Annotated in this window: 57 protein-coding genes (1 of these 57 only partly in view); 24 read left to right on the top strand and 33 right to left on the bottom strand. The window is 51.0% G+C overall.

Annotated features, from left to right (window positions below):
* From H583_RS0131100 to H583_RS0131090, 3 genes are all read right to left on the bottom strand, one after another.
* Positions 1–683, bottom strand: partial view of a UDP-glucose--hexose-1-phosphate uridylyltransferase gene (locus H583_RS0131100; RefSeq protein WP_028563885.1) — the 5' end (the start) only. The gene continues 910 nt to the left of window position 1, outside the view; the window shows 683 of its 1,593 coding nt (coding positions 1–683); its start codon is at positions 681–683; the stop codon falls past the left edge of the window.
* 91 nt (positions 684–774) lie between these two features.
* A complete protein-coding gene (gene galE / locus H583_RS0131095) occupies positions 775–1,761 on the bottom strand; it encodes a UDP-glucose 4-epimerase GalE (protein ID WP_028563884.1) in 987 nt (328 codons plus the stop codon).
* Between the two features lie 213 nt (positions 1,762–1,974).
* Complete coding sequence (locus tag H583_RS0131090) at positions 1,975–3,147, bottom strand: galactokinase (protein ID WP_028563883.1); 1,173 nt, start codon at positions 3,145–3,147, stop codon at positions 1,975–1,977.
* Positions 3,148–3,466: 319 nt separating this feature from the next.
* On the opposite strand from H583_RS0131090, the gene H583_RS0131085 reads away from it, so the two are divergent.
* Entirely contained in the window at positions 3,467–4,327 is an 861-nt protein-coding gene (locus tag H583_RS0131085; protein WP_028563882.1) for an AraC family transcriptional regulator, read from the top strand.
* Between the two features lie 219 nt (positions 4,328–4,546).
* Here the strand turns inward: H583_RS0131085 and H583_RS34965 are convergent, their stop codons facing one another.
* Positions 4,547–5,629: an asparaginase gene (locus H583_RS34965; protein WP_051237278.1), complete on the bottom strand. Its 1,083-nt coding sequence runs from the start codon at positions 5,627–5,629 to the stop codon at positions 4,547–4,549.
* 196 nt (positions 5,630–5,825) lie between these two features.
* On the opposite strand from H583_RS34965, the gene H583_RS37430 reads away from it, so the two are divergent.
* From H583_RS37430 to H583_RS0131060, 3 genes are all read left to right on the top strand, one after another.
* Positions 5,826–6,269: a YtxH domain-containing protein gene (locus tag H583_RS37430; RefSeq protein WP_051237276.1), complete on the top strand. Its 444-nt coding sequence runs from the start codon at positions 5,826–5,828 to the stop codon at positions 6,267–6,269.
* A gap of 88 nt (positions 6,270–6,357) precedes the next feature.
* Positions 6,358–6,564, top strand: a complete 207-nt coding sequence (locus tag H583_RS0131065; RefSeq protein WP_028563881.1) for a hypothetical protein — start codon at positions 6,358–6,360, stop codon at positions 6,562–6,564.
* Between the two features lie 123 nt (positions 6,565–6,687).
* Positions 6,688–7,917 carry an NAD(P)/FAD-dependent oxidoreductase gene (locus tag H583_RS0131060; protein WP_028563880.1) on the top strand — a complete coding sequence of 410 codons (1,230 nt, stop codon included), beginning with the start codon at positions 6,688–6,690 and terminating at the stop codon, positions 7,915–7,917.
* A gap of 146 nt (positions 7,918–8,063) precedes the next feature.
* Here the strand turns inward: H583_RS0131060 and H583_RS0131055 are convergent, their stop codons facing one another.
* Complete coding sequence (locus H583_RS0131055; RefSeq protein WP_028563879.1) at positions 8,064–8,576, bottom strand: general stress protein; 513 nt, start codon at positions 8,574–8,576, stop codon at positions 8,064–8,066.
* A 206-nt stretch (positions 8,577–8,782) separates the two neighbouring features.
* Here H583_RS0131055 and H583_RS0131050 point away from each other — a divergent pair, with 206 nt between their 5' ends.
* From H583_RS0131050 to H583_RS34955, 4 genes are all read left to right on the top strand, one after another.
* Positions 8,783–9,106, top strand: a complete 324-nt coding sequence (locus H583_RS0131050; protein WP_028563878.1) for an STAS domain-containing protein — start codon at positions 8,783–8,785, stop codon at positions 9,104–9,106.
* 112 nt (positions 9,107–9,218) lie between these two features.
* Positions 9,219–9,683, top strand: coding sequence for an anti-sigma B factor RsbW (gene rsbW / locus H583_RS0131045; RefSeq protein WP_028563877.1), 465 nt, complete (start codon positions 9,219–9,221; stop codon positions 9,681–9,683).
* The gene (locus H583_RS0131040; RefSeq protein ID WP_028563876.1) at positions 9,680–10,459 is read left to right on the top strand and encodes a sigma-70 family RNA polymerase sigma factor; all 780 of its coding nucleotides are present in this window, start codon (positions 9,680–9,682) and stop codon (positions 10,457–10,459) included. The genes rsbW and H583_RS0131040 overlap by 4 nt, the downstream gene beginning before the upstream one ends.
* A gap of 285 nt (positions 10,460–10,744) precedes the next feature.
* On the top strand, positions 10,745–11,866 hold the full coding sequence (locus tag H583_RS34955) for a magnesium transporter CorA family protein (RefSeq protein ID WP_051237275.1): 1,122 nt from the start codon (positions 10,745–10,747) through the stop codon (positions 11,864–11,866).
* A gap of 91 nt (positions 11,867–11,957) precedes the next feature.
* Here H583_RS34955 and H583_RS0131030 read toward each other — a convergent pair whose 3' ends face one another.
* Together H583_RS0131030 and H583_RS35810 are read right to left on the bottom strand one after the other, a co-directional pair.
* Complete coding sequence (locus H583_RS0131030; RefSeq protein WP_028563875.1) at positions 11,958–13,124, bottom strand: PP2C family protein-serine/threonine phosphatase; 1,167 nt, start codon at positions 13,122–13,124, stop codon at positions 11,958–11,960.
* 46 nt (positions 13,125–13,170) lie between these two features.
* Positions 13,171–13,674 (bottom strand): DUF948 domain-containing protein, encoded by a 504-nt coding sequence (locus tag H583_RS35810; RefSeq protein WP_051237273.1) that lies wholly within the window; start codon positions 13,672–13,674, stop codon positions 13,171–13,173.
* Between the two features lie 175 nt (positions 13,675–13,849).
* Here H583_RS35810 and H583_RS36405 point away from each other — a divergent pair, with 175 nt between their 5' ends.
* A complete protein-coding gene (locus H583_RS36405; protein ID WP_028563874.1) occupies positions 13,850–14,011 on the top strand; it encodes a DUF1328 domain-containing protein in 162 nt (53 codons plus the stop codon).
* A gap of 99 nt (positions 14,012–14,110) precedes the next feature.
* Here the strand turns inward: H583_RS36405 and H583_RS0131015 are convergent, their stop codons facing one another.
* Entirely contained in the window at positions 14,111–15,091 is a 981-nt protein-coding gene (locus H583_RS0131015) for a Gfo/Idh/MocA family protein (RefSeq protein ID WP_028563873.1), read from the bottom strand.
* A gap of 171 nt (positions 15,092–15,262) precedes the next feature.
* Between H583_RS0131015 and H583_RS0131010 the strand changes: the two genes are divergently transcribed.
* The 7 genes from H583_RS0131010 (at position 15,263) to H583_RS0130980 (ending at position 23,347) form a co-directional block, all read left to right on the top strand.
* Complete coding sequence (locus tag H583_RS0131010) at positions 15,263–16,051, top strand: lipase family protein (RefSeq protein ID WP_036711644.1); 789 nt, start codon at positions 15,263–15,265, stop codon at positions 16,049–16,051.
* Between the two features lie 268 nt (positions 16,052–16,319).
* Complete coding sequence (locus H583_RS34945; protein WP_051237271.1) at positions 16,320–17,594, top strand: sugar phosphate nucleotidyltransferase; 1,275 nt, start codon at positions 16,320–16,322, stop codon at positions 17,592–17,594.
* 12 nt (positions 17,595–17,606) lie between these two features.
* Positions 17,607–17,834 (top strand): hypothetical protein, encoded by a 228-nt coding sequence (locus tag H583_RS0131000; protein ID WP_028563871.1) that lies wholly within the window; start codon positions 17,607–17,609, stop codon positions 17,832–17,834.
* Positions 17,831–20,212 (top strand): cyclic di-GMP-binding domain-containing protein, MshE-related, encoded by a 2,382-nt coding sequence (locus H583_RS0130995; RefSeq protein WP_028563870.1) that lies wholly within the window; start codon positions 17,831–17,833, stop codon positions 20,210–20,212. Before H583_RS0131000 ends, H583_RS0130995 begins: the two co-directional genes overlap by 4 nt.
* A gap of 27 nt (positions 20,213–20,239) precedes the next feature.
* Entirely contained in the window at positions 20,240–21,238 is a 999-nt protein-coding gene (locus H583_RS0130990) for a glycosyltransferase family 2 protein (RefSeq protein ID WP_028563869.1), read from the top strand.
* Positions 21,207–21,614 carry a GtrA family protein gene (locus tag H583_RS0130985; protein ID WP_028563868.1) on the top strand — a complete coding sequence of 136 codons (408 nt, stop codon included), beginning with the start codon at positions 21,207–21,209 and terminating at the stop codon, positions 21,612–21,614. The genes H583_RS0130990 and H583_RS0130985 overlap by 32 nt, the downstream gene beginning before the upstream one ends.
* A gap of 134 nt (positions 21,615–21,748) precedes the next feature.
* Positions 21,749–23,347 carry an ArnT family glycosyltransferase gene (locus H583_RS0130980; protein ID WP_028563867.1) on the top strand — a complete coding sequence of 533 codons (1,599 nt, stop codon included), beginning with the start codon at positions 21,749–21,751 and terminating at the stop codon, positions 23,345–23,347.
* Between the two features lie 176 nt (positions 23,348–23,523).
* Here the strand turns inward: H583_RS0130980 and trhA are convergent, their stop codons facing one another.
* The 3 genes from trhA to H583_RS0130965 form a co-directional block, all read right to left on the bottom strand.
* Positions 23,524–24,168, bottom strand: coding sequence for a PAQR family membrane homeostasis protein TrhA (gene trhA / locus H583_RS0130975; RefSeq protein WP_028563866.1), 645 nt, complete (start codon positions 24,166–24,168; stop codon positions 23,524–23,526).
* Positions 24,169–24,258: 90 nt separating this feature from the next.
* Complete coding sequence (locus H583_RS0130970; protein ID WP_028563865.1) at positions 24,259–24,489, bottom strand: hypothetical protein; 231 nt, start codon at positions 24,487–24,489, stop codon at positions 24,259–24,261.
* 112 nt (positions 24,490–24,601) lie between these two features.
* Positions 24,602–25,636: an NADH:flavin oxidoreductase/NADH oxidase gene (locus H583_RS0130965; protein ID WP_028563864.1), complete on the bottom strand. Its 1,035-nt coding sequence runs from the start codon at positions 25,634–25,636 to the stop codon at positions 24,602–24,604.
* 167 nt (positions 25,637–25,803) lie between these two features.
* On the opposite strand from H583_RS0130965, the gene H583_RS0130960 reads away from it, so the two are divergent.
* Positions 25,804–26,760, top strand: coding sequence for a D-2-hydroxyacid dehydrogenase (locus H583_RS0130960; protein ID WP_028563863.1), 957 nt, complete (start codon positions 25,804–25,806; stop codon positions 26,758–26,760).
* A 152-nt stretch (positions 26,761–26,912) separates the two neighbouring features.
* Here H583_RS0130960 and H583_RS0130955 read toward each other — a convergent pair whose 3' ends face one another.
* From H583_RS0130955 to H583_RS0130915, 8 genes are all read right to left on the bottom strand, one after another.
* The gene (locus H583_RS0130955) at positions 26,913–27,644 is read right to left on the bottom strand and encodes a hypothetical protein (RefSeq protein ID WP_036711642.1); all 732 of its coding nucleotides are present in this window, start codon (positions 27,642–27,644) and stop codon (positions 26,913–26,915) included.
* Between the two features lie 125 nt (positions 27,645–27,769).
* Positions 27,770–28,708, bottom strand: a complete 939-nt coding sequence (locus H583_RS0130950) for a TRM11 family SAM-dependent methyltransferase (protein ID WP_028563861.1) — start codon at positions 28,706–28,708, stop codon at positions 27,770–27,772.
* On the bottom strand, positions 28,705–31,773 hold the full coding sequence (locus H583_RS0130945) for a histidine kinase (RefSeq protein ID WP_028563860.1): 3,069 nt from the start codon (positions 31,771–31,773) through the stop codon (positions 28,705–28,707). Before H583_RS0130945 ends, H583_RS0130950 begins: the two co-directional genes overlap by 4 nt.
* Before the next feature lie 221 nt (positions 31,774–31,994).
* Entirely contained in the window at positions 31,995–32,444 is a 450-nt protein-coding gene (locus H583_RS35805; protein ID WP_051237268.1) for a hypothetical protein, read from the bottom strand.
* On the bottom strand, positions 32,422–33,231 hold the full coding sequence (locus H583_RS34935) for a DUF5683 domain-containing protein (RefSeq protein ID WP_051237266.1): 810 nt from the start codon (positions 33,229–33,231) through the stop codon (positions 32,422–32,424). Before H583_RS34935 ends, H583_RS35805 begins: the two co-directional genes overlap by 23 nt.
* A 203-nt stretch (positions 33,232–33,434) precedes the next feature.
* Entirely contained in the window at positions 33,435–33,938 is a 504-nt protein-coding gene (locus H583_RS0130925; RefSeq protein ID WP_028563859.1) for a ferritin, read from the bottom strand.
* 107 nt (positions 33,939–34,045) lie between these two features.
* On the bottom strand, positions 34,046–34,270 hold the full coding sequence (locus tag H583_RS0130920; protein WP_028563858.1) for a DUF1450 domain-containing protein: 225 nt from the start codon (positions 34,268–34,270) through the stop codon (positions 34,046–34,048).
* Positions 34,271–34,340: 70 nt separating this feature from the next.
* Positions 34,341–35,039: an AraC family transcriptional regulator gene (locus tag H583_RS0130915; RefSeq protein WP_036711682.1), complete on the bottom strand. Its 699-nt coding sequence runs from the start codon at positions 35,037–35,039 to the stop codon at positions 34,341–34,343.
* 204 nt (positions 35,040–35,243) lie between these two features.
* Between H583_RS0130915 and H583_RS0130910 the strand changes: the two genes are divergently transcribed.
* Both H583_RS0130910 and pgmB read left to right on the top strand, forming a co-directional pair.
* The gene (locus tag H583_RS0130910; protein WP_028563856.1) at positions 35,244–37,526 is read left to right on the top strand and encodes a glycoside hydrolase family 65 protein; all 2,283 of its coding nucleotides are present in this window, start codon (positions 35,244–35,246) and stop codon (positions 37,524–37,526) included.
* Positions 37,527–37,590: 64 nt separating this feature from the next.
* Positions 37,591–38,262 carry a beta-phosphoglucomutase gene (gene pgmB / locus H583_RS0130905; protein WP_028563855.1) on the top strand — a complete coding sequence of 224 codons (672 nt, stop codon included), beginning with the start codon at positions 37,591–37,593 and terminating at the stop codon, positions 38,260–38,262.
* 413 nt (positions 38,263–38,675) lie between these two features.
* Here pgmB and H583_RS0130900 read toward each other — a convergent pair whose 3' ends face one another.
* From H583_RS0130900 to H583_RS0130880, 5 genes are all read right to left on the bottom strand, one after another.
* A complete protein-coding gene (locus H583_RS0130900) occupies positions 38,676–39,506 on the bottom strand; it encodes a carbohydrate ABC transporter permease (RefSeq protein ID WP_028563854.1) in 831 nt (276 codons plus the stop codon).
* Positions 39,506–40,387 (bottom strand): carbohydrate ABC transporter permease, encoded by an 882-nt coding sequence (locus tag H583_RS0130895; RefSeq protein ID WP_028563853.1) that lies wholly within the window; start codon positions 40,385–40,387, stop codon positions 39,506–39,508. The genes H583_RS0130900 and H583_RS0130895 overlap by 1 nt, the downstream gene beginning before the upstream one ends.
* A gap of 93 nt (positions 40,388–40,480) precedes the next feature.
* Positions 40,481–41,773 carry an ABC transporter substrate-binding protein gene (locus tag H583_RS0130890; RefSeq protein ID WP_028563852.1) on the bottom strand — a complete coding sequence of 431 codons (1,293 nt, stop codon included), beginning with the start codon at positions 41,771–41,773 and terminating at the stop codon, positions 40,481–40,483.
* 114 nt (positions 41,774–41,887) lie between these two features.
* Positions 41,888–42,952: a response regulator transcription factor gene (locus tag H583_RS0130885; protein ID WP_036711640.1), complete on the bottom strand. Its 1,065-nt coding sequence runs from the start codon at positions 42,950–42,952 to the stop codon at positions 41,888–41,890.
* Between the two features lies 1 nt (position 42,953).
* Positions 42,954–44,726, bottom strand: a complete 1,773-nt coding sequence (locus H583_RS0130880) for a sensor histidine kinase (protein WP_028563850.1) — start codon at positions 44,724–44,726, stop codon at positions 42,954–42,956.
* A gap of 191 nt (positions 44,727–44,917) precedes the next feature.
* Here H583_RS0130880 and H583_RS0130875 point away from each other — a divergent pair, with 191 nt between their 5' ends.
* Entirely contained in the window at positions 44,918–45,661 is a 744-nt protein-coding gene (locus H583_RS0130875; protein WP_028563849.1) for an MBL fold metallo-hydrolase, read from the top strand.
* Entirely contained in the window at positions 45,651–46,235 is a 585-nt protein-coding gene (locus H583_RS0130870; protein WP_028563848.1) for a TetR/AcrR family transcriptional regulator, read from the top strand. Before H583_RS0130875 ends, H583_RS0130870 begins: the two co-directional genes overlap by 11 nt.
* Here H583_RS0130870 and H583_RS0130865 read toward each other — a convergent pair.
* On the bottom strand, positions 46,183–46,416 hold the full coding sequence (locus tag H583_RS0130865) for a YwbE family protein (protein WP_028563847.1): 234 nt from the start codon (positions 46,414–46,416) through the stop codon (positions 46,183–46,185). The genes H583_RS0130870 and H583_RS0130865 overlap by 53 nt on opposite strands.
* 99 nt (positions 46,417–46,515) lie before the next feature.
* Here H583_RS0130865 and H583_RS0130860 point away from each other — a divergent pair, with 99 nt between their 5' ends.
* Positions 46,516–47,895: a Glu/Leu/Phe/Val family dehydrogenase gene (locus tag H583_RS0130860; protein ID WP_028563846.1), complete on the top strand. Its 1,380-nt coding sequence runs from the start codon at positions 46,516–46,518 to the stop codon at positions 47,893–47,895.
* Between the two features lie 126 nt (positions 47,896–48,021).
* Here H583_RS0130860 and H583_RS0130855 read toward each other — a convergent pair whose 3' ends face one another.
* Positions 48,022–48,549 (bottom strand): cupin domain-containing protein, encoded by a 528-nt coding sequence (locus H583_RS0130855; RefSeq protein ID WP_028563845.1) that lies wholly within the window; start codon positions 48,547–48,549, stop codon positions 48,022–48,024.
* 350 nt (positions 48,550–48,899) lie between these two features.
* The gene (locus tag H583_RS0130845; RefSeq protein WP_028563844.1) at positions 48,900–50,303 is read right to left on the bottom strand and encodes an NAD-dependent malic enzyme; all 1,404 of its coding nucleotides are present in this window, start codon (positions 50,301–50,303) and stop codon (positions 48,900–48,902) included.
* Between the two features lie 422 nt (positions 50,304–50,725).
* Between H583_RS0130845 and H583_RS0130840 the strand changes: the two genes are divergently transcribed.
* Positions 50,726–51,487 (top strand): sulfite exporter TauE/SafE family protein, encoded by a 762-nt coding sequence (locus tag H583_RS0130840; RefSeq protein ID WP_028563843.1) that lies wholly within the window; start codon positions 50,726–50,728, stop codon positions 51,485–51,487.
* On the opposite strand, the gene H583_RS0130835 is transcribed toward H583_RS0130840, so the two are convergent.
* The 6 genes from H583_RS0130835 to H583_RS0130810 form a co-directional block, all read right to left on the bottom strand.
* Complete coding sequence (locus tag H583_RS0130835) at positions 51,484–52,548, bottom strand: metallophosphoesterase (protein WP_156327020.1); 1,065 nt, start codon at positions 52,546–52,548, stop codon at positions 51,484–51,486. The two genes, H583_RS0130840 and H583_RS0130835, sit on opposite strands and share 4 nt — an antisense overlap.
* Positions 52,549–52,622: 74 nt before the next feature.
* Positions 52,623–53,477 carry an inositol monophosphatase family protein gene (locus H583_RS0130830; RefSeq protein ID WP_028563841.1) on the bottom strand — a complete coding sequence of 285 codons (855 nt, stop codon included), beginning with the start codon at positions 53,475–53,477 and terminating at the stop codon, positions 52,623–52,625.
* Positions 53,478–53,811: 334 nt separating this feature from the next.
* Complete coding sequence (gene uvsE, locus H583_RS0130825) at positions 53,812–54,828, bottom strand: UV DNA damage repair endonuclease UvsE (protein ID WP_028563840.1); 1,017 nt, start codon at positions 54,826–54,828, stop codon at positions 53,812–53,814.
* A complete protein-coding gene (locus H583_RS0130820; RefSeq protein ID WP_028563839.1) occupies positions 54,825–55,142 on the bottom strand; it encodes a hypothetical protein in 318 nt (105 codons plus the stop codon). Before H583_RS0130820 ends, uvsE begins: the two co-directional genes overlap by 4 nt.
* A 22-nt stretch (positions 55,143–55,164) precedes the next feature.
* A complete protein-coding gene (locus H583_RS0130815) occupies positions 55,165–56,253 on the bottom strand; it encodes a D-alanine--D-alanine ligase (protein ID WP_028563838.1) in 1,089 nt (362 codons plus the stop codon).
* 60 nt (positions 56,254–56,313) lie between these two features.
* On the bottom strand, positions 56,314–57,375 hold the full coding sequence (locus tag H583_RS0130810) for an amidase domain-containing protein (RefSeq protein ID WP_028563837.1): 1,062 nt from the start codon (positions 57,373–57,375) through the stop codon (positions 56,314–56,316).
* A gap of 54 nt (positions 57,376–57,429) precedes the next feature.
* Between H583_RS0130810 and H583_RS37425 the strand changes: the two genes are divergently transcribed.
* Complete coding sequence (locus tag H583_RS37425; RefSeq protein WP_154666041.1) at positions 57,430–57,579, top strand: hypothetical protein; 150 nt, start codon at positions 57,430–57,432, stop codon at positions 57,577–57,579.
* Positions 57,580–57,671 lie beyond the last annotated feature (92 nt).

Here is a 57,671-nt window from a genome sequence, read left to right as displayed (position 1 = left end):
GAATACTGGAAGAACCATGCTTTTTCCTGGAGCGAAAGCGGAATTACCCGCAAATTTTGCCGTGCGGGGTGGTTCGCTCTGCCGGCATAGCCTACATTCTCCTGGCACAGCAAGCATTTTGGATAGTGAGCCTGCGGCATCGTTTTAAGCAAAGCAATTTCCTTCGGGTCCTTTTCCGGCTTGGACAGGTTAATCGTAATTTCCAAGTCTCCGAAATCCGACTGATGCACCCATTGCTGGTTTTTCGCAATACGGTCCATACGGATATAGTTGGAATTGACATTCAGGCTGTAGAAATCATCTGTTGCCCTGATAATTCCTTCTCGCTCGCTCAACTGCCGGAAACGTTCTGCTGTCTCGGATGGACGAGGCATAAGAAGGCCCATAATCCGCGCATCCAGCAGATCGCGCCAGGTTGTTGTATTATCCGGGATAAGGCCGATTTGTGCTCCATACGTAAGAAGCACCTCCAGTGCTTCAAGCGGCTGCTCAGGAGCCGGACCTGTCATTTGGCCCTCAACTGGCTCGGCAAACCGGAACAAGTCCAACAGCGCATTTCGGGCAAAAGATTCGTCCAGCGGTGCGATGAGCTGCTGCTTCAGTGCGAAGCGCACAAGCTGCTCGATCTGCTCCAGCGCCTGCGCTGCGGATACTTCCGCAAATTCTGTTACGTCATGGTTCATGATGACTGCTCCTCTCTATCGTTGCACATGCTTGTAAATGCATTCATGCAAGCCTGCCTCAAATCGGCAGGCTTGCATGAAATTTGAATCCTTATTTTTTGTAACCGTCCGGGTTGTTCACATGCCAGCTCCAAGCGCTGGCGATAATATCTTCCAGTTTGTTGCGTACCGGATTCCAGCCGAGCTCGGTGCGGGCGCGCTGAGAGGAAGCAACCAGTGTAGCAGGGTCTCCTGCGCGGCGTGGTTCAACAACTGCTTTGATTTCGCGTCCAGTTACCTGACGGGCAATCTCAATGACCTCGTTAACGGAGAAGCCTTGGCCGTTCCCCAAATTGTAGACTGCACTCTCCCCGCCGCTGCGCAGCTTGTCGACTGCCAGGACATGCGCATCCGCCAGATCACTGACATGGATGTAGTCGCGGATACAAGTTCCGTCCGGTGTAGCATAGTCATCTCCGAAGACAGAGATGTGCGGACGCTTGCCAAGAGCTGCTTCCAGCACGATCGGAACCAGGTGTGTTTCCGGGTTGTGTGCCTCTCCGATTTTTCCGCTGGCATGAGCACCGGCTGCATTGAAATAGCGCAGCGAGATCCATTTAATGCCGTGGGCTGTATCAAACCATTTCATCATCTTCTCCATAGCCAGCTTCGTTTCGCCATATGCGTTGGTCGGAAGCGTCCGGTCATTCTCGTCGATCGGCACATTCTCAGGCTCGCCGTAAGTGGCAGCCGTAGAGGAGAATACAATTTTGCCTACACCATGCTCCTGCATTTTTTCCAGCAGGCAAAGGGTTCCATATACATTGTTGTGATAGTATTTTCCAGGAATCTTCATACTCTCGCCAACCAATGAATTGGCTGCAAAGTGAATGACTGCATCAATCTGATTTTCCGTGAACACTTTGTCCAGTACATCAGCGTCGCGCAGATCACCTACATAGAGCTTGCCCCCGAGCAAAGCTTCCTTATGTCCTTGCTGCAGGTTATCCAGTACAACGATCGATTCTCCGCGCTCCAACAGCGCCGCCACCGTATGCGACCCGATGTAGCCCGCTCCTCCAGTTACCAATACTGCCATGACAAATTCCTCCCCGATAATTGAATTATTATTCCAGCGTAAACGGCTGTGCCGTACTTCAACAGGCACTGCGGCGTTTCGCGTAGAAATAGAAGCTGTTCATCTATGCGAAGCTGATGAATTCTTATATTTCCAGCGTAAACGGCTGTGACGTACTCCAACAGGCACTGCACCGTTTCGCGTAGAAATAGAAGCTGTTCATCTATGCGAAGCTTATTTAAGCTGCTCTACACCGTTGCCGATGTCGCAAACGTAGAAGTCAGCTTGCAAATCGACTGCTGCTTTATATTTCTCGCCAACTTCTTGAATGAAACGGTCTACACTATCCTCGTGTACGAGAGATACCGTACAACCTCCGAAGCCGGCTCCTGTCATTCTGGAACCAAGTACACCCGGCACCTGGCGGGCTGCTTCAACCAGTGCATCCAGTTCCGCCCCTGTTACTTCATACAGGTCGCGCAGGGAATCATGGGAAGCATTCATCAGGCTGCCGAATTGATCCAGGTCATCCTGCTTGAGCGCTTCTACAGAGCGGATTACGCGGTCAATCTCTTCCACAACGTGGCGCGCGCGATTGCGGATGACCGGATCTGCGATCAGATGCTCATTGGCATTGTACTGCTCCAGTGTAATTTGCCCGAGCAGCTCCAGCTCCGGGAATGCCTGGCGCAAAATTTGCACCGCTTCCTCACATTGGCTGCGGCGTTCGTTGTACTTGGAATCTACCAGGCCTCTGCGTTTGTTGGTATTGCCGATAACAAGTTTGTAAGCGCCGCTGTTGAACGGAACCAGCTTGTATTCCAGCGTATCGCACATCAGCATGATGGCATGGTCCTTCTTGCCGTTGGCAACTGCGAATTGATCCATGATTCCGCATTTGACACCATTAAATTCATTTTCGGATTTTTGAGAAAGCAGGGCAATCTCAACGGTGTCCGTCGGGTGGCCGCTCAATGCCAGCAGCGCATAAGCCGTTACTACCTCGATGGAAGCGGAAGAGGACAAGCCTGAGCCATTCGGAATTTCGCCATGGTACAGCAGGTCAAAACCGGCAGGAATTGCATAGCCTCTGGATTGCAGTTCGCTCGCAATGCCCTTCGGATAGTTCATCCAGTCATCTGCTTCGTTATAAACGATCGATTCAAGCTCAAAGGAACCGCGCAGTTCAAAATTTGTGGAAGCCAGACCAAGCTGGTTGTCCTCGCGCTCTCTGATGAGCAGCGTCGTACCGAAAGTCAAAGCTGCCGGGAACACATATCCGCCGTTGTAATCTGTATGCTCGCCAATCAGGTTAACGCGGCCTGGAGCGTGGAAAATATGCAGTCCTTGCTCGGTGCCGCCATAAATCTCCAAAAATCGTTGCGTAAGCTCTTTATGATTTGCCATGTGCAGGTACACCGCTTTCTGTCAGTTTTTTGAAATCAAATCTGTAATTCCCTGCGGGACATCACTGCCCCTCTCAGGAAGCTGTGGATGCTGATACAACAGGAAATCTGATTACCCTTAGTATAGTCGATTCATGCGGGGAATTGAAATGGCGCGATGTGGTGTTTATATGGACAAATGTGACTTTATACATGTTTCCTGATATAACTAGGAGTAAGGATTCATAGCGGATAAAACGACGAATCCATCTGTTTCCAGGCTTTCTGAAGCTCAACTTTATATTACGGGCCATATTTTAGATAAAAGGAGATTTGTCAAAATGAGCAACACGACCTATACTGTCGTCTCCAACTCCTCAGCCTTTGAGCGGGGCAGTCTGCATGTGCTGTTCGCCGGCGAGAGCCAGACCAGGCCGCTGCACCGTCTCGGGCCGCGAGTCTATGATTTTTATCTGCTCCATCATGTCATCTCCGGCAAAGGGACATACACTTCCCTGCAACAAAGCTTCCCGATTCAACCCGGGCAGTCCTTCCTGATCCAGCCCAGCCAGCTTGTCAGTTACGAGGCAGATGAGCTGGAGCCCTGGCATTACCGCTGGGTAGCCTTTACCGGACCCGAGGCTCCGGCTCTTGTGAAGGCGGCCGGCTTCAGTGAGCAGCAGCCGCTGACCGGACCACATCAGAGCCGCCGGACAGCCGTGCTGCTGCAGCAGATTCAGCGCGTCTTCCGGGATCAGGGGCAGGCTGCCCATCTTCAGGCAGGAGGCTATCTCATGCTGCTAATGGGGGCGCTGGCGGAAGCTGCCGAGACAGGAACTCCCGATATCGTCCGTCCCGGCAATGATGGCGAACAGCTTGTCCAACAGGTCATTCGTTATTTATCTTCCCAATATACGGAAGCTGTATCCATCGAAGCCATGGCGGAGACGCTCGGGTATAACCGGGCATACTTGTCGCGCCTGTTCAAACAGCGCACCGGCCTGTCCCCGATGACCTTCCTGCTCAAGCTGCGGGTAGACAAAGCCCGGCTTCTGCTGCGCGAACGGCTCGAATTGACGATCGAGCAGATCGCCTCCTCTGTAGGCTTCTACGATCCGCTATACTTTTCCAAGCAATTCCGGCGCTTCTTTGGCCAGTCTCCAACCTCTTACAGAGAAGCGATAAGGCATGCGAAGTCCTAGCTTGTTCAATACGGTTCGCTTTCCAGCCCTTCTCTGCGGAGCATGATCCTGTTGCTTACTAACTTAATAGTATCAGGAATAAAACCCGCACGTACTTCATGCAGGCTAATGGATATGAGCAAAAAAGCGGCCAACAGGCGAATAAGGGTCATGCTTGCTCCGGTTCGTTACCGCAGCAAGCATGACCCTTTTGAATTCAGCAGTCTACTACTTCCAATACTAAAACCGGGATCGGGGATACCGCTCCCCGAAGCACAGCTGTACCAGCGGCTCCATACAGCCGACCTCCACCCCGTTGTCGTCAAGCACCTCAGCCGCGAAGCGCGCCTTCACTGCTGCGGCCAGCCTCCGGGGGCCGTCCGCATACTGCGGGCCGGATGGGCCCGTGGCGGCGAGCGATTCGAGAATCGCCGCCACAGTCACAGGCAGCGCCGCCTCCGAGCCGTCCGCGATGCTGACGGCCACCCCCAGGCGCTGCCGCCGCAGGGCGAAGACAAAGACGCCCTGCTCTCCGCTCTTGGCGATGGCATTGGCATCGCCAAGCAGCGCTGGCGCGAGCCGCCCCGGACCCTCAACAAGGTCCGGGTGGCGGTTCATGGCGGCGCCGGTGCGCCGCGCCGCCGTCTGCAATGCGGCGTCCGCCCAATCGCCGGGCGGAGCTCCCAGGCGCGCATAGGCAAGCGCCAGCCGCCACATGGGCAGCGCCAGCGCCGGGAAGCCGCAGCTATCCTGTGCCTGCCCGAGCGCACTCTCGCCCATTCCGGCGAATTCCGCGGTCCGCTGTAAAATAAGCTGCTGCGCGGGATGCTCCAGCCGGGTATAGCCTTCGAGCGGCCAGCCTGAGCATTGACTGAGGGCAAGCACTGCAATATGCCGTGCTGCCGCGGGATGATAAACCTGCTTCGGCGGCTGCCCGCTCTGAAGCAGCGCAATCCGCCTGTCCTCATCCTGCGGATAGACGGACGGCAGACAGAGATCTTTTTCCCTGATGCCGAATTTGTCCAGCATAACCTCCAGCAGCTCAACTTGCCTGACCGTCCCTTCATTGCTGCCCGTCATAATGGCCAGTGCTGTCTCGTCCGTTCCCCAATCGCCAAGTATACCGGCCAGAACGGCTTGCACCGCAATGACCGGATTCAGCGCAGACCGGGAGAATACAATTCGTCCGGGATCGCCAGCCCATGCCAGCAGCCGCCCTCCCGCATCCACAACGGCAGCATGCCCAATATGAATCGTCTCTGTCCACTTTCCTCTGCTCGCCTGAGCCAGCGGTGTCCCTTCACTGTGCAATCCAGCTCCCATATTCATCACCTCTTGCCCGTTGATGTTTGGAACCAAGCATATAAGGCTGTGCATTTTTGAGCTTTTTTGAGCTTTTCAAAACCTCTTCCTCATATGTATTCGGCCCCTTCCGAAAAAAGCATCTTGATTCAAACCTGACGGCCATGGTTAAAGAAAAACAAGGCGTTGACGACCACAATTGAAGGAGATGAGCATGATGAGTAAAGATGTGCAACATGCAAACACAGGCAGCAGCAGCTGCATTAAGGGCGCGATTATCGGTGGAATTATCGGTGCGGCTGCAGCGCTGCTGCTCGCTCCCAAATCCGGACGCGAGCTGAGACAGGACCTGAAGAACAAATGCGGAGAGGCTGGAGAAGCAGTAAAAACTGCCGCCGGTGCAATCTCCGAGACAGCCAGTGATTGCGTACACACTGTGGGCCAGCAGGCTGCAAATATAAAAGAAAAAGTGCAGCATCTCCAGGATAATATGCGTCAGCGCGCTGCGGAGGCGGCAGAGACCGCTTCAGATACAGTATCCAAGGCTGCCGATAAAGCCCGCGAAGCTGCAGATGCCGCAGCAGAACACGGCAAGGATGCGGTAGACAAGCTTGAAGACAGCACACAGGAGATGCTGGACAAAGCGAAAAGCCAGACTTAAATAATGCCAAAGTTAATCGGCCCCGCCATATTCGCCTGATGTGGAATTGAATAATTCCCGCCAGGCTCCAGCCAAGGAGGTGTCTTGAATGGAGAAGCCTTTCCCACCATCAGCACAGGAACACAGCAGCGGGCAAGCCGGAGCAGCACACCGGCCCCTGAATGAGGCATGCAACGGCTCCATGGTTCAGAATGCGGAGGACTTGAAGCGCCTTGGTCATGATATGGAGGAAATCCCAACCAACACGGAGCTGAAAAAGCTCGGCTGGATATCTGATCCGATTCAGGAAGAATAACTATCATATAAATGACTTAAATACCGGAGCTGCCTGGCTCCGGTATTTATTTTTGCTTTCGGCCGTATGTATAGCCTATAAACCGTTCATACTCAAAGCATAATGAAGGCAGGAGTGAGGCGAATGGATCTGCATGCAGGGAATTTGTATTGGCCGACAACAGGACCGAAATTACATCATTATCCCCCTTTAAGGAAAAACGTGCGCAAGCAGGTCGCGATTATTGGCGGGGGCATGTCAGGCGCGATTATCGGCTACATGCTGTCCAGACATGGAATATCCGCCTGTCTGATTGAGCGTGGAGAGATTGCCGGGGGCAGCACAAGCGCAAATACCGGACTGTTGCAATATTCCAACGATATTATGCTGCATGAGCTGATCGACCAAATCGGAGAGCATCAGGCTGTCCGTTTCTACAAGGCATGCCGCAGCGCTGTAAATCAGCTGTACCAGATTGCGTCCGAGCTTCCCCGCAATACAGCTCTGTACCGGCGCAGCAGCCTGCTCTATGCGGATACGGAACAGCATCTGCCGAAGTTGAAGAAAGAATATCGCACGCTCCGGCTGTACGGATTTGACACGGAATACTTGTCTGCCGACGATCTCTATCTGCGCTTTCCTTTCCGTAAGCCTGGCGCCATCATGACTCGCGGCGATGCCGAGGTCAACCCGTATTTATTCGTCCAGACGCTTGTCGAGCAAGCTGTGCGCCAGGGAATGGAAGTTCATGAGCATACGGAGGCTGTCACTCACAAAAGCAGAGGCGGGCTGCACCGGCTGGAAACAGCGGACGGCGCCGTTATCGATGCTGACCATGTGGTTTATGCTATCGGCTATGAGCCGGAAGAGCTGCGGGGCAAGCTGATTAAGGCACAGCTTAACCGTTCCTTCGCAGCAGTTACCGCCCCTCAGCGCAATTTGTCCGCCTGGCCGGGCAACTGTCTTATCTGGGACACTGCGGACCCTTACTTTTATTTGCGGACCACTCCTGACGGCAGGGTCGTAATCGGCGGCCTGGATGAGAATAACCGGATTCCGGTAAAGAGCGAGCCGCTTCGCAACAAACGGATTCACAGACTGCATGAGCAGCTTCAGCAGCTATTCCCGATGCTCGATGCCCCGCTCGAGTATTCCTGGAGCGCTACGTTTGGCATATCCCGAGACAATCTGCCGTTCATTGGCACGGACCCTGGATGGCCCGGTGTATTCTACTGCCTCGGTTATGGGGGCAATGGTTCAGTCTATAGCATGATTGCCGCCAATCTGCTGCTCTTTGCCATCCGCTCCGAGCACCATCCGGTGGCCGATATCGTCAAGCTGGACCGCCCTTCCATTGTGCAAATCCATAACTGACCCGGGCAAGCTTCATTCCGATCCTCCATGCAGACATAAACGGCTGCCGCAGACATTACCGTCTGTGGCAGCCGTTTATTTAACAGGCTCAATAATTCAACTGATTAAAATTTAATCCACTGCCTAAAAGCAGCCTTTGCTCTCTGCTACAAAATTTGTTCAGCTCCATTGCTGCGGAAGGAAGCCTCCGCCTTATCCAGACGGCTGATGCCGCTTCCCGAATCACTCTTGCTCTCATCCGTCTCAACGATAACGGCAATTGAACCGGCCTGTATGGCCTTGCCGCATGCCTCCCGCTGGCTGTCATTCAGCTCGAAGCCCTCAAGCGCTGTTTCAAAAGCAGAGGAAAATTCCATATTGACGAAGCCGCCTGCGCCAACTACCGGATACCCGCCCGGCATCGTGCTGGAGCCCCCTGGCGTCACGCCCATTGTGCCAACAACGAACGGGCCTGTATTTTGTGTCTCATCCTGTACAACCTGCGCGAGATCAATCAGTTCATCCGCATGCACGCTCGTCTCCGATTCAATCCTGCGGGAATGCTCCTTATCCTTGGCAAGCACCGTAATCTCAGCCGGGGCAAATCCATTCTGCTGCAACGTGTCAATTGTCTGAATAGCTTGCTCCTGATTGGCGAATAGAGCTATTTTTTTGCTCATGATCATAACCTCCTCGAGGGATTTGTAATGACGTTAACTTAGATATACCCTAAAATAATTTGCTTCAACCAAAACGGTAGAGGAATCAGGCTGTTTCATCTAGAACCAGGAAGGGTAAGAAGACATACAGGCTGATTCACAAAGATTCAAGGCTTTGCTGCAAAAATACAGCCAGCATAGCATCTTTTTAGTCAGGAGAGGGATACATGAAGCAACAGGATAAATTTCATTTACGCACGGAAACAACAGAAGGACGATGCACGGTTTATGTAAGCGGTGAATTTGACTTGGAGGTAGCCGGACAAATGCGGGCTGCAATGGCTCCTTTAATCGAGCTGACCGACCGCGAGCTGGCACTTAATCTGCAGGATTTGAAATATATCGACAGTACGGGAATCGGCATTCTCGTCTCGGTACTCAAAGCCCGCCATGCGAATAATGCCGCATTTACGGTTGAGGCCATTCCTCCATCCATCCGCAAACTTTTTGACATGACAGGCATCACACCGTTTCTGACCCAGCAGGCGTAAATGGGGGCCGTCCGGCAGCAGCCGGCATGAAAGGCCAGGTTCACAGGAAGAGGCTTGCCTGCTCTTGGCCGGCAGCAGCTTTAATATCTAAGAAGGGATCGAAGAAAAAGAGATGAAAGCAATCGAGGAAGTGGTAACCCTCCAGGTTCCGGCTACCGCAGAATATGTTGATCTGGTCCGGGTTACATTATATGGAATTGCAGCAAAGATGGGGTTTTCCTATGAGGCGATAGAAGATATGAAGGTTGCCGTCTCCGAGGCCTGCAACAATGCCATCCTGCATGCTTATGAGCAGGAGGTACCGGCCGTCTTGGAACAGCAGAACGTGGAAATCAAATTTATAAAACAGCTCGATTCCCTTTCCATAATTGTCAAAGATAATGGACATAGCAGTCGTGCAGTATCGGAAGCCCCGCAAACTTCCCCGCTGCATGGCAAAACGATCGGCGAAATTCATTCAGGCGGACTTGGTCTATACTTGATGCAGGCTTTAATGGATCATGTGGAGGTGCTAACCAGTGCCGGCACCCAGGTCACATTAACCAAGCGCCTTGTCAGGAGTGAAGAGTTGGCATGAGCAGCAGGCCTGCAAATTCGACACCGCTTTGTCCGGTAACGCTCATTCTGGAATATCAGAGCAACCCGAACAATGAAGCGGCAACTCTGCTGATTGAGCATTATGAACCGATGGTTCGGATGGCAGCCGGCAAAATATCGCGCAACCGGCCGGATTTGTATGAGGATCTGTATCAGGTCGGCCAGATGGCGCTGTTGCGGTTGTTTGAGCAGTTCGACGCCTCTGTCGGCATGCAATTCGAGCCCTATGCCATGAAAAGTATTATCGGTCATATGAAAAACTATTTGCGGGACAAATCATGGTATATACAGGTTCCCCGTCGTGTTAAAGAGAAGGGAATTATGCTCCAGCAGGCAATTGATGAGCTGACAGTGAAGCTGGAACGTTCGCCCAATGTAGAGGAAATCGCCGCATTTCTGGAGTTGAGCTATGAGGAAACATTGGAAATATTGGCCGGGAGAGACTTGTACCACTATGTATCTCTGGACACCCCGATCTCCGAGGAAGAGAGCAACACGACCTTGGGAGAGCTGATTGGCTCACAGGCGAATGATTATGATTCTGTAGATAAAAAGCTGGATCTGGTCGCCGCCATGTCCTGCCTGAAGCCGGAGGAGCAGAAGGTGCTGCTGCTCGTATTTGAGGAAGGACTGCCGCAGCGTTCGATCGCAGATCAGCTCGGCGTATCCCAGATGAGCATCTCCCGTATTCAGAAGCGTGCCATGGATAAACTAAAGCAGTATTTGACGGAAGAAGGCAAGGACGGATTCTACTAGGCAGCGTGCAAAAGCTGCTTGGCCGCCCGGCGCTGTGGCGCCCTGGCGTAACGGTTCCTTGGCTTTCGCTTTCGTGAAATGCTGCTTTTTTTTCTTAATTTTATTGAAAGAATGACTTTCAAGCAGGACCGCCGCGGGAAAGCTTCTCCCTGTTTCCCTTTCTTTTGCTCCACTTATACAGAAATTTTCACTGCTTGTTTTACAATCGATTCCCCAATAGGGTATGATGAACCTATATTTCGGAAGTTGGACAACCGAACAACCGACCCGGGAGGTCAAACTAGGATGGCACACCGCATATTTCGCTTTAACGCCGGCTGGGAATGGCTGCATGCCTTTCATTCCGCCGAACATTCATATGCAAAATTAAAAAAGACGCTCCCGGATTGCGCAAATTGGCTAGACGAATGCGAGGAGCGCGCCAATAACCATGTTGGTGTCAGTGAGCTGGCAGACGGCTCCTCCGTTCTCCATGGAACATTGATGATACAAATATCAGAGGATGAGAGCGATATTCAGCCCCTGCATTTCTGGGTGAGCCGGGAAAGGCTGGTATCCATTCATCATGATCTCAGAATTCCGATCCGTCTGCAAAGTTCGCCCTGGAGCGAGAAGCTCGAACGGAGCGGCAGCGCTCCTGAGGCGTTAATGATTTTGCTCGGACTCATTCTGGAAACCTTTCACAGCGGAATGGATGAATTTGAGGTCAAGCTGAATCAACTTGAAAATACAATGCGCAACCGCAACCGCACAGACCTGATGGACAGCATCTTCGAACGCCGGTATGACCTCTTGCACTGGAGCCAGCTCTTTATCCCGGTTGTGGAGACACAAAGCGCAGCCAGGGAAGCCTTTCTGGACCAGTTCGAGGAGACGGACAGCTACCATCGCCTGCGCTACAAGATGGACCGGATCGACGGCCTGCTCAATCATTACAGTCTGCAAATTGACACCCTCATTTCCATGGATGATGCCCTGTCCAATTTCCGTGGTACGGACATTATGAAGACTCTGACCATCTTCACCGCTATTTTCACACCAGCCGGCATTATTGGCGCTTTGTGGGGAATGAACTTTCAGCGTCTTCCCTGGCTCAAGGAGACTTGGGGCTTTACCGTGGTGATCTGCATTACACTGGCGATGACTATCGGCATCTATTTGTGGCTTTGGTACAAGGGCTGGACAGGCGATCTCCTAAAGGGAAAATACCACCATTCCCGGCTTACAGAAGACAGCCGAAGCCTGCGAAAACGCCGCAATCAAGCCAAGGCGCTTGATCCACATATCGGACACCCCATGGCAGGGGAAGACGATATTCCGCTAACGCGCTCCCGAAAAAAACGCAGCGCAAACAAGACGTTGACAGATGCAACTGCTCCCTCCTCGTTTGCTCCGCGTAAACGATGAACCGCTTATACGCATATCAACGAAAGAGCCTGACCGGACATGGAGAAGACCGGATCAGGCTCTTTGTTGATGCAATATAGATCAGCTTTCATTACTGCTTCATATGAACCCAGACAAGACAACGGTCATCCGGCCGGCCGGTCTGAACGTTATCCAGGAAAAAGCTCTCCTCCCATCTGCTTATGGCCTCTCCCTCTGCCGGCTCTGCAAGCTGTTCAAACAGCGTTTCCAGCTTCTCATTGTCCGGTGCGTTCACGACATCGATGACCCCGTCGGTTACGAGCACAACCCGGTCCCGCTTCCCGATCCCCATTGTTTGCTTGGTCACCTTGATCTGTTCAAACATCCCGATTGCTGTGCTTCCTCCCTGGAGCTGCTCTGTTCCTCCTTCAGCCCGAAGAAGCAGACCCGGCGGATGACCGGCATTCACATATTCAATCTGGCCTCTATCTACATCCACAACCATATATAGGGCCGTATAATAATACTGGATAAGCTGGTCCGCAAATTGAAGCTGCAGCGCCCGGCGGTTCAGTTCCTGAATAACCAGCACGGGATCGACCAGCTTGATCATGGCATCCTTGAGCACGGAAGCAATGAACATGCATACCAGAGACGAGGAGATCCCATGCCCCATTGCATCGACTACAGCCACGCCGTAACGGCTGTTGTCAATGCGGTGCCAGGCATACAAATCTCCCGCCAATTCTTCGGAAGGACGGTAAATAGCGCCAATCTCGATATGCTCCTCCACTACCGGCTGGGGCAGTACCGCCGACTGCACCTCTCTGGCCAACTGAAGCTCCTCCCTAAGCTTGCGGTCCTGCTTCTTATGCCAGTCCTTCTCCTCCTTCAGACGAAGGGCGACCCGAATTCTGGCAAGCAGCTCGACCTTGTTGATCGGCTTGGTGACATAATCGCTGGCCCCGGCATCAAGCGCTTCGGCCAGCTTCTTGGAGTCTCCGATTGCCGTTACCATAATGATCGGGATGTCCTTAATCCGGGCTGAATGCTGCAAGGACCGGCAAACGGCAATTCCGTCAATTCCTGGCATCATCATATCGAGCAGGATCAGGTCGTATTCCGGCTCACCGAGCTTCTGTCCGGGATATTCGGCTCCGTTCTCATCCAGCCCGACAAGCTCAAATGTCTCCTGCCCGGAAGCGGCTGAATGCACATCCCTGTAGCCCGCCCGTTTGAGCATTTCTTTAACGACCGTTACATTCATTGGATTATCATCAACGACGAGTATTTTCATTGTTCAGCTCCTTGAATCTCTTAGCTCGTAAAAGCCTTTAATCCGCTTATCTTTCATTATCTATCCTGCCGCCTGCAGAAGCAAACGGCTGCTCGGCAGTAACAGAATTGCTGCGCCGGCCCTGCTCTACAAGCCCTTTGGCTGCCTGATAGGTTCGGATTCCGGTCTCCACCCAATCCAGCCATTGGGGTACAGTACTTCCCTTCTGCGCATTCAGCACCGCCCGTCGCTTCAAGCTGCCCGACCAGGTCGCAGACAGTTCTTTGGCTGCTTCTGTTACCTCATTAACAGCCGCGCCGACATTTCGGACCGAAGACATCAGCGGATCAACCGCACTCACCTGATGGTTCACCTGGTGTACGAGCTCATTAACACCCTTCATTAATTGCTGAACATCCTCTTTGGATTGTTGCACCAGTTCTTTGGTTTCCCTCAGCGTTTCGTTAGCCGCCTGTATCGAAGCCTGAGCCTGACGCAACGTTTGAACCAAAAACACAACCAGTACGACTACCGCAATTGCAATAATAAGGACACTAATTTCGATCAGCATATGCTTCCCCCGTTCCGTGCTTCTTGTTCTCCCTGTTACCCTGTGTATATCGTTACCCGCTCGCCCGGGCGGTGAATCAAATCGTCCTTTCTTGTTTCAAAGCGGCTGCCTGTTGGTTATGTTCAAAGCAAGCAGGACGAGCTAGAAATAATTTCAGAGAGGAAAGGTGATGAATATGCTTCAATGGGCAGCCATATTTTTTATTATTGCGATCGTAGCCGCTATTTTTGGTTTTGGGGGCATTGTCAGCGCAGCAGCCGGGATTGCCAAAGTGTTATTCTATATCTTCCTGGTTCTGTTCCTGATCTCGCTCATTACAGGGCGCCTCAGAAGATAGAAAAATCATATGCATACAACCAGGGTATTCTTGACACACACAGGGGCTTGTCCCATGGTCCGGCCGACCTTGGAACAAGCCCCTGCTTTTGTATGCTTACTATGATAAAGCTAAGATTTTTACCGGCTTGCCGCTTTGAGCCGATTCATTGGCTGCCACGGTTACCTGCTGTGTCTTCCAGGCATCCTCGTACGTGGACAAAATGCCGGATGTGTCCCCTGTCCGCAGCGCATGTAAAAATGCGCGCGTCTCACTGGCATAGGGGTTGGAGACATTTTTATATTCATGGGTGTTCTCGCCAGCTGTCTCGACCAGTCCGCCATGCGTAAGCTCCAGATTGTTGCCATCTGTAAAGATGCTCAAGCCCGTATGCCCTCCGCCGCTCAGCATGCAGGCATTGGACAAGTTGGCTACCGCACCGCTTGCCAGCTTCAGTGTCACGGTGCCGACATCGGCAACAGAAACATTGTCATGCTTGTTATGCATGACCCGTTGCGCATAAGCGGCATATACCTCGGTCACTTCGCCGAGCAAATAACGCAGCAGATCAAACAAATGCGTCGTCTGTTCAACAATCTGGCCGCCGGAGCCTTCCTGCTTTCTCCACCAGTAGACGCCCGGCATGCCGCCCATCCATTGGCCAAGCGCCATCCCGACCACCTTGTCCTTGAGCAGCTGACGGGCTTTGGCCGTGCTGTCCATATATCTGAAGTGATAGCCTACCGAAGTAATAAGCTGCTTTTCCTGCACGCCTTTAAGGATCGATGTCGGCGCTTCCATATCAACGCCCAGCGGCTTTTCTACAAGGAACGGAATCCCCCTTTGAATCAGGGCATGTTCGATTTCTCCGTGTGCAAACGGAGGAACACATATGTATACGGCATCCAGCTTCCGGGAATCGAGCATGTCGGTAATCTTGCCGTAGCCTCTGGCATCATCAAATTGCCGGGAAAGCTCATCGGCCTTCTCCTTGCTTGATCCGCAAATGGCCGCAACTTCCACGCCTTCCTCCGCGGCCAGCAGCTCGCCGTGCATTTTCGAAAACCATCCTGTGCCTATGAGTCCAACCTTTAAAGTCATTGATGCAGTCACTCCTCTTCTGCCATGGTTTACCTCATTGTAGCGCATACATAACAAATTGTCAGCAATAGCCCGCCAATAGGCGTTTGCCCATCGCCCTCTGGTACAAATGCACATATATATAGGATAGCATTAGCATTTCTGACAACCTGAATGCAAGGAGACAACGATATGGGCAAGAGTACAATCAATATGAGAACAGCACTGTTCCTTGCTGCGGTATGCGCACAGACATACACCCAGTTCCACAACCGCGACGGAACCTTCATCATGCCCAAGGGCTATCATCTGGTTGGCAGCCTGAAGGGCACCTCTTATCAATCTTCAAAGGAATGGTTCGGCTTTGTCATTGCCTCGGATAAAGCCGCTGTCGTCGCTTTCCGCGGCACAGGCACTGCAACTGAATGGGTTTCGGATCTGATCGCCCGTCAGACAGACTACCGGTATGTAAAGAACGGCGGCATGACGCATCAGGGCTTCACCGATATATACCGCTCCCTCCGCGGACAATTGGTCGAGCTCGTCAGCAAGCTCCCCTCCTCCCTCACGCTGTACGTTACGGGACACAGCCTTGGCGGAGCTCTTGCCACGCTCGCCGCACCAGATTTAAACGCCTGCTTCGGAGAGCGGAAAATCAAAGTCTATACGTACGCCTCGCCCCGCGTCGGAGACCCTTCCTTTGTCCGGATGTTCAACCGGAACATTCCGGTATCTGTACGCGTCGCCAATAAGTACGATATCGTGCCCCAGCTTCCCCCGCTCCTGTACCGGTCCCCGAAGACAGAGAAAACCTACATTTATTTGCATGTAAAAGGAGAATACAAATTGGAGCAGCAAGCCGGCTCTATACCGGCCAATCATTCGCTCGCCACTTATTTTGATGCGCTGGCCAGCCAGGCTCCCAAAATAGCCGAACAAGTATGTGCTGACCCTGCAGGCTGGTGTCCGTCCGCAACGTGACACGCCTGCTGTTTTTTTGTTCAGTTTCTGTCTAGGCAGCAATGGTACAATAGAATTAAAAAAGCGGGACTATAGTTTTACGTGGGAACTTTTGCTACATATTGACACACTCCTGAGGCTCATCTATAGTAAAATTCAAGGTAAGCTTATACTTTTTTAATAATTTATTTTTATACTAGAGCTGTGGTCAGTTTCGACATCTTTCGCAGCAGCAACTGCTATAAACTGGACTGCACGTTCTAAGGTGGCCTAACCAGGAGGATTTTGCATGAAGATTATTCTGTTATCTGGGGGAGCCGGAAAGCGTCTGTGGCCCCTTTCCAATGAAGACCGCTCCAAACAATACTTGAAACTGCTGAAGAATCAGACTGGCAAAGCGATTTCGATGCTGCAAAATACACTGCATGAGCTTGGTGAAGCCGGCCTGTTGGAGCATACCGTGATAGCCTCTTCTGAAAACCAGCTATCGCTGCTTCAGGAGCAGCTCGGCAGTTCCGTTCCTTGCATTATTGAGCCTGAACGAAGAGATACATATCCGGCTATTGCTTTATCCGCCTCCTTCATGCATTCGGAATGGAATATACCGGACGATGAGGTCATCATCGTGCTGCCCGTAGACGGTAAAGCGGATTCCACCTTTTATAAGAGGCTGTCTGAGCTGAAAGCTGCTGTAGCAAGCGGAGACAGCCGGATTGCACTGCTGGGTGTAACCCCAACCTATCCATCCAGCAAATATGGTTATATTGTTCCTGCCACAGATTGCAGGCAGCAGCCCTATGCCATAAAGCGGTTTGTCGAGAAGCCGGATACTGCGACCGCCCTTGAACTGATTGAACAAGGGTCGTTATGGAATTGCGGTATTTTCGCATTCAAGCTTGGCTATTTGATCGGCAAACTGCGCGAAGCAGGTTTTCCTTCCGATTTCCACGCACTCAAGAAGAGCTATCATCTGCTTCCGAAAACCAGTTTTGACTACGCCATTGTCGAACAAGAGCCGCTGTTAGGCGGCCTTTTATACGAAGGGAACTGGGAGGATATGGGCAATTGGGAAGCGATTTCCACATTACTCAACCAGCCTGTCTATGGGGATGGCATTCTCGGAGACGGCTGTGACAACACCCACATCATCAATGAACTGGAAACGCCTGTCATCGTCAATGGAATTCCGGATGCCGTCATTATCGCAGGGGAAAGCGGCATTCTCGTCACGAACAAACGCCAGGCCGGCAATATCAAGCCGCTGGTTGACCGGATCAAGCCGGCTGACACCTCCCTTGCAGCCAGCAAAAGGCTGGATACGCAATACAGTGGTGATGGCAGCATCAGTGTCCAGACGAACCGGATCACACTTCCCAAGGGTGCGCGCTATGAGCGCCCTGCTTCTATGGTTCGTGTACAATGGCTGCTTGCCTATGGTTACGGTGAAGTGGCGGAAATTGACGGGCAAAGGATGCCGGTTGCTTCCGGCCAGACACTTTTCCCCTCGCAGGGCAGCTATTTTGCCGCTATGGAGAACTGTGTTCTAATTGAGATTTTGACCTAGGAGGATGAAGAAATGAGAACCAAACGCGCCCTTATTGGTTACCGCTCTGAAGAGGTGATCCGATATGTGGAGCTGCTTCATGCCGAACAGGAATCGCTGCTTGCGCTCCAGGCAAGCGAAGAGGCAGAATTCGAGCTTAAATATAACAAAATGGTGGCTCAGAGCCTCTCTCTTCAGCAGGAATTAAAGTCCATGCTAAACAAAGAGCGGCTGCTTGCCGAGCGTACGGGCGCGCTATGAAGAAATTCAGACTCCGGGTGGGAGGACTCAGCATTGGCAGTGCCAAGCGGCGGATCGAGGCGGCCAGCCGGCAGCTTGACGATACCAATGCAGCGCTGGAGAAGCAGCGGACAGATCAGCAGAACCGGATGCAGCGGCTGGAGAACGAAATCAACGAGCTTCAGCTCCGCATTCAGGAATCGCATATGCGGATCGAACAATATGAGCGGCGAGCCGCCCCGGCGGCACGGGAAACGGCGGCAACTGCCACTGGCACAGCAGCTGCAACTTCCGCGGCTGTATTGGCTGCGCAATCAGGCAGTGAATCCAAGCCCCGCAGGATGGGCGACATGCTCCTTGAAGACGGGAAAATTACGGAGGAGCAGTTGCATACCTCTATTCAGCGCCAGCGCCAGTTCGGCGGCAGGCTGGGCGATATTCTGATCGACATGGGCTTCGTACAGCCGGATGACTTGAACCAGTACTTGAGCAGCGAGAAAGGCCGGCTTGGCGACATTCTGGTGCAATCCGGCAAGCTGACCCGGGAGCAACTGGACAAGGCGCTTGCCTTCCAGCAAAAAAGCGGCGGCATGCTTGGCGATGTGCTGCTTTCCCTGAAGATGATTGAGCCTAGCGAGCTGTACCGGACCATTGCGACCCAGAACAACATCGGACGGATCGGAGCGGATCTGACGCTGGAAACCACGCTCAAACTGCCTGAATCCGTTGCAAGGGAACTGGGACTGGTCGTCATTCACCAATATGTCAACCGCTATCTGGTTGCCGTGACAACACCGCTGTCCGATGATACGGTACAAAAGGTTGAAGCCATGCTGGAGATGCCAATTGAGCAGGTGCTGGCAACCAAGGATGAGATGGAACACTTCTGGAAGGAAGTCTACACTAGCGAAATGCTTCATGAGAGCACGAACAGGCTGGCTAGCGAGCAGCCGCATAATTCGGCACATACGACGTTTACGAAGCCGCAGACCGGAATCGCAATTGGAATCGGCGTTCTGCTTGTAATCGGCCTGATCGTGAACTTCTGGGTAACGCTGCTTGCAGTCAACATTGCCATACAGCTTTTCTATTTTATTATGTCTGTCTTTAAATTCTGGGTGATTATGCTCGGCTCCCGCAAGGGAGCGCAATTCAGATTCACGGATGAAGAGATTTCCGCTATGGATGAGCGGGACTTGCCGATTTATACCATTCTTGTTCCTATGTACAAGGAAGCGCAGGTTATCCCCCACCTCATCTCCAATCTGGAAAATCTCGACTATCCAAAGGCGAAGCTCGATGTCAGACTGCTCATTGAAGAGGATGATATCGAGACACGGGAACTGCTCGAATCCATGGATTTGCCCTTTTACTATACAACCTTGATCGTTCCCGACAGTCTGCCAAAGACAAAGCCCAAAGCATGCAATTACGGCCTGATTCGCGCACGCGGCGAATTCGTCGTCATCTATGACGCAGAAGACCGTCCGGATCCGGATCAGCTGAAAAAGGTAATCGCCACTTTCCGCAAATGTCCGGAGGAATTTGCCTGTATCCAGGCAAAACTCAACTACTTCAACAGCAGCCAGAATTGGCTGACACGCTGGTTCACACAGGAATACAGCATGTGGTTTGAACTGCTGCTGCCGGGCATTATGAAGCTTGATGTGCCGATTCCGCTTGGCGGAACCTCTAACCACTTCAAGCTGTCCGTACTGAAGGAATTGAACGCCTGGGACCCTTACAATGTCACCGAGGATGCGGACCTTGGCATCCGTCTGTATAAACATGGCTACAAGACAGCCATCGTGGATTCCCGTACCTGGGAAGAAGCCAACAGCCGTGTCGGCAACTGGATCAGACAGCGCTCCCGCTGGATCAAGGGCTACATGCAGACCTGGCTCGTGCATATGCGCAATCCGGTGAAACTGTGGCGGGAGATTGGCCCGAAGGGCTTCCTCGGCTTCCAGGTCATGATTTTGGCCACGCCGCTGCTGCCGCTGCTCAACCCGATTTTCTGGGTGATGCTTATCTTGTGGTTCGGCTGGCATTTCGAATTTATTCCCCGGTTTTTCCCGGGTGCGATTTACTATCTGGCAAGCGTGGAATTTTATGCAGGCAATTTCCTGTTTATATTCAGCAATGTGGCTGGTGTGTACTGGGTCATTCATGAATTGGAGCAGAAGCGAAGCCAGATTTTCTCCTATTCTCTCGTACGCTATGCGCTGCTGACCCCAATTTATTGGGTCATGATGAGTCTGGCAGCGGTCAAAGCCGCCTGGCAGCTTATTACGAAGCCGTTCTACTGGGAGAAAACCGTTCATGGCCTCCATGACCCTGCCTTCGACGATCATGCACAGGCACAGGGACAAGGACAAACACCAAATCAATCACTTTGAGCCCACCGGCAGAGAGGAGAAGCCGCTATGGAGAACAGCAAGCCTGAGCTTTCTATTGTTATTCCGGTCTATAATGAAGCGGAGCATCTGGCCGAATCGCTCGTGACGATAGCCGCGGCGGCCGCTTCAGTCTGCTCCCGGTATGAGCTGATCGTCATCGATGACGGCTCCAGGGACCAGACGTGGGAAGTGCTCGAGAAGGCCTCCGGCTACATAAAGGGCTTGAACGCACTTAGGCTGAGCCGTAATTTCGGCAAGGAGTCCGCCCTGTGCGCAGGCATCGAGCATACCCGGGGAAAGGCTGTTATTATAATGGACGGCGATCTGCAGCATCCCCCGGGACTGATCCCTGAAATGGTTCAGCTGTGGCGCTCAGGGTTTGAGGTCGTCGAATGCGTGAAGACAAGCCGGGGCAACGAAAGCTGGAACAAGAAAGCCGGCGCCTCGCTGTTCTACGGAATGCTTAACCATCTGTCCGGCTTCGATCTTAAAAATGCTTCCGACTTCAAGCTGCTCGATGAGAAGGTCGTCGAGGCCTGGCGCCAGATGCCGGAGCGTACTATGTTTTTCAGAGGCATGTCAGCCTGGCTTGGCTTCCGGCGTACCCAGCTTCCTTTTGAAGTTCAGATACGTTCCGGAGGAGCGAGCCGCTGGAGCATTCAGTCCCTAATCAGGCTGGCGCTTGACGCTATCGTGGCCTTCTCGACCAAGCCGCTTCGAATCGTAACTTATATCGGCTTGTTGTTTTTCGTATGCTCGGTGGCGCTCGGCATTCATACGCTCGTCAACAAGCTGCAAGGCAGCGCTGTGACCGGATTTACAACCGTTATTCTGCTTCAGTTGATTATAGGTTCGGTTATTATGATCTCCATCGGCATTGTCGGGGAGTATATTGGCGCTATTTATCATGAGGTGAAAGGCCGTCCGCGCTACCTGGTCAGTGACAGAAGCCAGCATGCCGGTTCCGTCCAAACCGTTGAGGAGAGAGGACAAGATGCTGTCTATTCTGCAGTCTCCCCTCATTAAGTACGGGATTGTCGGCCTGATCGGGACCGCACTTCATTTTGCCCTGCTTGTAATCCTTGTGGAATGGGGAGGCCTCCATCCGATTGCCGGTTCAGCGCTCGGCTTTATCGCAGTTCTGGTCGTATCGTATATTCTGAATTCCAAGTGGACGTTTACGGATGCTTCCGGACAAATCCGCCTTCGGCAATTTATCAAATATACAATCGTCTCCTGCTCCGGACTCCTGTTGAATACAGCGGTCATGTATGCAGCCGTAGAGCTTGCCCATCTTCCCTACCTGCTCGGACAATGCATCATTACGGTTCTCGTACCGCTTCATAACTATATTCTGAACCGCCGCTGGACCTTTCGTCCGGATGTACAGGAGAAAGCCTGAAGCTAATTGCCTTTCGCTCCAGGATGCCTTCCGCCTTTTGGGCAGGGATACATGGCTGGCGCCGCCTTCACCGGCGTCAAAGACGGTACATCAGCCTTTAGGGGCTTGTATTGTAAACGCAAAGGAGTTCAAGGATGACAAAACGCAGTATTCTTCCGTGGGTTATATTTCTTTTCATATTCGCCGGTGAGTTCGCACTGGGCTTCTATATCAGCTATGTGAAGGGATACATGCATACCGATGCACTGAGCCGCGTTGCCAATGCGTTCTACGTTCTGTACAGCAGAGACCCTCACCTTGGCGCCATCGGCTTTATCTGGAATCCGCTCCCGAGCCTTATGGAGATGGTGCTGCTTATTTTTTATCCGATCTTTCCGGTACTGGCGTCCCGCGGGCTGGCTGCCGTCATTATGACGTCCATCTTCTCCGCTCTGACCGCTTTGCTGCTGTACAAGACGGGAATCCGATATGAATTATCCAAATTAATGAGTGCGACGCTGGCGCTGCTGTTCAGCCTGAACCCGTTTGTGTTCTTATTCGGTGCTAACGGGCTTAGTGACGCGCCTTATGTCTATTTTCTCATGTATACGGTCATTGAGTTCAGCTTTTGGATCAGGGAGCGCAAAACAAGCAGCCTGATCTTTACCGGCTTTGCTCTGGCGCTTGCCTTCTGGACCCGGTATGAGGCCGTTCCGTTCGGACTGTCCCTGGCACTCGGCATCGTAGTTGTTGTCATGATGCTTCATCACCGGGAAGCGAGCGACCCTCAGCTCAAGCTGCTCGAAAAATACAACAAAATTGAGGCAACCTGGATTCTGGTGCTGGTGCCGTCTATTTTTTCGGGACTGCTGTGGATTTTCTTCAACTATACGATTATGGGAAATCCGTTCTATTTCCTGAACTCGGAATACTCCAACGTCGCGCAATCGGAAGCGCTCAAGAACGATGAAAACTTTGTCCGGCTGTTCAACAGTCCGCTGCTGTCGCTGTGGTTCATTGCCAAGAAGACGATGTGGTATTCATTGCCGCTGCTTGGGGTGCTGCTGATCCGGCTGTTCTCAAAACGTCTTCACAAGCCTGACCTGCTGATTCTGCTGCTGCTGTTTGCCGCAGTACCGGGTCTGCAATTCGCCCTGCTGATGAAGGAATCTTCATTCGGCTGGTTCCGGTATTTCATGTATGTCTTCCCGGTCGTAACGGCATGGCTGCCCTATGAGCTTAGCCTGATCAAGGAAAGATGGAAACAGCGTGCTGCCTTCTCCTTGCTCGCTGTCTGTCTTCTGTGCACAGCCGGTTTGCTCTCTTATGCCGTGACAGATCCGAAGATCGCACCGGACGAGAACAACTTCCTCTCTATCGAAACAAATGAATATGCCGAGGCCCAGCGTTTGGAACGCACGATTGCCCAGTGGCTGGATAACAAATTTACGAATGAAACGATTATGACTGATTCTTCAAATGCCTTTACAATTCTGGTGAACACCAGTAATCTGAAGAAGTTTCTGATTACGAGTGATTATGATTTCAAGAAAGCATTGAATGATCCGGTTGGTACCGAGGTCGAATACATTCTCGTGCCAAGACCGTTCCGCAATGGTCCGAAGAGCGCCATTAATATGCAATATCCGGACCTCTACGACAATGGCGCACCGTGGGCTACACTGTATCATGACTTCGACAACCAGTGGCGCTTATACAGGGTTCATGAGCCGGTAAAGCCGGAAAACAAATGATCTCAAAAGTAGTCTAATCGTTTATTACTCACACAAGCATTCTAAAAGCTAAAACAAAAAGGTCGAATTCGGGCTTGCCGCCTTTGAATTCGACCTTTTTGTTTCCTTAATGCTGCTTTGAGCAAATGGTTCCCGCAGCGCTATATCCACTACATATGCCAAATAAAAAAAGCCTCTCAACGAGGCAGTACATACAACAATATGGCGAAGAAATGAAGTGTTGAGCCGCCAAGAACAAATAAATGCCATACCGCGTGATGGTAAGGGAAGCTGCGCCACATGTAAAATACTGTTCCGAACGTGTATAACAGTCCGCCGCCAATCAGCAGCTTTAAGCCGCCAGGCGCCATATTCTCAACCAGCGGTCCCCAGGCGAACACAATAATCCAACCCATCGCGATGTAAAGCAGCGTTGAGGTGAACAGGAATTTCGAAGCAAAAAAGGATTTGAACACCACGCCGGCGATTGCTATGCCCCAGACGATGCCAAACAACGCCCATCCGGTCGCTCCTTGTACCACATTAAATAGTATAGGCGTGTAGGTTCCTGCAATAAAAATATAAATGCAGGAGTGGTCCATGATTTCAAACAGGTCCTTGATTTTGCCCTCCGGAAAGCTGTGGACCAGAGTAGATGACACATAAAGCAGCAGCATCGCGCTGCCGTAGATGGTGAAGCTCACCACATGCCATGCTGTTCCCTTCAAAGAAGCAAATACGATAAGCAGTACAAGCGCTGCCACACTCAGCAGCGCTCCGATACCGTGCGTAATCGCATTGGCGACTTCTTCTCTCCGGGTATAAGTGTGGGTATTTGCCATCGTGCCCAATCCCCCTTCTTTCGCTCGGTGTCGGCATATCAGGTACAGCTCGGCCGCCCATGACATATGCCTACCAAGCAGCCCGTGATATTATACGCCCATGCGCTTGCGTTGGTTATTGATTTTTTTCGTATTTTGGCTTCTCATTTTAGGCTGGTTGCCCGCGGCCTGGTGTTTCTTTGGCTGATTCGCTTCTGCTTGGGCCTGTTTCTTCTGCGCAAGCTTCTGCTTCATAGCCTCGGCCAGCGAAACTTTGCGGGGCTGAGAGCTCTCTTCTGCGGCTGCCGCTTCATTTTCCGTATTCAATGGCTTGTCTGTCATCGTTAATCACCTCGTTACAGCAGGAATAGCTCTAGTGTATCTCTTTTTGCAATCAATTTCCACTATATTTACGGACTTTTAAGCTTCTGCACGAAAGGCATCAGGCTATTCGTTAGTAAGCCCGCTTATACGGTCTTGGCACATGCGCTTCTTTCCCGTTCTCCCCGGACAGGGACAACAGGGCATGAGACGCCCAATACGGATCGCGCAGCATTCCCCGCCCTACAGCCACAAGATCAGTTGCCCCGCTCTCCAGCACCTGCTCCGCGAGCGACGGCTCCTCAAGCACGCCAACTGCGATAACCGGAACCTGCAAGGCTTCCTTGATGCCCCTCGCCATCCCCACCTGATAGCCGGGGCTGTAGCTTGGCTGGCGCTCCTTCCCTACCGGCCCTTCTCCCCCGGTGGATACATGGAAGATGTCCACCCCTGCTTCTTTGTATCGGGCTGCAATCCGGATCATATACTCCAGACCATAACCGCCATCCATATACTCCACAGCTGAAATGCGCATGATTAGCGGCATGCCTGGTGGCATAACCTCCTTGACAGCCCGGATAACTTCCACACCGAATAACGCCGGGTCATCCCCGTACTCATCCTCCCGCTTATTCAGTGAAGGGGAATGGAATTCATGAATCAGATAACCATGTGCGCCATGCAGCTCTACCGTATCAACGCCTGCGGCTACTGCACGTCTTACAGCCTCCCGGAATTGATGAACCATAGTCCTGACCTCTTCGGTATCAAGCGCCCGCGGCAGCTTGTAGCTGCTGTCGAATGCAAGTGCGGAGGGCGCGACCGGAGGATTCGCATCCTGCGCCTTCCGTCCGGCATGGGCGATCTGGATTGCTACCTTGGCTCCATGTTTCTGGCATTCCCTGATGATTCTTGCGAACGGAGGGACATGCTCATCTGACCATAAGCCAAGACATTGATCTGTAATTCGGCCATCCGGCTCGACATTCGTCATTTCGATAATAATCAACCCCGTGCCTCCGACAGCCCGGGAAACATAATGAATATAGTGCCATTCGTTCGGAATGCCGTCCTTCGCTGTAACGGAGTATTGGCACATCGGCGGCATGACAATACGGTTTTTTAATTCCAGTCCTTTTAAGGAAAAAGCTTCACTCAAGCGACTCATGTCCAAGTTTCCTCCTTGGTATTATATGTACACAGCAGCGTTAACTGCCAACTTTTTTCATTGTTGCTGTTATCATGGTAACATAAGAAGCAGAAGCCCGTCTTTGGACAAACAAGTGTCTACTCAGCCATTATAATGGAGTGTCATCACACCGGGAGGGAATACATATGCCAACACTTATCGGTTTACAATCCTTTACCAGAGAACAACAGGAGCAAATCCGGGCCGCAGCCCCGGGCTGGACATGTATCTTTGGCAAAGCAAAAGAACTCGATCCGCAAATTTTCACTGAAGCTGAAATTATATGCGGCTGGAGCCATATCGCAGCGAAGGAGGCGCTCCATGGCGCTTCCCGTCTTCGCTGGGTGCAGAGCTGGGCGGCTGGAGTGGACAAGCTCCCGCTTGACCAATTCGAGCAGCATGGCGTTACTCTTACAGATGCCAGCGGCATTCATCCCGTTCCCATGGCGGAAACAGCATTTGCCCTGATGCTCGGGCTGACCAGAAGCATCCATCTTGCTGTCCGCAGCCAGACTGCTTCTGTATGGGATACCGGAGGCTCCTATGGGGAAATGCATGGCAAAACCATCGGCATTATCGGCGTCGGGGAAATCGGCCGCCATATTGCCAAATTATCCAAAGCCTTCAACATGCGTGTACTGGGCGTACGCCGCAGCGGAGAAGCGGAAAACGGTGTCGATGACATGTACACGTTGTCCGGACTGGCAACCGTAATGGAGCAAAGCGACTACATTGTTAATGTTCTGCCGCTCACCAGCGAAACGGACGGACTGTTCGACGAATCATTATTTAACCGGGTTAAGCGTGGAGCGTGCTTTATTAACATTGGACGTGGTGCAACGGTAAAAACGGAAGCACTAATAAACGCTTTGCAGGACGGGCGTTTAGCATCAGCAGGATTGGATGTCTATGAGACGGAACCTTTGCCTCCCGGCCATCCGTTGTGGTCCCTGGAAAATGTCATTCTTACCCCCCATATCGGCGGCGCCAATCCCGATTATGATGCGCGGGCATTCAAGCTGTTCATCGGCAATCTGGCCCTGTATACCCAAGGACAGACCGGACAAATGCGCAATATTGTGGACTATAGCAAACGTTATTAGAGAAGAATGTACAGACAGTTTCAGCAAATTCTTAAAGCGGCTCCGTGACAAAGGTCTGCCTGTACCTGCAGGCTGTCCTTTGCTCCGGAGCCGCTACTTTTCATAAATTTGAGTTCTGCAAAAACCTTACCCTGCCATCCGTTTGTAATTTATTACCTTACAGGCAGAGCGAGGCTGTTGTGAATCCAGTCCCAAACCCGCCCCAATGTCTTCTCCATATTGGACATTTGCTGTTCATCGATGAACGGAAGATCATGGCGCAAATAATCCGTATGTCCGCCCAGCAGATGAATACCCTCAATGTGAGCCGGGGCGTACTTCCTTGCATTCCAGCCCGGCAGCCGGAAACGGCCCGCCGACCAGCCGCCCCAGCTTCCCAGCCGGGTGATCGGGTCCTTGGCCCGCCCCTCGCCATCTACCGCATGAATGTAATAGACATGGTGGCGAAGCTCCGGCACGATGGGGACCTTGGGTGAACCGATCTGCACGATCCGGCATTTATCCTGATCCAGTCTCTTCTCCCTGCTCAGAATGCGAACCGCCTGATAGGCAGCAGCACCGCCGCCGCTATGTCCGATCAGCACCAGCGGTTCCCCCGAGTAAGAATTCCGAATGTGGCTGGCGGCAATTCTTCCGCCCTTGCGCGTGATGCTGATACGGTGGGGAAGATCCCCGCTTACCTCCCGTACCTGTGACAAGATGCTGCGGCTGTCATCACCATAAGGAAAAATAGCTTCGACCACAGGCTCCCAGCCTGCCTTTCTTGCGACCTGAGCGATCATATCACAGCAACGGCCAAAAAAATGCGGAGCTGTAGCTATGCCTGCGAGCAGATAAATGCGCAGACGGTTTTCCTGGCCCTGCCCAAAGTTGTTTGTTTGCATCCTTATCCCACCCTCAAACACATTCATGAGGTTTAGTATGCGACACTTCAAGGACCGAGCATACATCCTGAATCCGGGTCCTGCATTCTATGAACATTTTTATTGCATCCTCATTGTATTGGCTGCTATTCACATCGGATCATCCGCCGGGTGAAGGCTCCTTTGCTTATGCTGCAGCTGTCCGCTGCGGCCCAGCCTGCTGCTGCAAGCTGCTGCTCCACCGGCTGATCCGCTGCGAAGATGAACAGCGCACGGTCGGCGAGCCCTCTGGCAGCCACAAGCATCTCCAGCAGTTCCTCTGCCGGCATTACAGAGCATAAGTTATATGGAAAATCAATGATGGCCGTATCGTAATGCTTGCTCAAACTCCGCATATCCGCAATTCTTACAACATCAGCATAACCGAAATGGAGCAAATTTTCACGCGCACCTGTGACCGCCAGCGGATTCTTGTCAAATCCCTCCATATCAATACCCATTGACCGGGCTTCCAGCAGTACCGTCCCGATTCCGCAGCAGGGATCAACCGCACGGATGCCTTCTGTCACTGGAACGGCAATATTGACAGCTGCTCTTGCTGAACGGATACTGAGCGCGGTGGAATATTGCCGCGGCTTATTCTGATGCTGCAGCCAGGCGGCATCCGCCTCGTACAGCCGTCCGAGCACCCAGCGGCCGCTGCTCCATGCTGTACCCCATCTTAGAGCGGGCTGCTTCATGTCAGGGATGCCTCGGATGACTGCCCCGATCTGCCGCTCAATTTTGCGCTGCTCCTGATAATCGGGTCCATGCTCTGTCTTCAGGCAAATGACCTTGAATGTCTCATGGAGCGGATCCAGTTGGGAAGCAATTGCCACCAGCTCCTCCAGACTGTCCGCCGTTACCTGAATATCAAGCCGCTGCTTAATGAACGGGCTGCGTCCAGGAGGGATGCAGACGGTGCTCCCGACCGCCAATGCGGGGAGCTCTGGCCCTATGCCTAGCAGGGATCTCAGCTCCATGCCACACAGTCCCCGTTCCGACTCGTGGCAAGCGTAAGTGTATAAATATCCTTGAACCATCATGAAGCAGACTCCTCCCTGCTTGCCGGAAGGGTCAGGGTTACCCGCGTCCCCTCTCCCGGTTTGCTCTCAATGGTCATCGTCGCCGACAGCCGGTTTAGACGTTTCCGGATATTCAGCAGGCCTACATGGCCGGTCATCAGCTCATCCTGCTGGATCACCGCCAAACGATGCTCATCCATGCCAACGCCGTTGTCACTTATGACCGCTACAACCTGCCCGGCCGTTTTACGTATGGCAACGTGTATGCCGCCGCCTTCTGTCGAAGGAGCAATGCCATGCCTCACCGCATTTTCGACAATCGGCTGGAGTGTAAGAGGCGGAATCTGCGCCGAGATCCGTTCATCACAATCCAGCTCGTAGCGAAGCCTGCTGCCATATCGGACACTCTCAATATTCAGATATGCCTGAACCAGTTCAAGCTCCTGTGAGAGCGGAACAAAATGACGCGTATTCGTAAAATCAAAGCTAAACCGCAAGTAAGCGCTCAAATCAAAGATAACCTGGCGTGCTTTGGCCACATCGCTATATGAAAGAGATAAAATAGAATTCATTGCATTATACAAAAAGTGCGGTTTGATTTGCGCTTGTAAAAAAGCCTGCTCCATCTGAATGGAGGTTTCTATGGAATGCTTCATCGATATCATGTTGCGGACACGTCCCCGCAGCTCGGATGCTTCATAAGGGTATACCACGACATCATTGACATCTGCCCGGAAGGCAGCCAGCCTCTCTTGCGGCTCCAACGGCGATACGATCAGCAGGAACGGAAGCACGGCTGAAGAATAGGATTTGCGCATTTCTGCGCACAGCTCGATTCCGCTCATCCCTTCAATTAATTGATCGCATATGACCAGGTCAGGAAGTGTCTGCTCCATTAGATGATTAAGTGCCGCATCGCCTGAAGTGCAATGTATTATTTCGTAGCCTTGTCCGGACAAAATTGCCGTGATGATATCCAGATTGACCAAGTCAGCAGAAGTCACCAGTATCCGGCCAAAAAACGTCTCGCCGTCACCGGCAGCGCTTGGGACAGCAGCCCTGCGCTTGCCTATTGCCTTCCTGTCCCCATATCTTTTTGCCATCAGGCCGGGACCTGTATGGTCGCGGACACTTGCCAGCGTCAGCTCGAATACCAGCTCGTCAGGAGCTGTCTCCTGCTTGACTGCAAGTTGGCCTCCCAACTGCCGCATCCACTGAAACGCCATAATCAAATGCATCGTGCGTGATGCGTACGACTCCTTCTGGTCAATCTCAAGGCCCATCATGAATGCTGCCTGCTCCTTGCCGAGCGCTGCGCCACCAATATGAAGCTGAAGCCGCGCCCGCTTATCCGGCAAAATGACCCCGGATACACGTACCGTCGCTCCCTGTTGGACAGAAGCCATAATCAGCTTTCGGACGACATGACGGAAGCGGCTCTCATCACCGAGCACCACATGAAACGCAAGCGGAATTTCAGGATCAAAATATACACCTGCGCATTCCGGCATTGCACCCAGATGCCGGAATACACTTTGCAGGCTTTCCTTGACCAGTACCGGAGACAGCAAGGCTGTCTTCCTTTCTCGCAGCTCTGTCAAATCAACCAGATCATGTACATGGTCAAGCTGCTGGTTGATCAGCATTCTCGCAGTCTCCAGCTCCCTGTTCTGCCCGGATACAAGCGTGGCGCCGCCTTTTTCCATGGCAATCCCGATCAGCTTGTCCGCCTTATAGAGCGGGTCCTGAAGCTGGAATGCATTCTGACGGATAAAGAGCTGCTTGGCTTCATTGACCTCAATAATTTTCCGCGACAACTCCTCTGTCCGCTTGGATACATTCGCAAACCGTTTGCCGATCAGCAGCAACTGCAAAATCATAAACGTGATGGCATCCCATGGCGGAAAGGCGGCGTTAGGCAGCCAGCCGTTTATATTCATAAAGCTGTTAATAAACAAAATCACCAAATGCAGTGCGGACAGCAGGCAAATAATCGCATTGTCCCGCTTTTGGGTAGCAGCCATAAAAAAGCGGTACACGGCAAACAGGTACCCGATCAGCACCGGGGTGCCCAGCAGCAGCTCAAATTGGCTGATGACATTATATGGCAATACAACAAGCAATACGATAAAGGCCGCACAAATGATTCGTATGAATTTCGCCAGATAAGCACCCAGCCTTGACGGGAACAGCCGGTGTACATACATGATGATTGTATACGCACACAAAATAATGGAGAGGATCTGAACGAATATAAACAGGTTAAACGGCAGCCAGGGAATCCACTGATGCAGCAGTTTCTCGCTGTGGGTCATCCCGTACAGGGCAAGTCCGAGCAAATGCAGCCCCGAGTAAAGCGGATAATTGCGGCTGGGCCACATGAAATAAAAGCAAATAAACATGATGCCCCCAAGCAAGTAGCTGAGCACCCGGAACATGTCAAATCCAACGGTTACATTAGAGCTGTAATCGATTGCATGCGGCGTTCCGATAATAACCGGAGCTACAATGCCGCCGCTGCGCCCGTAAATAATGTTTTCGACCTGGATTACAATACGGACAACCTCTAAATTTCCCAGGGAAACATAAGCGCGGTAAGGATAATTTTCCGATTGGGTTGCACCTTCATCCGACAACTGGCCGTTGCGGCCCACAAGCTCATCATTCACATAGAGCCGATGAGCCATGCGGACTGAGAAGTTTTTCAAGGCGATCATCGGCTGTGGTCCGGCCAGCCTGACCTCCATCGCATATGTACCTGATCCAAACGGCGAGGACAATGTCTTGTCCCAGCCGCTATCCGGAATTGTGAGCCATTCCGCGTCCGGGGCATTCCAGTCAATCTCACCCGGCTTCTTCAGCTCATTCGGATAAAAACGCCATTCCCCGGCAAGCGGGACAATATCCGTATCATTAAGCGGCGAATTTAATTCAAGTACCCCCGCTTTTGCTTGAGAATGCTCATGGTTGAAATAAGGCTGAATCCAGAACCTGGAAGTGTAAAGAGCTGAAATAATACCAATAAACAAAATAATAGCCGGTATTAGCAGCCAGCGCCTGTTCTGCGGCAGCATGTTGATCCTCATGCGTCCTTCGCCCGGCAGATCTGCTTCTGTTTGTCCCCTGCAATTTTTACGGTGGCCTGATATCCGAACAACCTCTTACGGGGCCAATCCATCCCAGACATCCATTGCATCGAAGCCCAGCCCCCTTTCCTATCACTCTCTTGTCTTCTCATCATATTATAGTTGCCAATATCCGACAAGAGCTGACAAATTTGCTGTAAATACTGGCTCTGTGCGGAGCCTCAGCTTTCCATAATCCCCAGCTTCCATGCACCATAGTGATGCATAATCATCTGCACCTGCTCCAGACTCTCTTCCTCGCACCGTACTATAATGACCAGCTCCGGCAGACAGGCGTGCCTGCCCATATGAGCGTTTTTCTTTCTCGCGGAGATCAATCGGGTAATGAAATAACCGGCCATGAAACCGGACGCCGTAGAGATTAATCCCCATAGGATCGGCCCCCAGCTCAATACAAAGCCGATGCTGATCCCGACGACACCGAGCGCTGTCGCAGCCGCGAACCCCACATCGAATGACAGCTCGCGCGACTCTCCGGAAATGAGCTGCCTGTTGCTGTCTGCCTCCATTGGAACAGCCATCATTTTGCTGCGGTCTATGCCATTGCTCTCCAACAGCCTTAATGCCTGCTCCAGCTCTGTTGAATAGTTAAACAATCCCACTACCAGCAATCTCATCACCCCTGTTTTCTTCAAGCGCAAAGATTTCGCTCCCTGCATAACGCTCTTTTAAAAATTGCTTTTGCTCATACTTAAAAAGACTGTTATGCTCAACAGCCATTAAATAGCTATGATAGACAGCCCCCCATAGAACAGACGGCATGAACAAAAGCCAGTGGGCACTGAGTAGCCTGGTAGACTGTACGATGCCTTGCTCAAAAAGGGCATAACACGCCGTGAAAACATGGGAAAACCGGCAATAAAAAAACCACCAGAGCAGCGCATAAATGCCAAGCATTACCCGGTTATTATAAAGCTGCCCAAGACCAGGGAGCATGAAGGACCAGAAGGCTGCCGCCGCGGGGTTGCGCCGTTCCAGAATATTAATTTCTCCGGATGAAAGCAAAAAGCTCTTGATTCGTGTATTTTCCAGAACAGCCAGCTCATTGTGCATATTGAACTCACGTGTTTTTTTGTATGTATCCCAGATAGTATAGAGATAGAAGATTAAATAGCCATATATCCAATGGGGATTCAGCAGCTGCTTCGCCAGCTCTGCTTTGCCGCCGAACGAATGCACCATTGCACCGTTAATGTTGGCCAGACTGTTCAGCACCACCTCAAAAAGTGTAAACAGTGTGCCCCGCCAATACTGGTTCAGCAGAATATGGCCGAAACCCGGAAATGCCGCACTCCACCACAGCATCAGAAGCGGGTTGCGGTACTGCATCTGGGTTATGCCCAGCCAGCTTATAATTGCCTTTTCCCTGCGGGGTAAAGGGGACGAATGACTCTTCATTCCGTATTTCTCCCGTACAATTGTTTGTTAGTATGAACGGATGCAGATTGTTCAGAAATAGGATGCCAATTCCAGTCCTATTTCATGCAACTACAAACATATATGACTTATTTTTACATCATAAAAAAATCATCGTTCCAGCTGCCACAAAAAGAGCCTCTCACCCGCATATTTACGAGTGAGAGGCTCTTGGTTATTGCAGCTTATTCGGCAGGCGGCGTAAAACTGCGTTGTGAAAATTCAGTATCCAGCATAAAGAAGGCATTGCTGTCCTTATCAATACGCTTGAGCTTCTGAATAATGGAATCAAACAGCGCTTCTTCTTCAACCTGCTCATCGATGAACCATTTCAAAAATTGAATGGTCGCATGTTCCCTGTCATTGAGCGCAAGGTCGGATAAGTGATAAATCCGCTTGGTAACTTCAAGCTCATGCTGGTAGCCGTGCTCAAAGACCTCCAGAACAGAGCTGTAGTCGTTAACCGGCGTATCCATGCCATAAAGTGTTGCACGCTTGCCGCGGTTATTCAGAAATTGGTAAATCTTCATCGCGTGGAAGCGTTCCTCTTCCGCCTGAATAATGAAGAAATTCGCAAATCCGTCAAGGCTTTCTCCTGACAAATAGGCAGCCATAGCCAGATAAACATGAGAGGAATAAAACTCATAGTTCATTTGGTCATTAAGCGCCTGATGCAGTTGATCGTTCATTATTATGTCCCTCCCGGTCTGGTTGCAGGTTACAATTTTAATTTACGTTTCTATCATATATTAGTTTGGGTAATTGTTCAATTATAATGCCCTGCTGTATTGGCGCATTAACCAATCAGCTTGCGAAGGCGTTTATAGAGCTTCTTGGCCGACGGCTCGCATACGATCTTCGAATTGCCGATCTGGACAAAGTATTCCCGGGTACACATTTTGCAATTGCCCAGGCAGCTCTTCTTCTTGTGCTTCAGCTCCGGAAATTTGGACTTCATTGCTTTGTACACAGGCTTGGTGCCGAAATTCAGGTTTTTACAGCAGTATTTGATTTTTTTCATTCATTATCACCGCCTGATTTAATGGCTGTCGTCATCTATGATAATCGTTCTCATTATCAAGTGTCAACCATTAACTGCCTGCTGCACCGCTCCTCTGCCTGAACTGCTTTGGAGTCATGCCGGTGATTTTTTTGAATAACTGCGTATAATAGCTTTGGCTGCAAAACTTGAACAGAAAGGCGATTTCCGAAATCGGCTGGTTCGTGTACAGCAAAAAATGCTTCGATTCCTCAACCTTTCTTTCATTAATAAAAGAAGTAAGCGCTGATCCTGTCTCCTGCTTGAAACGGCTGGACAGGTAGCTTGGGTTTACCCCGACATGTGAAGCAATCCCAAGAAGGGTCAGCTCCTGAAAAATATGCTCGCGGATATAGTAAATGGACAAATTGACGATATGCGAATAAGTCAATACTTCCTTCTCCCGCTTCATGACCGCAATGAATTGTACCAGCATTTCATATTCAAACTGCAGCAACCGGTCCATGTCGCCGAACTTTTCAATTTGCAAAATTAACGAGTCACTTAATTGGAAGGCCGTCTCCGGGTCAACGCCACCCTTAATAATGGCCCGGGTAAACAACGTACAGGAGGCGATCAGGGCATTCTTCTTGGAACGCAGCGGATAGGAGGCCAATACAGCCCCTTCCTTTTCATTAATTCTGCGCATCGTATCCATGGCCTTGTTCTCATCCCCCATACGGATGGCTTCAAGCAGCTCTGTTTCGTAGTCGAACGGAGGATGCACGAAGCCTTCACGCAGGGAGTGCATGCGGGAGGATAAAAAATACGGCTGTCCGGCCGGCTTCGCCCCGGGCTTTGTATGACGGGAAGATTTGCTCATCATCATATTCCCTCACCTAAAAATTTTGATAATTTTCTAAATATATTAGTATAATCTTAGCCTTTTCCACGTTAAAATTCAAACCATAAACCTATGCAACTTCAACCAATTTACTGGGAGGATTACACAACTATGACCTGGTCAATTTCGAATCATGATTGGACGCCTGACGTTCTGTTAAATATGGAAAGCATCTTCGCCCAGGGCAACGGCTATCTGGGTGTTCGCGGTAATTTTGAAGAGGGCTATGCAGAAGGGATGTCCAGCATTCGCGGGACATATTTGAACGCCTATCATGACGTCATTGACGTCCCTTACGGAGAGAAGCTCTATGCTTTCCCTGGCACCCAGCAGAAGCTGGTCAATATTATGGATGCCCAGACGATCCACATTTATCTGGAGGGCGAGGAGGCGCCTGTATCCCTGCATGCCGGCAAGGTTCTGGCTTACGAGCGCCATTTACATATGGACAAAGGGTATTCCGAGCGCATGCTGCACTGGCAATCCCCCGCAGGCAAGGAGATCAAGCTGACCTTCCGCAGAGTGGTCTCGTTTGTGAAGCGTGAATTATTCGCTATTGACGTGCGTATTGAGCCGGTGAACTTCACAGGAAAAGTGAAAATTGTCTCCACAATCAACGGAAATGTAGTGAATTATACGAACCCGAATGATCCGCGTGTAGCTGCCGGACACGCCAAAAGGCTGACCGTTGCCGATTGCGGTGTTCAAGAGGAATACGGTTATGTCGTTGACGAGACCATGACTTCCAGGCTGCAAGCGGCATGTGTTACGCGCCATCAGTTGGATGCAGATGCGCAGGCATCACTTCAGGCAGAATCGGGAGTTATCACGTACACCGCTGTCTTTGATCTGAAAGAGACTGTACATTTCACAAAATGGAATGTATTTACCGATACGCTCCGCCACGGAGCAGAGCTGAAAAACCAGGCTATCGTGCTTCACGAAGCACTGCTTGGTCAATCCTTTACTGATGTGCTTAACGCGCAGGAGCAATATTTGAATCATTACTGGAAACGTGCAGATATTGCAATCGGCAATGATGACAAGCTCCAGGAAGGAATCCGGTTTAACCTGTTCCATCTGCTGCAATCCGCAGGACGTGACGAGCATAGCAATATTTCCGCCAAAGGTCTGACAGGAGAAGGCTATGAAGGCCATTACTTCTGGGATACGGAAATCTATATGTTCCCGGTATTCCTGATGACACAGCCGGAAATTGCCCGCCAGCTTCTGATTTACCGCTACTCGATTCTGGATCATGCAAGAGGCAGAGCGATTGAAATGGGCCATCGCCGTGGCGCACTGTTCCCTTGGCGTACGATCTCGGGTACGGAATGCTCCTCCTTCTTCCCGTCGGGTACAGCACAGTATCATATTAGCGCTGATATTGCCTACAGCTACATTCAGTATTATCTGGCGGAGCAGGATAATGAATTCCTGCTTGAATATGGAGCGGAGATGCTGATTGAAACCGCGCGTCTGTGGATGGAGATCGGCCACTATCATGACGGCGCGTTTCATCTGGACGAAGTAACCGGTCCTGACGAATATACATGCCTGGTGAACAACAACTATTATACGAATGTCATGGCCAAGCATAATCTGAAATGGGCTGCGAAAAGCTGTGAAATTCTGAAGAGCCATGATGCATCAGCTTTGGGGGCATTGTACAGCCGCCTTGGCGTATCCCCTCAGGAAATTGAGGACTGGAAAAATGCTGCTGACACGATGCTGCTGCCATATGACGAGAAGCTCGGCATCAATCCGCAGGACGACACCTTCCTCCGCAAAGCTGTCTGGGATTTTGAGAACACGCCGGAGGAAAAATATCCGCTGCTGCTGCACTACCATCCGCTGACGCTGTACCGTTATCAGGTGTGCAAGCAGGCTGATACGGTTCTCGCCCATTTCCTGCTGGAAGATGAACAAAGCATGGAGACGATCCGGCGTTCTTACGATTATTATGAAGACATTACGACGCATGACTCTTCCCTGTCTTCCTGTATTTTCAGCATTATGGCGTCGAAAATCGGCTATAGCGACAAAGCCTACAACTATTTCAACGAAACCGCACGCCTTGACCTGGACAATACACATGGCAATACGAAGGATGGCTTGCATCTGGCCAATATGGGCGGAACCTGGATGGCAATTGTATATGGCTTTGCCGGCATGCGCCTAAAGGAGAATGGCCTGTCACTCGCGCCTTCGATCCCGGCTACATGGGAGCAGTACGCTTTCCGCCTTACCTTCCGCGGACGTTTGATTGCGGTTCATATTGAGAAGGGCGGGGTATCACTGGAGCTGCTGGAGGGCAAAAGTCTGGAGATTGCGCTGTATGACAAGCCAGTCCAACTCGAGCCTGGCCAGACGGTCAAACATCCGGTCAGCTAAGCAGGCACAGCAAGCAGTAAATAGACAAGCCACTTATTCAATCCGGCTCAAAGGAGATTATTATATGTCGACATCGAATTCCTTGCAGGCTGTCATTTTCGATCTGGACGGCGTCATTACAGATACTGCGGAGTACCATTATCAAGCATGGAAAGCACTGGCTGATGAACTGGGCATTTCCTTCTCCCGTGAATTCAATGAGAATCTTAAAGGCGTCTCGCGTATTGATTCCCTGAAGCTGCTGCTTGGGCAGGCTGCATCTCCCCTCTCCCTGACGGAGGAGGAGATGGTCCGGCTTGCGGACCGCAAGAACGGGCTGTACCAGAAGCTGATCGAGCAAATCACCCCGGCGGATCTGCTGCCGGGCATTCCGGAATTTATTGCGGATATCAGACAGCGTGGAATCAAGGTCGGATTGGCATCGGCCAGCAAAAACGCCCAGTTCGTTGTGAACCGGCTGGAGGCGGAAGATTATTTTGACGTTATAGTGGATGTAACCAAGCTCAAACGCAATAAGCCGGACCCGGAAATTTTCGTGACCGCTGCGGCACTGCTTGGTGCTGACCCGGGCAAATGTATCGGTGTAGAGGACGCGGCTTCCGGCGTGGATGCCATCAAGGGTGCGAAAATGTTCGCTGTGGCAGTTGGCCGGGAAGCTCTCTTCCCGCACGCTGACATTGTGCTGCCGGATACATCCCGGCTCCGTCTGGATGACCTTCTCAGGCACTTTGATTAATTGCCTTTATCTTTTATGGATCAAAATTGAAATCAGTGGTTGACACGAAACGTTGGAGCATCGCTGCGAGAAAGAGGGGACTTCCAATCGCTGTTGTTCCCGGATTTCCTGTATTCCTCCCAGTACGTGGTTGAAATCCGTGAACAAAGGCGACCGCTATGCTTCTCCAGCCTCCCTCTTTCTCTCCGCTCAAGCTACTTGTAGTGGTCAACCGCTGATTCTTAAATTAAGCCTGTTGAATTCTCAATTCTCAAACAAGCTTCCGGCCTGAAATGGCTGGAAGCTTGTTTGACGTCTTTTGCCTATTGAATAACAAAGCCTTCCCTCTCCTGCATGATCAATGTGCATAGGATGCAAAAAAGCAGGAATGCTGATGCATCCCTGCCCGTGTTTGTTCCTAAGTATAGAGCCCCTTAACCTTTAACAGCACCCTCAGTAATACCTTCCATAATAAAGCGTTGGAAGAACGCGTAGATGATGACAACCGGAATCGCCGTCAAGACGAGCGAAGCGAGAATAAGCGACCATTCTTTGTTATACATGCCGAACAGCATGTTTGTAGACAGAATGAGCGTATAATTCTTGACGTCAGTCAGCATCAGAAGCGGAAGCAGGAAGTCGTTCCAGATCCACAGGAAATCGAGAATTCCGACTGTTACCGTAATTGGCAGCAATAGCGGGAAAATGATTTTGAAGAAGGTCTGGAATTCGCCGCAGCCGTCCATATGGGCGGACTCTTCCAGCTCTCTTGGAATTCCTTTAACGAATCCATGATACAGGAACACCGCCATATTGATACCCAATCCAATATAGATAAGCCCCAGTCCGTACGTGCTGCCTTGCATATGCAAATTTTTAGCGACACGGGAAAGTGAAATCATGATCGAGTGGAATGGTACGAGCATGGAAGCAACAAACAGAGTGAAAATAAAGTTGCTCAGTCTCCCCGATGTTCTGGACAGCTTGTACCCGGCCATGGAGGCAAACAGCAAAATTCCCCCGATACCAATTACTGACACAATCAGTGAGTTCTTAATGCTATCAAGCAGCCGGATTTTCTGAAATGCCTGCTGGTAATTTTCAAAATGAAGTTGCGTCGGCAGCGACAAAATATTGCTGAACATTTCTCCCTGTGTTTTGAACGAGTTGATAACCGCCATGTAAATCGGGAAGAGAGCCAGCAATGCTCCGAGAATCAGAATGACCAGGATGATTGTAGAGGACAATCTGCGTGAAGTCGACATTATGCCTCCACCTCATTTCTTTTCGTAATTCTAATTTGGATAAGCGTGATGATCAACACAATGACGAACAAGATAACCGATTTTGCGCTTGCATAACCATAACGGAAGTTATTGGAGAATGCTTCCTCGTAAATATTCATCGTAATAACCTGCGTGGCGCGACCAGGGCCGCCGCCTGTCAAACCGAATACAACTTCAAATACTTTGAATGCGCCATTGAGCGTCAAGAAGAAACAGATCGTAATTGCATGTGTAATCATAGGCAGCGTAATATGACGGAATTGTTGGAAAGGATTCGCGCCATCAATAACTGCCGCTTCCTTCAAGCTTTGAGGGACACCCTGCAAACCCGCCAAATAAATAATCATCATGTAGCCGACACCGTTCCAGAGCGATACGATAACGATCGAGAAGAACGAGAATCTCGGATCACCAATCCATGACTGATCCAGGAACGTCATCATTGTTTTTTCAGCCAATTGCGGCAGTACAGTTGTGAACACGAACGTCCACATGAATGCACTGATGATTACGCTGATCATGTTCGGCATGAAAAAGACGGTCCGGAAAAAGCCTTTGAATCGTGTGCGGCTTTCAATAAATACCGCAAGCAGCAATGCCAGCGCATTTTGCAGAACGACCATGACCACGACATACTTCAGTGTGAACCATAAGGAATTCAGAAAATCCGGGTCTTCCTTAATGGCCTCAATGAAGTTGGCAAAGCCGACAAAGTTATAGTTGCGGTTCAAACCGTTCCAGTCCGTAATGCTGTAGAACATTCCGCCGATAGTCGGTATCAGCATGAATACCGTATACAGCAGAAGTGCCGGTGCTACAAAATAAAACAGGTAAAGCGTCTTGCGGGTATTCTTCAGCATGATGGTATCACCTCAATTTTTGTGGAAATATCAGCGGGGAAGAAGGTCATTCCGTGATGGAATCAACCCTCTTCCTTCCTCTGATTCAGGCTCTTATTGTTTGTTTACTTTGTTGTAGTCTTTCCAGGCCTTATCAAGCGCTTTGAGCACATCATCCTGAGACATTTGTTTCGAGAAGTAACTTTGCAGACCTTTACCAACTTCATCCTTAACTGCTTGAGGGATAGAAGGATCGCGGTATGCTTTGTTTTCCTTCACATATACTTGTGCATCCTTAACCCAAGGGTATGTCTCATAAGTATGGGACTTGATTACCGGGTCAAACTTCAAGCTTTCGAACAATGCGCTGGAATCTTTGTCATCCAGCATGTAGTTCAGGAAGTCCAGTGCAACTTCTTTGTTCTTGCTAGTCGGAGATACAACCAGGGAAGTAGAAGCACCCAGATTGATCAGCGTATGGTCGGGATTGTCATCGATAGGCAGTGGAGCAATACCGAAGTCAATGTCCGGATTAGCTTTCAGAATCGTCTCTGCATACCATGGACCTTGTACCCACATCGCTGCTTTGCCGTTAGCGAATGCTGCAGCTCCGTCGTCTCCGCCAGCTTCAAGCGCTTTAGGCGTTCCATTTGCATTGACCAGGTCAATAATGTCGAACATCGATTTCATTTCTGTGAAAGAACCTTCATTCTTGTTCATACGCTCAATGAAATCTTTGTTGCCTGCGCTGATTTGAGCACCAACATTCAATGGCAGGAACAATTGTGGAATCCATGCCTCTTTGTAAGCCAGCTCAAATGGCGCAATGTTGTTCTTCTGCAAAGTTTCTACAACCTGCTTCATTTCGCTCAGCGTTGTAGGAACTTTCAGGTTCAAATCATTAAAAATCTTTTTGTTGTACAGATATCCCCACGATTGCGTTTCCAAAGGCAAAGCAACAATCTTGTTGTCAATTGTTACTGCCGGTTTCACACTGTCAAGCAGTCTGTCAACGAATGGCTGATTCGACAGGTCCTCGAGATAGCCTGCTCTGTAGAATGACGGAATTTCGTTAATCGCGTGAATGGAGTAGATGTCCGGCGCATCATTAGATGCCAGTCTCGTCTTCAGAATTTGCGAAGCGTTATCGGAGCTAGGCATTTCAAGCTGAACCTTCACATCGATATTTTTCTCCGCTTTTTGTTTTGCAACGAATTGGTCAATGTATTTGTCGAACTGGTCTTTAAAACGAGGCAATCCGATAAACATTTTCAGAGTAACGGTCTTGCCCGAGGCAGAACCTTCACCAGTAGTTCCTGTATTCGTATTTCCGTTATTTGCTCCACATCCAGCCAGCAGCAATACGGCCATTAGTGCGCTGACTCCAACTTTCCATGTCTTCTTCATGTTGTCATTACCCCCTTAACATAAGTCTGAACTTGAGTACGCTTTCATTATACAAACAAAATGAAAGCGGTTAATTAGACATTGTTAGCCTTTTCATTTGTATTTTTTTAAACCTTACACTTCTCCCCTTCTCATTTCACCCGGTGCAAGTCCGAATTGTTTCTTGAATACACGATAAAAATACCCCAATTCCTCATACCCGCACAGCTCGGCAACCGACTTGATCGCTAGGTGGTCATGAAGCAGCAGATGACGCGCGCGATCCATTCTGAGTTTGGTCATATAATCAGTCAAATTCATTCCGAATTCCTGCTTAAATACTTTGCTCAAATATTCTTTGCTCACAAAAAATGATTTGGCCAGCGTCTCTACTTTCAAATTCTCGGTATAATGCTGATCAACAAAATGTTTGATTTCCTCCAGGTTGAGCCGGTTCTTGTTCTTGCGCTGCAAGACCAGATGTTCCAGGGCAGACAAATACTGTTCAGTCAGATGCCTGATCAGTTCAGATGCCGAGACCACACCCTTATATACAGATGTTTCGAGCTCCCCGGTATCCTCCTGGGAATTACCCTCCATCAACTCCTCCAGCAGAAGAGTGAGCTCCTGTCCGATCCGGGGCAAGGCAGGCTTGTCTACGTCCAGCTCTGCCAGCTGTTCCTCCAACTCCCGCAAACTGTCCTGTACCCCGGCAGCGTTCAAATCATTGTAATGAGCTGACAAAGCAGGCTTGGCCGCCTGCAATGCCTGAAGGAGCTCAAGCCTCAAGCCTGTACCTGCAGCCGGATGATTCTGAAGGGTCTCAGCCGCCCTGTCCCTGCATTGCAGCAGCACCTGACTCAACTCCTGCGGATCTACTGGCTTGAGCAAATATTCATCCGCTTTGCACCGAATGGCCTGCCTGGTGTACATATAATCATCGTAGCCGCTAATTACGATAATGCGGATTTCCGGATGATGGTCATTCAAATACTTTAGCAGTCCGATGCCGTCCACCCCGGGCATGTTCATATCCATAATAACGATATGGACATTGCCGGACTCGATCAGACGAATCGCTTCCTCCCCATCCTCAGCTTCTCCTGCAAGATGTATCTCATTCTGCTCCCAATTGCCAAAGGTTTTAATAATTTCGCGGTTCCACTGTTCGTCATCGACAATAATCGCATTGATATTCATTTCAATCACCAGTCCTTACAACAGGAATAAATATCGTCACCCGTGTTCCCCCTTCGGGGATGCTATTCATAGAAATGCCGTACTCTTCACCAAAATGCAGCCGTATTCTGGCGGCAACATTATACAGCCCGATTGATTTGCCGCTGTTCCATAGCGGGTCTAACTGATCTGCAAGACGCTGGCGGACCTCCTCCAAGCGTGCAGCAGAGATACCCACACCGTTATCCTCAACATGAATCATAATCCCGTCCTCGAACGGCACCAGTCTCACCTTTAAGCACCAGGGTCCTTTTTTCCGGTCAAAACCATGCATAAACGCATTCTCAATTAATGGCTGCAGGGACAGCTTGGGAATCAGGCAGCTCTCCCACTCCGGCACAATATCCGTTTCAAAAGTCAGTTTCCCGGTAAAACGCTGACGCTGGATATTCATATAGTTGTTCAAATGCTTCAATTCCATCCCGATTGTCGCCATTTCGCCGGGCTCGCGAATGACATACCGGAACATATCGCTCAATGACTGAATAATGCTGTAAATATCGCTCGGCTTTTTGGAAAAGGACATGCTGCCAATGAGCTGCAGCGTATTTTGCAGAAAATGCGGATTTATCTGGGCCTGCAACGCCTTCAACTGGGCGGTCTGCTTCTCCAGATTAATCGTATATTCGTTGCGGATATGCTCGCGAATTCTGCCGGACATCGCATGAAAACGCATCTCCAGCAGTCCGATTTCATCCTGGCGGTTCGGGTAGTGCGCATCCTCCACCTTAAGCAGATTCAGTCCGCTCATCGAACGGGCCAGTCGGATAATCGGCCTCGATACGGTATACGCAAGCAGCGCCGCAAGGAGTGCAGCTGCCAGCGCTGAGATTAAGCCGACAATCATTCCGTATTTTTGGGTCATCGCCGTGCTTTGATTTATATAGCTGACGGGCAGCACCTTGATCAAGCTTAACCCCCACGGCTCCAGGTGACTGTAAAAGATGTAATAATCGGGCGTATGCACAAATCCCGAACCATGAGCCGCCAGCTTGGCATCACCCGCGGTTGGAACTGGCCCTTCATTAAGCTGATACATCAGTTTCCCTGCCGAGTCCACAATGTAGACGCTGGCTCCCGGCTCCGAATTGAGCAGATCGAGCGCCCCGTCCATCATTTTCCACTTCACCTCAAGCCGGACGCTGCCGATCTTCTCTTTGTTTTCAAACCGGTTCATACTGCGGACAAAGTTGAAATTCGGCGTCTCCTCCGGGCTGTCCCGAATGATAAAATCGGATTGCTGCATGACCAAATCTCGCCATACGGGAGGCTCAGTGACAGGAGATTGAATATCATTACGCATATCGTTGATGGTGAAGAGCTTGTTCTTATCCTTCACATATAGTTCAATCTCCATCAAATTGTTATTGCCAGAATAGTACACCGACGTAATCGTATTAATAATGTTGCGTTGGATGGTAAACTGTCCGGGCACATCGGTTCCTTCATCCCTGGACGTATATTCGCTGAGCGTAGGGCTGATAAGAATGGTGTAAATCAGATTGTTGAGCTGAACAAATTTCTCATCAATAGCTTCCCCTGACCAGCCAATTCGGGACAAGTTGGATTGTATAACCTCCTGTTCAAGTGAACGGCGGGTATTGCCCGTCGCCACCCAGGTCACAACGATAATCGGAATGACAGCTATGCAGATCATAATGACGATAAGCTTGCTGCGGATCGTTCTCTTGAACGGATCGGACAGCAGCCGCCAAATAAGAGCCGGCCATTTCAAGCCTGTTCCTCCCTCCTGCTGGATGATTCTTAATGTTAAGGTCTATATAATTTTAACCGTGTATACCAATCTACACAAAATGACATGAAGAGACAAATTAATTTTTTATATTAGCGCATCTGGACTTTACAGAAGACAATCGATATAATAAAACTAACATCATTAGTTTTTGAAGAAAGGTGGTTTTTACAATGAAAATGATCAAGCATCAATTTCTTTATCAACTGTCTTTTTTGCCCCGGATTTTTCCTGTCAACTGCTATTTCGTAGAGGAGCAGGACTCCCTGACCCTTATTGATTGCGCGCTGCCTTACAGCGCCAAAGCCATTATGCAGGCCGCGGAGACGATTGGCAAGCCAATTGGGACCATCGTGCTGACCCATGCCCATGAAGATCATGTCGGATCGCTTGATGCGCTAAAGCAGGCGCTCCCGCAGGTGCCGGTCTATCTGTCTGCCAGAGACTCACGTCTGCTCGAAGGCGATTTGTCGCTCGATACGAATGAGCCACAGACGCCAATTCGCGGCAGCGTGGCGACCAAGCTGAGCACACGGCCGGATGTCCGCTTGCAGGATGGTGACCGCATCGGATCACTTCTGGCTATAGCCGCACCTGGACATACGCCAGGCTCCATGGCGTTTCTGGATACCCGCACTCAAGCGCTCGTGGCAGGAGATGCCCTGCAAATTCGGGGCGGAGTAGCGGTAGCAGGCCAACTTGCCCCATGGTTTCCGTTTCCTGCAATGGCAACCTGGAACGCAGAGAAGGCGCTATATAGTGCAAGGAAGCTTGCCGCGCTTGGCCCTTCTCTGCTCGCAGTGGGCCATGGCAGCTTCCTGACCAACCCTGGTCCAGTCATGAATAAGGCAATCCGGAAAGCAGAAATTCAGCTTGCCAAGCATCACCCGGAAGGGGGCGGCAACCATGTCACCTAGAATCGGACTTGATCTGCCTACCCTGGTGAGAGCAACCGCACAGCTTGCCGACGAGAAGGGCCTGCGCGAGGTCACACTGGCTACGGTGGCCAAATATTTGAACATTCGCTCCCCTTCTCTTTACAATCATGTCGACGGTCTGCCCGGCCTGCGCAACGAACTGGCCATATACGGGCTGGAACAGCTTTACTCACAGCTTGAGGCGGCCGTCACGATCAGCGCTGATTCAGCCAAAGAGCCGATCCTCGCTATGGCGGAAGCCTATGTGCACTTCGCGCGTACGCGTCCTGGGCTGTATGAAGCGACATTGCAAGCACCTGATTCGCAGAATGAACGGCTGATCCGCTGGAGCAATGACACGATTACTCTCGTCGCCAGGCTGCTTGCTCCCTATGAGCTGGATGAGTTGAACCTGATTCATGCCGTACGCGGGCTGCGCAGCCTTATGCACGGCTTCGTCGCAATTGAACATGCTGGCGGCTTCGGACTTCCGGTTAATCTCAATGAGTCGTTCGCAAGCGTTATTGAAGTGTATCTGGCGGGACTGCCCCGTTTGAAGCAGCAGAATGAATGACCTTAACCCGGCCTACCTGCCCCGATTGCAACCTGACCTTGATCCCATGAGGATGCGTGGAGGAATTCGTCAGAATATCCTTCACCACTCCCCGGGTCAGCTTGCCGCTCCGCTGGTCCTGCTTTAATACAATATCTACGGTTAATCCCGGCTTGACAGCCTCGCGTTTTGTTCCGTTCATGATGTTCTCCTTTGGGTGTGATTTGGGTTACGCATCCCCTTATGATAGAATGAATAGGAAGTATTTTCAAATGTAAGGACAAGAGGAGGTAATACGACCATGGCCAGTCAGACTGGAGCAATCGTACAACAATCGCTGCAAAAATTATTGAGCAATCCATCCTTCCTGCATAATTTGCAAGGTGTCCAAAGAACCCAGGCCTTTACTTCACTTGGAGCTATTCTGTCCACCCCGAACAAAATTCACAAATCATTTCTCCGCATTGCCCTTGATAAAGGCGATGTGGTGCGTATACCTGCGTACCGCATTCAGCATAATGATACGCTTGGCCCGTACAAAGGCGGTATCCGGTTTCATGAGACGGTCAATGAGGATGAGGTTACAAATTTGGCGGCGCTCATGACGCTGAAGAATGCGCTGCATGAGGTTCCTTTCGGTGGCGGCAAGGGCGGCGTAGCGATTAATCCCCGCGAATATTCGGTCAGGGAGTTATATCTGATCTGCAAAAAATATGTGCAATACTTCACCGACGCGCTAGGTCCGGACAAGGATATTCCTGCGCCGGACGTCGGTACCGGCGAGCGTGAAATGGACTGGATGATGGCCGAGTATAAAAGCATCCATCCGGGCCAGCCTTACCTTGGCAGCTTCACAGGAAAAAGCGTTTTGAATGGCGGGTCATTAGGCCGCCGAGAAGCAACAGGCAAAGGGGTATATTTTACATTAAATTATCTGCTCTCCGGATTTCTGAAAGAGAACAGCGCGGAGCTTGCCGACAGCAGCAACGGATTTGCCAAAACAGCGCTTGAGCATTCCGGCAAGAGCCTCCGGCTCGCTGTTCAGGGCTTCGGTAATGTCGGATCAGTCGCAGCTCTTGAAGCTTACAACTGCAAGGACTTAAACAACAAAGTCGTAGCTGTCAGCGACCGGAACAAGACGCTGTATCATCCCGACGGGCTGGATATTCCGGCTCTCATTCAATATGTTGCGAATAATCGTGGCGATTTGCCCGTCTCCAGGGACGAGCTTGCAACAGCAGGCATCCAGGCTGAGATTTTGGACCGGGAATCCATTCTCTACCTGGACCTGGATGTGCTCATTCTTGCCGCATTGGAGGATCAGATCCGCAAGGATAATGTGAACCAGATCAAAGCGCGCATTATCGTCGAAGGTGCCAATGCCCCGATTACTGGAGAAGCAGACCAGATTTTGAGCGAAGATTCCGTCATTATCATTCCGGATATTCTGGCGAATGCGGGCGGTGTTATCGTCTCTTATTTTGAATGGCTTCAAGGGCGTGAGACCCAATTCTATACGGAGGAAGAAATCTCCCGCCGCCTGTATTCCAAAATGAAATCGACCATGGGCGCCATTCTTCCTCTCTACTTTCAGGAGAAGATCACCCTCCGTCAGCAATGCTATACCCACGCAGTCAGCAAACTGGCTACCAGCCTGTATTTACAAGGCAAGCTGTATTGATTCCGACAATCCGTTCTCTGCCGGATAAAGAATGAATGACAGTGTTTTCATTTAAAGCGAAGGGCGTCCACACAACATCGTGTGACGCCCTTCTTGTAAATAGATGTCTAACATTCATGGAAGAAATCAGCTTCCGGATTCATCCATACCTCCAAGTATATAGTAGAGCAGCTCTTGAAAAGCAAGTGAGCTGCGGAAACGCTCAAGGCCGCTGCCGCCGTTCCAATAGCTGTAGACTGCCTCGCACAGCTCTGCAATATTTACCGCCGGAGGTACTGCAATACGCCCCTTGTCGGTATGTAATTCGCCCTCCATGACCATCTGCATCCGCTTCCTGCTGCGATCCGTCTCGCTGAAAATATCAAAGCGGAACATGTACAGCTCCAGATGATCTGTACCCGTTGTCTCCAGACCAAAGGTCTGGCCCGGCTTGCAGACAAATACTGAATCCGGGCTCAAACTCCGTTCTTCGCCTTCTATTGTTATTCGTCCCTCACCGCTCTTGACTGCCAGCATGACATGGGAAATGGTCAGTCTTGGCTGTGTCCGGAAAATATGTCCGTGCCTGATCTGCTCCGCATCACGCAGCTTGAACAGCATGCCTTCCAATTCGGAAACAGACCGGTCCCGGGTTTTCAGTTCATAGGGAATCATGGCCTACACACCTCTCACTCAGAGAATAGTTGATCGTTAACGCTATAGAGAATCACGACAGGATATAATTGATAATAATTATCATTATTAATTGGATTATATCAAAAACCTGTCCCTTTTGAAAGTCCTTCTGCCAAAACACCGGCTTGAAGGGCGACATTTGCTGGCTTCTTGCCGAAAGCAGCGCTAAATTACAGTGATCAGGCAAAGAAAAACAGCCCTCAAGCGGCTGATTAGCCGTTTGAAGACTGCGTGGTTATTCTCTTACGCTGACTCTGCTTGAAATGCTTTGAATGCCGGGAGCTTTCGCTATTGGCCTGAGGCTTCCTTACGCTATTCCGTTGTCTATACTACCGGAATTCCGGCGGCGTCCGCCGGGCCTCCCCGGTCGCGATTGCTGCTTCAATTACGGCCTTTCTGACCCGGCTGACAACCTGCTCATTGAACAGGCTCGGAATAATATAATGCTCGTTCCGCTCACTGTCCGAAACAACCGCCGCAATGGCCCTCGCAGCAGCCAGCTTCATTGCCTCATTAATCGTACGCGCGCGGCAATCCAGCGCCCCCCGGAAGATCCCCGGGAATACAAGCACGTTATTGATCTGGTTCGGGTAATCACTGCGTCCGGTAGCAAAGACACGGACAAGCGGCAGCGCCTCCTCAGGCTTGATTTCCGGTTCAGGATTTGCCATGGCAAACACAATCCGGTTCTCGGCCATCAGGGCTACCTCAGCTCCGCTCAAAATACCGCCTCGTGACACTCCGATAAATACATCCGCTCCCTGAATGACTTCCCTCAGCTTGCCTGGCCGAGTCTCGACCTGCGGCTGGTCAGCCAGCCACTGCCACATCGGGTAGGGGTAGCTTCCGCCGCGAACAATTGCTCCTTCGCGGTCAACAGGGACAAGACGGGTAACTCCGGCAGCAAGCAGCATTTTGCAGATCGATACACCGGCTGCCCCGATTCCGTTCACGACCACGCGTATTTGCTCCACCTGCTTCCCGACAACCTTGAGCGCATTAATCAGTCCCGCGATAACAACAACCGCAGTCCCATGCTGATCATCGTGGAACACAGGAATATCCAGCTCAGCCGAGAGCCGCTGCTCAATCTCAAAGCAGCGCGGTGAGCTGATATCCTCCAGGTTAATGCCGCCGAAGATCGGGCTGATTGCCTTCACGGTCCGGATAATTTCTTCGGTATCCTTCGTATCCAGACAAATCGGAAAGGCGTCAACATCTGCAAGCTGCTTGAAGAGCATAGCCTTCCCCTCCATAACAGGCGCAGCGGCAGCAGGCCCGATATCACCAAGACCAAGCACGGCTGTGCCATCCGTCACAACGGCAACCGTATTGCGCTTGACCGTGAGCGAATAGGCCTTCTCCGGGCTTTCATGAATCGCTGTACAGACACGGGCGACTCCTGGTGTGTACACCCGTGACAAATCATCGCGATTTTTCACGGGCAGCTTCGGATGAATCGAAATTTTCCCGCCAAGATGAGCCAGAAAAGTACGGTCCGACACATTCACAATCTGCACGCCCGGTAGCTGGCGAAGCGAATCTACAACCTGATCTTCAACCTGATCTGATACATGGACAGTAATATCGCGGACAGAAGTATCCTGTCCTGGACGAATGACGTCAATGGAGGTAATATCCCCTCCTGCATTACTGATGGCCGATGCCACATTGCCGAAATGAACATGCCGGTGATCCAGTTCAAGACGTAAAATAATGCTGTTGAATGCCATCATGATCCCCCGCTTCGTGAAAATAGTGGTCTTGCCTGCCGGCTTGTCCCCTCACGCCGGAAATTTGCTATATCCGTTGACGAGTGAATTTCGTCCAGGTCCGCCGCCATATGTAAGGTTCTTCCGACCGCTCTTGTTCCCCGATTTACTTGACCAAACGACAGCTATGGAAGAAGCTTCGACCGTTCAACCATACAGATTGATTTTTTCCTGTTTCTCTACAATATGCCAAACGATTCTATGGTTATGAGTCGGCAAGCTTATTCTTGGAAAAAAGGACTCATTTTACAACGGATTATATCCATCTTGTCCTTATCTGGAGCATCTGCTGCATCTGATGCAGCAGATGCAGGTTCCGATAATGATTTCAGAAGACAAGCATATAGTGATAGTAATGTCTGTTCAAGCGGGAGGAATTCAAAATGGATTTACATTATGTCATTATCGGATGCTTTGTCGGACTTATGGTTGGCCTGACAGGTGTAGGCGGTGCTTCCCTGCTGACGCCGCTGCTCATTACGACAGGCATTCAACCCACAATGGCAGTGGCCACCGATTTATTTTACAATTCCATCACCAAGCTGTTTGGCAGCATTCAGCATATCCGGCAAAAAACTGTAAACATGCTGCTTGTCTCATACTTCGCCGCCGGCAGTGTGCCGTCTGCTGTTCTGACGATTATTGCGCTGAAATTTTATCCGCCGCTCCATGCCTATCAGGATTTGATTATTACGCACGCCTTGGGCATTGTGCTCATCTTCATTGCGCTGCTGCAAATTGCGAAGCTGTGGATGACCGACGGGACGCCGAGCCGGATACAGAACAAGCCGCTGCATGAGAAAAAGTGGATGACCATCAGCATCGGCGCCGCACTCGGTTTTGTCGTTGCCCTCACTTCGATCGGCTCTGGTTCCCTGTTCGCCCTGGCGATGATGATGTTCTACAGACTCCGGGCCTCCGAGCTGATCGGGACAGATATCGTACATGCCTTTCTGCTCGTCACCGCAGCAGGACTGATGCATGCGGGCATGGGCCATGTTGATTTTGTACTCACCATTAATCTGCTGATCGGCTCGATTCCAGGCGTATTGCTGGGCAGCATCATGACGACCCGGCTTCCCGCCAAGCCGCTGCAAACAGTTATGGCCGGCGTCATATTAGTGAGCGGGATCAAACTGCTCTAACCATTGGCGGTACCAGACTGTGCGATTGGCCATGGCAGCGTAAATTCATCTTTGTACGGTTCGTTTTTATAAAAGTTAAATTCACCGGTATAGGGCGAAAATGTTCGGACGTGCAAAAGCCCCCGGGTCTCATCGAACAACAAAAGACGCATATATCCGCTGCCCCCTTTGGGCCCTTTCTGATAATCGGCAAGCATTTGATAGACGCTTCTGTCTCTGATTCCGTCATGATTATCATCCACTTCATCCACAACCAGCGCAGCATTATGCTCATGGCCGCACAACACCGCCATTACATTGGGATTGGGGATGACGATTCGGCTGAATACGGCTTCTCCAACTGGAGAGCGCTCCCCTGTCACACCGAGATAATCATGCAGGCACAAGATCGCCTTATAGTCCCGATGCTCCTTAAGCACCTTATCCATCCAGCCCAGCTCGTTTCCGCCAATCCCCCAGCCCATGTAAACGAATATCAGCTTCTGCTCTCCTGCTTCAACCAAATCATAATGTCCCCGATTATTTTTGTAGCTCTCCCCGTAGAAGGGCAGCTTGCCGAACCGCTGTTCCCCAAAGTAACGGCCAAACCTTTTATAGGAAGGCTTCTTGGTGTTGACGTCATGATTTCCTGCCAAAATTCCATACGGGACCGCAGCACGCTCCAATACGCTCATACTGCTGCTTGCGATTTTCCACTGCCTTCTTTCCTTGTCCCGGTTAACAACATCCCCGGTATGTATCACATAGCGAAGCTTCAGCTCATTCTGATTATCCGCTATCCAGTTCACCATCCGGCTGTAAATATCCGGGTATCGCTCCGAATAATACTGGGTGTCGGACATCCACACCATCCCATAATCATACGGGGGCAGCTCAGACTTGATATTTTGCAGCTTGCCGGACTGTGCATCCTTCTGCATATCGGAAGCGGCGGAGGCCGATGGCGGATTAGCGGATGTATCCCCTCCATGCATCATGGCATACAGCGTAATCAGACCAACACCGGCTAGCAACAAGGCCAACATACGACGGGACCGCAAGCGGGAGATTATTTTGCTCATCGTAATTTTACCTTTCCCAGAAAATAAAAAATCCTCTTCCGTAGAATTCCACGAAAAAGGATTTATCATTCCGGTTAGCCTGCAGCCCCGGCCTTGCCTAGCGCCGCTGTCAGCTCATCATGAACATGTCCGTTGGAGGCAGCTACATTCCGCACGCCCAGATGGTAAGGCTGTCCCCCTGTATCGGTCACCTTGCCTCCGGACTCCTGAATCAGCAATGCGCCTGCAGCCAAGTCCCAGCTGTTCAGCCCGATTTCCCAAAAGCCGCTCAGTCTGCCTGCCGCCACGTAAGCCATATGCAGCGCAGCCGAACCGGCCACACGCAAATTGCGGACCTGCGGCGCGACAGCTTGTACGCCCTTCAGATTAATAGGGAGCGCATATTGATGATCGGCGGGAAAACCGGTAGCAATCAAGCTATCCCGCAAAGTTTGCTCCTTGCTTACCTCCATGCGTTTGCCATGGACATAGGCACCCTTGCCCTTCTCGGCGACGAACAGCTCGTCCCGGGTCGGATCATAGACAACCCCGACGATAACCTCGCCTTTATGGGCAAGCGCAATGGATACGCAATAATATGGAAATTCATGCACAAAATTCGTTGTGCCGTCAATCGGATCAACTATCCATAGATATTCCTCATCCCGCATGGACTCCAGCGCTTTGGCTGATGCCTCCGGCCCTGCTTCAACACCTTCTTCCCCGAGGAAGGAATGGGTTGGAAAATGGGTACGGATCAGGCTTCGAATCATTTTCTCCGAGCCCTTGTCAACTTCAGTCACCAGATCGTGGGATGAATATTTCAAATTGAGACTGGAATACGCGCCAAGCTTGGTATTAATCCATTGCCCAGCCTTGGCCGCACAGTTGATCGCTACGGCGGTGAAACTCTTACTGCCGACCACCGGTTCATTCCGCTGCTCACTCACTGTACATCACTCTACTTTCCTATCAAGCGTAAACAGCTGCTGCTGACTAAATCAGGAGACTGCCGCTTCGCGAAATCTTCTACATATCAAGTATATCGTAAAGCGCGTTCACGATGTTAGAACAAAAATATGAATATGCGATATTATACGTGTTGCGAGGTTTAAAGTTTCATATAGCCGCCATGATCGGGCTGCTAAATGGTTAGCTGCCCTAATATGTTGACCAAATGCCTAACTATAGCTTTTGCAATAAAAGAAAGCGTATACTTATTTATCATAAAAAAGCCCTGCCGCCAACAATTTGACGGCATTGGACTCTATAGATGCAAGGCAGTCAAATTTCGATGGAGGCTCCGTCAACGACCCGGAAACCGCCGTCCCTCTCGCGCTTGCGCAGCTCGTCCATCAACTGGAACAGTGCTGCATCCTTCTGCTTGGCCTCCAGCATGACATCAATCCGCGGTACTGAACCGGCAATCTCCTGTAAAAAGCGCAGCAAGTGCCCCGGTTCGAGCAAATCGGCATGACTCCGCATATCCTTTTCGCTCCTGGGACTGGATGCATGAATCTTTGGCGGCAAAGATTCTGCAGCCGGGCCGCCCGAGAGGCTACCCCCTCCGGTCTCCCAGGTACGGGCAATACGCGGCCACAGCTCCCGTACAACAGCGTTCTGGCTGAGCCCCCCATCATTGACCGCATGGTGGTGAATGTCCAGCACCATCGGCACACCGCTAAGTTCAGCTATCGCCAAGGTTTCCTCAGCGGTAAAGGTTTTGTCGTCATTTTCCAGCGTAATACGGCCTTTATAGCGTTCGTTAAGCTCCGCAAACTGCCGGACGAACCGTTCGCCAGCCGCTTCCTTGTCCCCGTATGCCCCGCCCACATGAATATTGCATTTGGCAGTTCTCTCACCAAGTCCCATCGCCTCCAGCATACGCACGTGGTATTCCAGATCACGGACCGAGCTTTCCAGCACCTCAGGACGGGGTGTATTGAGAACACAGAAGTGATCCGGGTGAAAGGACACCCGGAGCTTCTTCTCCCGGACATAAGCGCCTACCTTGGCGAACGCCTCTTCCAGTGCCGGGTACGGGTCCCAGTCATTCAGCTCCCCATGTGTTGCCAGCGGAATCAGCTTGGAGGAAAAGCGGTATACCTGAACATCGTGTGCTACACAATGTTTGAGCAGACGGAGCGAATGCTCCAGGTTCTCTAATGCAATCCTCTCCAGCTTGCGCAAGGCTGCTCCCCGGTCAGCCAGCCTGGAGAATTGTTGATAGGTCATCGTGCGGGAGACGGATGCATTTTGCAGCATCATACTCATCGCTACGAAGCCAAAGCGAACAATCACTCCCGTTCGCCAAAAAACATCTCATGCGCAAGAGCCGTCTGAATTCTCGACTCGTCCTCTGTCAGCTTGCGCACAAGTTCCATTTCAACCTCGGTAATTTCCTCTCCCTGGAAATTAATTTCAGCGATGGATGCAACGATTTTTACAATCGCAATAGCCTCATTTTCCGGCGTATAGGCGATTACCTTCTGGCCTGTCGGATATACGCGGAAGCCGTTTTTGACCATCTTGCCGCGGCCATATTCCAGCAGCTCGTACAACTCCTGCGTCGATTTAAATTTGCATACCGAATTGAATTCCGTTTCAAATCCCATTATGCGTTCAACTCTCCTTCAATTAACTGCTGTATTGAAGCTGCTGCTTGGCCGCATACCGTTCAAGCGCCAGCGTAATCAATGAATCCAGGAGCTCCCGGTAAGCAATTCCGGACTCCTTCCACATAAGCGGATACATGCTGAACGGGGTGAAGCCTGGCATCGTATTCACTTCATTGATGAACAGCTTCCCGTCTTCCTTGCGCAGGAAAAAATCCATGCGGGACAGCCCGGAGCCATCAATCGCCAGATAGGCGCGCTGCGCCATGCTGCGAACAGCTTCTGCGGTTTCAGACGGCAGCTCGGCCGGAATCTGCATGACGGATTTGCCGTCAATGTACTTGGCCTGATAGTCATAAAAATCACCAGAGCTAATGATTTCACCCGGTACAGATACACGCGGCTCATCATTGCCAAGCACGCTTACCTCAATTTCTCTGGCATCGACAAACTCCTCTACAACAACCTTACGGTCATAACGCAGTGCATAAGCAACCGCAGCCTGCAGCTCGTCGCGGTTCCTTGCTTTGGAGATGCCTACGCTGGAGCCGAGATTGGCCGGCTTGATAAAGCATGGATAGCCGATCGATACTTCGATCTCCATAATGAAAAAACCAGGGTCCTTCTCCCACTGGGTACGGTTGAAAGAGCGGTACACACATTGGGGAAGCCCTTCGTGGGCAAAAATCTTTTTCATCATGATCTTGTCCATCCCCACCGCAGAAGTTAAAACCCCTGCCCCTACATAAGGAAGATTAGCCATTTCCAGAAGCCCCTGGATCGTCCCGTCCTCCCCGAAGGTGCCATGCAGCAGCGGGAAGACCACATCGAGACTGGCGCCAGCCGCAGTACTGATCCCGTCGAACAGGGAAGTGATTGCCGAAGACTGGGCTGACTGCTGTTCCTTGAATTGCAGTTCATCTACCGACGCAGGAGCAGCGGGCAGAAAACTTCCTGTCAGCCACCCGCCGCGCTTCGTTATGTAGAACGGCTTCACATCATATTTATTATAATCAAATGCCTGCAGGACAGATAATGCGGTTTGGAGCGACACTTCATGCTCCCCCGATCTGCCTCCATAAATCAAGCCAACCTTCAATTTCTCCCCCATTGGTTTTCCTCCGGTTACATATAATTTCCCTTACTTGGGCCAATGACATACTATGAATGCCTATAATTCGTCGGCAATATGAAAAAATCGGTACTGTGTCTGTTCGGTCCACGCGTAAGAATCACGGTAATCCCAATAGCGGTGCCGGCTTGATACGGTATTGGCGTTAACCAGCGGCATGCCGTCCACATCAAAAGCGGTTACAATCGTGCTATGCTGGAACCTTCCGTCCCCGTTCCAGTCGTATACAATGACATCGCCCAAGTCCAACTGCTCCGGGGCACTGACAATTTTCGCCCGCAACCCGCTGTTGCGCTTTCCCGCCAAAAAGCTGTGAAGCGCATTGGATACAGCCCAGCTATAGCTCCACCATTCATTTCCATTATCGCGGCCTTTGTACCACCAGCCCGCTCCCCTCCTACCAGTATAGTCCATAGGGGCACGGCCTGCAAAGAGACACTGGGAAATGTAATTGGTGCAATTGACCTCAAATTCCTCATACTCCGGGTTGGCTGAATCCCACCACCGGTCGGCATATGCGACGGCCAAGTCACGATGATACAATGCCCGGACAGGCTCATGACTGTAGTTTCTTAAAAGATTATAATTTAAGTATGGAAGCACGGCTGACTTCGCCAAACTGTATTTATCCGCCTGTTCATCCTGTTCCGGTACGAGCTGGGATGCGCCGTATCTCGGGCGCCGCTCGGCAACAACAGGCTCAATACGGGTAATCTGCCAATCCCCGTTATGATTTTGCAGCCAGATGCGTTCAAAATCCCGCCGCTCCTCCAAATACACACTCCCCTGCTGATTCAGTGTCCTTGTATGATCACAGCGGAGCAGAACAGCCGTCTCATTGCCTAATTCATGCACGCGGACAAGCCTGGCCTTAGATTCATGCTTGACCGATGCAGCCTGCCGTTTCTTGTCGCGTGCTGCCGTCCTTGTGAGCCTTTTGTCCAGTCGCTGCAGATGGTCCTTGTCTCCCGCCGCTTCTTGAAGCGGGAGCACCGCATGTTCAATTTCAGCCTGATTGACCAGCCGCACGTAATCGTTAATTGAAGCTCTCCAGCCGCTGAGCTGCTGTGGAGCACGTTTTACCTTAGGGGACTGCGCCATAAACGAAACCTCCTTCACAAGAGTAAACGGCGTAACGGCCTTTGAGAAGTTTTTATGCCGCGAACTGCACATACTATCAAAATGCCGCCTCAGATTGCACCAATCTCCCGCGTCATTCATCTGTCCGGCAGACTCGCACCCTCCTTCAAACTGGCCTCCCCTGATGAGAAAAGCCGGGCATTAACGCTTGATGGGATAGACTGATTCATTATATGAGATAAATGATGTTCTCATGATGAAAACCCTCTTTACGCAAGCCCTAAATTAACGATATACTATAAGTAGGTTTAATTATG

The organism is Paenibacillus pinihumi DSM 23905 = JCM 16419 (assembly GCF_000422505.1).
GTDB lineage: Bacteria > Bacillota > Bacilli > Paenibacillales > Paenibacillaceae > Paenibacillus_D > Paenibacillus_D pinihumi.
The sequence above is the reverse complement of the archived record's forward strand: the minus strand, read 5'-3'. Positions and strand labels throughout refer to the sequence as shown.

Coding starts and splice junctions, on each gene's coding strand:
- H583_RS0130815 (WP_028563838.1), bottom strand. CDS start 56,253: ATGGGGGAGAAATTGAAGGTTGGCTTGATTTATGGAGGCAGATCGGGG.
- rsbW (WP_028563877.1), top strand. CDS start 9,219: ATGAAAGCAATCGAGGAAGTGGTAACCCTCCAGGTTCCGGCTACCGCA.
- H583_RS0131040 (WP_028563876.1), top strand. CDS start 9,680: ATGAGCAGCAGGCCTGCAAATTCGACACCGCTTTGTCCGGTAACGCTC.
- H583_RS0130890 (WP_028563852.1), bottom strand. CDS start 41,773: ATGAAGAAGACATGGAAAGTTGGAGTCAGCGCACTAATGGCCGTATTG.
- H583_RS0130835 (WP_156327020.1), bottom strand. CDS start 52,548: ATGAGCAAAATAATCTCCCGCTTGCGGTCCCGTCGTATGTTGGCCTTG.
- H583_RS37425 (WP_154666041.1), top strand. CDS start 57,430: ATGCCGCGAACTGCACATACTATCAAAATGCCGCCTCAGATTGCACCA.
- H583_RS0130960 (WP_028563863.1), top strand. CDS start 25,804: ATGCCAACACTTATCGGTTTACAATCCTTTACCAGAGAACAACAGGAG.
- H583_RS0131055 (WP_028563879.1), bottom strand. CDS start 8,576: ATGAGCAAAAAAATAGCTCTATTCGCCAATCAGGAGCAAGCTATTCAG.
- H583_RS0130970 (WP_028563865.1), bottom strand. CDS start 24,489: ATGACAGACAAGCCATTGAATACGGAAAATGAAGCGGCAGCCGCAGAA.
- H583_RS0130950 (WP_028563861.1), bottom strand. CDS start 28,708: ATGATGGTTCAAGGATATTTATACACTTACGCTTGCCACGAGTCGGAA.
- H583_RS0130865 (WP_028563847.1), bottom strand. CDS start 46,416: ATGAACGGAACAAAACGCGAGGCTGTCAAGCCGGGATTAACCGTAGAT.
- H583_RS0130910 (WP_028563856.1), top strand. CDS start 35,244: ATGACCTGGTCAATTTCGAATCATGATTGGACGCCTGACGTTCTGTTA.
- H583_RS0131030 (WP_028563875.1), bottom strand. CDS start 13,124: ATGAAAATACTCGTCGTTGATGATAATCCAATGAATGTAACGGTCGTT.
- H583_RS0130945 (WP_028563860.1), bottom strand. CDS start 31,773: ATGAGGATCAACATGCTGCCGCAGAACAGGCGCTGGCTGCTAATACCG.
- H583_RS0130860 (WP_028563846.1), top strand. CDS start 46,516: ATGGCCAGTCAGACTGGAGCAATCGTACAACAATCGCTGCAAAAATTA.
- H583_RS0131050 (WP_028563878.1), top strand. CDS start 8,783: ATGAAGCAACAGGATAAATTTCATTTACGCACGGAAACAACAGAAGGA.
- H583_RS0131015 (WP_028563873.1), bottom strand. CDS start 15,091: ATGACTTTAAAGGTTGGACTCATAGGCACAGGATGGTTTTCGAAAATG.
- H583_RS0131065 (WP_028563881.1), top strand. CDS start 6,358: ATGGAGAAGCCTTTCCCACCATCAGCACAGGAACACAGCAGCGGGCAA.
- H583_RS0130955 (WP_036711642.1), bottom strand. CDS start 27,644: ATGCAAACAAACAACTTTGGGCAGGGCCAGGAAAACCGTCTGCGCATT.
- H583_RS0130840 (WP_028563843.1), top strand. CDS start 50,726: ATGGATTTACATTATGTCATTATCGGATGCTTTGTCGGACTTATGGTT.
- H583_RS0130980 (WP_028563867.1), top strand. CDS start 21,749: ATGACAAAACGCAGTATTCTTCCGTGGGTTATATTTCTTTTCATATTC.
- H583_RS0130820 (WP_028563839.1), bottom strand. CDS start 55,142: ATGGGATTTGAAACGGAATTCAATTCGGTATGCAAATTTAAATCGACG.
- trhA (WP_028563866.1), bottom strand. CDS start 24,168: ATGGCAAATACCCACACTTATACCCGGAGAGAAGAAGTCGCCAATGCG.
- H583_RS0130855 (WP_028563845.1), bottom strand. CDS start 48,549: ATGATTCCCTATGAACTGAAAACCCGGGACCGGTCTGTTTCCGAATTG.
- H583_RS34945 (WP_051237271.1), top strand. CDS start 16,320: ATGAAGATTATTCTGTTATCTGGGGGAGCCGGAAAGCGTCTGTGGCCC.
- H583_RS0130925 (WP_028563859.1), bottom strand. CDS start 33,938: ATGAACGATCAACTGCATCAGGCGCTTAATGACCAAATGAACTATGAG.
- H583_RS0130965 (WP_028563864.1), bottom strand. CDS start 25,636: ATGAGTCGCTTGAGTGAAGCTTTTTCCTTAAAAGGACTGGAATTAAAA.
- pgmB (WP_028563855.1), top strand. CDS start 37,591: ATGTCGACATCGAATTCCTTGCAGGCTGTCATTTTCGATCTGGACGGC.
- H583_RS0130990 (WP_028563869.1), top strand. CDS start 20,240: ATGGAGAACAGCAAGCCTGAGCTTTCTATTGTTATTCCGGTCTATAAT.
- H583_RS0130875 (WP_028563849.1), top strand. CDS start 44,918: ATGAAAATGATCAAGCATCAATTTCTTTATCAACTGTCTTTTTTGCCC.
- H583_RS0131060 (WP_028563880.1), top strand. CDS start 6,688: ATGGATCTGCATGCAGGGAATTTGTATTGGCCGACAACAGGACCGAAA.
- H583_RS0131000 (WP_028563871.1), top strand. CDS start 17,607: ATGAGAACCAAACGCGCCCTTATTGGTTACCGCTCTGAAGAGGTGATC.
- H583_RS0131090 (WP_028563883.1), bottom strand. CDS start 3,147: ATGGCAAATCATAAAGAGCTTACGCAACGATTTTTGGAGATTTATGGC.
- H583_RS0131010 (WP_036711644.1), top strand. CDS start 15,263: ATGGGCAAGAGTACAATCAATATGAGAACAGCACTGTTCCTTGCTGCG.
- H583_RS0130895 (WP_028563853.1), bottom strand. CDS start 40,387: ATGCTGAAGAATACCCGCAAGACGCTTTACCTGTTTTATTTTGTAGCA.
- H583_RS34965 (WP_051237278.1), bottom strand. CDS start 5,629: ATGGGAGCTGGATTGCACAGTGAAGGGACACCGCTGGCTCAGGCGAGC.
- H583_RS0130845 (WP_028563844.1), bottom strand. CDS start 50,303: ATGGCATTCAACAGCATTATTTTACGTCTTGAACTGGATCACCGGCAT.
- galE (WP_028563884.1), bottom strand. CDS start 1,761: ATGGCAGTATTGGTAACTGGAGGAGCGGGCTACATCGGGTCGCATACG.
- H583_RS34935 (WP_051237266.1), bottom strand. CDS start 33,231: ATGAAGAGTCATTCGTCCCCTTTACCCCGCAGGGAAAAGGCAATTATA.
- H583_RS0130810 (WP_028563837.1), bottom strand. CDS start 57,375: ATGGCGCAGTCCCCTAAGGTAAAACGTGCTCCACAGCAGCTCAGCGGC.
- H583_RS0130870 (WP_028563848.1), top strand. CDS start 45,651: ATGTCACCTAGAATCGGACTTGATCTGCCTACCCTGGTGAGAGCAACC.
- H583_RS0130900 (WP_028563854.1), bottom strand. CDS start 39,506: ATGTCGACTTCACGCAGATTGTCCTCTACAATCATCCTGGTCATTCTG.
- H583_RS34955 (WP_051237275.1), top strand. CDS start 10,745: ATGGCACACCGCATATTTCGCTTTAACGCCGGCTGGGAATGGCTGCAT.
- H583_RS36405 (WP_028563874.1), top strand. CDS start 13,850: ATGCTTCAATGGGCAGCCATATTTTTTATTATTGCGATCGTAGCCGCT.
- H583_RS0131085 (WP_028563882.1), top strand. CDS start 3,467: ATGAGCAACACGACCTATACTGTCGTCTCCAACTCCTCAGCCTTTGAG.
- H583_RS0130915 (WP_036711682.1), bottom strand. CDS start 35,039: ATGCACTCCCTGCGTGAAGGCTTCGTGCATCCTCCGTTCGACTACGAA.
- H583_RS35810 (WP_051237273.1), bottom strand. CDS start 13,674: ATGCTGATCGAAATTAGTGTCCTTATTATTGCAATTGCGGTAGTCGTA.
- H583_RS0130885 (WP_036711640.1), bottom strand. CDS start 42,952: ATGAATATCAATGCGATTATTGTCGATGACGAACAGTGGAACCGCGAA.
- H583_RS37430 (WP_051237276.1), top strand. CDS start 5,826: ATGAGTAAAGATGTGCAACATGCAAACACAGGCAGCAGCAGCTGCATT.
- H583_RS0130995 (WP_028563870.1), top strand. CDS start 17,831: ATGAAGAAATTCAGACTCCGGGTGGGAGGACTCAGCATTGGCAGTGCC.
- H583_RS0130985 (WP_028563868.1), top strand. CDS start 21,207: ATGCTGTCTATTCTGCAGTCTCCCCTCATTAAGTACGGGATTGTCGGC.
- H583_RS0130920 (WP_028563858.1), bottom strand. CDS start 34,270: ATGAAAAAAATCAAATACTGCTGTAAAAACCTGAATTTCGGCACCAAG.